This window comes from Nocardiopsis sp. JB363, assembly GCF_900143625.1.
Lineage (GTDB): Bacteria > Actinomycetota > Actinomycetes > Streptosporangiales > Streptosporangiaceae > Nocardiopsis.
Genome location: NZ_FRFF01000019.1, coordinates 1 through 57,000, shown reverse-complemented (window position 1 = coordinate 57,000; position 57,000 = coordinate 1). Strand labels below are relative to the sequence as shown.

General features: G+C 69.6%; 51 protein-coding genes (1 of these 51 only partly in view). 21 read left to right on the top strand and 30 right to left on the bottom strand.

Annotation, left to right across the window (positions count from 1 at the left end):
* Positions 1–33: the final stretch of an AIM24 family protein gene (locus BQ8420_RS03820; RefSeq protein ID WP_087096409.1), read on the top strand. 630 nt of this gene lie to the left of the window's left edge; 33 of the gene's 663 nt are visible here — the last part of the coding sequence; its start codon lies beyond the left edge, outside the window; it ends in the stop codon at positions 31–33.
* Positions 34–114: 81 nt separating this feature from the next.
* Here BQ8420_RS03820 and secD read toward each other — a convergent pair whose 3' ends face one another.
* Positions 115–2,826 (bottom strand): protein translocase subunit SecD, encoded by a 2,712-nt coding sequence (secD, locus tag BQ8420_RS03815; RefSeq protein WP_087096408.1) that lies wholly within the window; start codon positions 2,824–2,826, stop codon positions 115–117.
* 144 nt (positions 2,827–2,970) lie between these two features.
* Positions 2,971–3,354: a hypothetical protein gene (locus BQ8420_RS03810; protein ID WP_369825466.1), complete on the bottom strand. Its 384-nt coding sequence runs from the start codon at positions 3,352–3,354 to the stop codon at positions 2,971–2,973.
* A gap of 355 nt (positions 3,355–3,709) precedes the next feature.
* Here BQ8420_RS03810 and metG point away from each other — a divergent pair, with 355 nt between their 5' ends.
* Both metG and BQ8420_RS03800 read left to right on the top strand, forming a co-directional pair.
* A complete protein-coding gene (metG, locus tag BQ8420_RS03805; protein WP_087096406.1) occupies positions 3,710–5,527 on the top strand; it encodes a methionine--tRNA ligase in 1,818 nt (605 codons plus the stop codon).
* 90 nt (positions 5,528–5,617) lie between these two features.
* Complete coding sequence (locus BQ8420_RS03800) at positions 5,618–6,541, top strand: TatD family hydrolase (RefSeq protein ID WP_087096405.1); 924 nt, start codon at positions 5,618–5,620, stop codon at positions 6,539–6,541.
* Here the strand turns inward: BQ8420_RS03800 and rsgA are convergent.
* The 4 genes from rsgA to BQ8420_RS03780 all read right to left on the bottom strand — a co-directional run bounded on the left by rsgA (position 6,538) and on the right by BQ8420_RS03780 (position 10,454).
* Positions 6,538–7,653 (bottom strand): ribosome small subunit-dependent GTPase A, encoded by a 1,116-nt coding sequence (gene rsgA / locus BQ8420_RS03795; RefSeq protein WP_087096404.1) that lies wholly within the window; start codon positions 7,651–7,653, stop codon positions 6,538–6,540. The genes BQ8420_RS03800 and rsgA overlap by 4 nt on opposite strands.
* A 266-nt stretch (positions 7,654–7,919) precedes the next feature.
* A complete protein-coding gene (locus BQ8420_RS03790) occupies positions 7,920–8,795 on the bottom strand; it encodes an MHYT domain-containing protein (protein ID WP_087096403.1) in 876 nt (291 codons plus the stop codon).
* A 127-nt stretch (positions 8,796–8,922) separates the two neighbouring features.
* Positions 8,923–9,693: an MHYT domain-containing protein gene (locus tag BQ8420_RS03785; RefSeq protein WP_087096402.1), complete on the bottom strand. Its 771-nt coding sequence runs from the start codon at positions 9,691–9,693 to the stop codon at positions 8,923–8,925.
* Positions 9,694–9,911: 218 nt separating this feature from the next.
* Entirely contained in the window at positions 9,912–10,454 is a 543-nt protein-coding gene (locus BQ8420_RS03780; protein ID WP_087096401.1) for a TetR/AcrR family transcriptional regulator, read from the bottom strand.
* A gap of 583 nt (positions 10,455–11,037) precedes the next feature.
* Between BQ8420_RS03780 and BQ8420_RS03775 the strand changes: the two genes are divergently transcribed.
* The 3 genes from BQ8420_RS03775 (at position 11,038) to BQ8420_RS03765 (ending at position 12,378) form a co-directional block, all read left to right on the top strand.
* Complete coding sequence (locus tag BQ8420_RS03775) at positions 11,038–11,529, top strand: hypothetical protein (RefSeq protein ID WP_087096400.1); 492 nt, start codon at positions 11,038–11,040, stop codon at positions 11,527–11,529.
* Between the two features lie 98 nt (positions 11,530–11,627).
* The gene (locus tag BQ8420_RS03770; protein WP_087096399.1) at positions 11,628–11,999 is read left to right on the top strand and encodes a hypothetical protein; all 372 of its coding nucleotides are present in this window, start codon (positions 11,628–11,630) and stop codon (positions 11,997–11,999) included.
* Positions 12,000–12,135: 136 nt separating this feature from the next.
* The gene (locus BQ8420_RS03765; protein WP_087096398.1) at positions 12,136–12,378 is read left to right on the top strand and encodes a hypothetical protein; all 243 of its coding nucleotides are present in this window, start codon (positions 12,136–12,138) and stop codon (positions 12,376–12,378) included.
* 32 nt (positions 12,379–12,410) lie between these two features.
* Here the strand turns inward: BQ8420_RS03765 and BQ8420_RS03760 are convergent, their stop codons facing one another.
* From BQ8420_RS03760 to BQ8420_RS03685, 16 genes are all read right to left on the bottom strand, one after another.
* Positions 12,411–13,415: a sugar phosphate isomerase/epimerase gene (locus BQ8420_RS03760; RefSeq protein ID WP_087096397.1), complete on the bottom strand. Its 1,005-nt coding sequence runs from the start codon at positions 13,413–13,415 to the stop codon at positions 12,411–12,413.
* A gap of 38 nt (positions 13,416–13,453) precedes the next feature.
* Positions 13,454–14,851, bottom strand: coding sequence for an alkaline phosphatase family protein (locus BQ8420_RS03755; RefSeq protein WP_087096396.1), 1,398 nt, complete (start codon positions 14,849–14,851; stop codon positions 13,454–13,456).
* A gap of 26 nt (positions 14,852–14,877) precedes the next feature.
* The gene (gene eboE, locus BQ8420_RS03750; RefSeq protein WP_087096395.1) at positions 14,878–16,041 is read right to left on the bottom strand and encodes a metabolite traffic protein EboE; all 1,164 of its coding nucleotides are present in this window, start codon (positions 16,039–16,041) and stop codon (positions 14,878–14,880) included.
* Positions 16,038–16,907 (bottom strand): TatD family hydrolase, encoded by an 870-nt coding sequence (locus tag BQ8420_RS03745; protein WP_087096394.1) that lies wholly within the window; start codon positions 16,905–16,907, stop codon positions 16,038–16,040. Before BQ8420_RS03745 ends, eboE begins: the two co-directional genes overlap by 4 nt.
* A complete protein-coding gene (locus BQ8420_RS03740; RefSeq protein ID WP_087096469.1) occupies positions 16,908–17,564 on the bottom strand; it encodes an EboA domain-containing protein in 657 nt (218 codons plus the stop codon).
* Positions 17,561–18,409, bottom strand: coding sequence for a sugar phosphate isomerase/epimerase (locus BQ8420_RS03735; RefSeq protein ID WP_087096393.1), 849 nt, complete (start codon positions 18,407–18,409; stop codon positions 17,561–17,563). Before BQ8420_RS03735 ends, BQ8420_RS03740 begins: the two co-directional genes overlap by 4 nt.
* Positions 18,406–19,287, bottom strand: a complete 882-nt coding sequence (locus tag BQ8420_RS03730) for an SCO3242 family prenyltransferase (RefSeq protein WP_087096392.1) — start codon at positions 19,285–19,287, stop codon at positions 18,406–18,408. Before BQ8420_RS03730 ends, BQ8420_RS03735 begins: the two co-directional genes overlap by 4 nt.
* Positions 19,284–20,441: an inositol-3-phosphate synthase gene (locus BQ8420_RS03725; RefSeq protein WP_087096391.1), complete on the bottom strand. Its 1,158-nt coding sequence runs from the start codon at positions 20,439–20,441 to the stop codon at positions 19,284–19,286. Before BQ8420_RS03725 ends, BQ8420_RS03730 begins: the two co-directional genes overlap by 4 nt.
* 13 nt (positions 20,442–20,454) lie before the next feature.
* On the bottom strand, positions 20,455–21,207 hold the full coding sequence (locus tag BQ8420_RS03720) for a hypothetical protein (RefSeq protein WP_235005905.1): 753 nt from the start codon (positions 21,205–21,207) through the stop codon (positions 20,455–20,457).
* Positions 21,208–21,286: 79 nt separating this feature from the next.
* Positions 21,287–25,621 carry a ThuA domain-containing protein gene (locus BQ8420_RS03715; RefSeq protein ID WP_087096468.1) on the bottom strand — a complete coding sequence of 1,445 codons (4,335 nt, stop codon included), beginning with the start codon at positions 25,619–25,621 and terminating at the stop codon, positions 21,287–21,289.
* A 245-nt stretch (positions 25,622–25,866) separates the two neighbouring features.
* Entirely contained in the window at positions 25,867–26,733 is an 867-nt protein-coding gene (locus BQ8420_RS03710; protein WP_087096389.1) for a sugar phosphate isomerase/epimerase, read from the bottom strand.
* The gene (locus BQ8420_RS03705) at positions 26,734–27,948 is read right to left on the bottom strand and encodes a substrate-binding domain-containing protein (RefSeq protein ID WP_087096388.1); all 1,215 of its coding nucleotides are present in this window, start codon (positions 27,946–27,948) and stop codon (positions 26,734–26,736) included.
* Between the two features lie 5 nt (positions 27,949–27,953).
* A complete protein-coding gene (locus BQ8420_RS03700) occupies positions 27,954–28,964 on the bottom strand; it encodes an ABC transporter permease (protein WP_087096387.1) in 1,011 nt (336 codons plus the stop codon).
* Positions 28,961–30,052, bottom strand: a complete 1,092-nt coding sequence (locus tag BQ8420_RS03695) for an ABC transporter permease (protein WP_087096386.1) — start codon at positions 30,050–30,052, stop codon at positions 28,961–28,963. Before BQ8420_RS03695 ends, BQ8420_RS03700 begins: the two co-directional genes overlap by 4 nt.
* Complete coding sequence (locus tag BQ8420_RS03690) at positions 30,049–31,563, bottom strand: sugar ABC transporter ATP-binding protein (protein WP_087096385.1); 1,515 nt, start codon at positions 31,561–31,563, stop codon at positions 30,049–30,051. Before BQ8420_RS03690 ends, BQ8420_RS03695 begins: the two co-directional genes overlap by 4 nt.
* Positions 31,560–32,699, bottom strand: a complete 1,140-nt coding sequence (locus BQ8420_RS03685; protein WP_087096467.1) for a Gfo/Idh/MocA family protein — start codon at positions 32,697–32,699, stop codon at positions 31,560–31,562. The genes BQ8420_RS03690 and BQ8420_RS03685 overlap by 4 nt, the downstream gene beginning before the upstream one ends.
* A 115-nt stretch (positions 32,700–32,814) precedes the next feature.
* On the opposite strand from BQ8420_RS03685, the gene BQ8420_RS03680 reads away from it, so the two are divergent.
* A complete protein-coding gene (locus BQ8420_RS03680) occupies positions 32,815–34,035 on the top strand; it encodes an ROK family transcriptional regulator (RefSeq protein WP_087096384.1) in 1,221 nt (406 codons plus the stop codon).
* Positions 34,036–34,114: 79 nt separating this feature from the next.
* On the opposite strand, the gene BQ8420_RS03675 is transcribed toward BQ8420_RS03680, so the two are convergent.
* Positions 34,115–34,738, bottom strand: coding sequence for a DUF6069 family protein (locus BQ8420_RS03675; RefSeq protein WP_087096383.1), 624 nt, complete (start codon positions 34,736–34,738; stop codon positions 34,115–34,117).
* Positions 34,739–34,827: 89 nt separating this feature from the next.
* Here BQ8420_RS03675 and alr point away from each other — a divergent pair, with 89 nt between their 5' ends.
* The 6 genes from alr (at position 34,828) to BQ8420_RS03645 (ending at position 39,738) form a co-directional block, all read left to right on the top strand.
* Positions 34,828–35,955, top strand: coding sequence for an alanine racemase (alr, locus tag BQ8420_RS03670; protein ID WP_087096382.1), 1,128 nt, complete (start codon positions 34,828–34,830; stop codon positions 35,953–35,955).
* A gap of 115 nt (positions 35,956–36,070) precedes the next feature.
* Positions 36,071–36,583: a tRNA (adenosine(37)-N6)-threonylcarbamoyltransferase complex ATPase subunit type 1 TsaE gene (gene tsaE / locus BQ8420_RS03665; RefSeq protein ID WP_087096466.1), complete on the top strand. Its 513-nt coding sequence runs from the start codon at positions 36,071–36,073 to the stop codon at positions 36,581–36,583.
* A 10-nt stretch (positions 36,584–36,593) separates the two neighbouring features.
* On the top strand, positions 36,594–37,265 hold the full coding sequence (gene tsaB, locus BQ8420_RS03660; protein WP_087096381.1) for a tRNA (adenosine(37)-N6)-threonylcarbamoyltransferase complex dimerization subunit type 1 TsaB: 672 nt from the start codon (positions 36,594–36,596) through the stop codon (positions 37,263–37,265).
* 23 nt (positions 37,266–37,288) lie between these two features.
* On the top strand, positions 37,289–37,726 hold the full coding sequence (rimI, locus tag BQ8420_RS03655) for a ribosomal protein S18-alanine N-acetyltransferase (protein ID WP_087096380.1): 438 nt from the start codon (positions 37,289–37,291) through the stop codon (positions 37,724–37,726).
* Positions 37,719–38,750 carry a tRNA (adenosine(37)-N6)-threonylcarbamoyltransferase complex transferase subunit TsaD gene (tsaD, locus tag BQ8420_RS03650; RefSeq protein WP_087096379.1) on the top strand — a complete coding sequence of 344 codons (1,032 nt, stop codon included), beginning with the start codon at positions 37,719–37,721 and terminating at the stop codon, positions 38,748–38,750. Before rimI ends, tsaD begins: the two co-directional genes overlap by 8 nt.
* 31 nt (positions 38,751–38,781) lie before the next feature.
* Entirely contained in the window at positions 38,782–39,738 is a 957-nt protein-coding gene (locus BQ8420_RS03645) for a zinc-binding dehydrogenase (RefSeq protein WP_087096378.1), read from the top strand.
* A 42-nt stretch (positions 39,739–39,780) separates the two neighbouring features.
* Here BQ8420_RS03645 and BQ8420_RS03640 read toward each other — a convergent pair whose 3' ends face one another.
* From BQ8420_RS03640 to BQ8420_RS03630, 3 genes are all read right to left on the bottom strand, one after another.
* Positions 39,781–40,680, bottom strand: coding sequence for a 5'-methylthioadenosine/S-adenosylhomocysteine nucleosidase (locus tag BQ8420_RS03640; protein WP_087096377.1), 900 nt, complete (start codon positions 40,678–40,680; stop codon positions 39,781–39,783).
* Positions 40,681–40,707: 27 nt separating this feature from the next.
* Positions 40,708–42,420 (bottom strand): hypothetical protein, encoded by a 1,713-nt coding sequence (locus BQ8420_RS03635; RefSeq protein ID WP_143847097.1) that lies wholly within the window; start codon positions 42,418–42,420, stop codon positions 40,708–40,710.
* 115 nt (positions 42,421–42,535) lie between these two features.
* Positions 42,536–43,237, bottom strand: a complete 702-nt coding sequence (locus BQ8420_RS03630) for a hypothetical protein (RefSeq protein ID WP_087096375.1) — start codon at positions 43,235–43,237, stop codon at positions 42,536–42,538.
* Positions 43,238–43,345: 108 nt separating this feature from the next.
* On the opposite strand from BQ8420_RS03630, the gene BQ8420_RS03625 reads away from it, so the two are divergent.
* The gene (locus tag BQ8420_RS03625; RefSeq protein ID WP_087096374.1) at positions 43,346–44,056 is read left to right on the top strand and encodes an NUDIX domain-containing protein; all 711 of its coding nucleotides are present in this window, start codon (positions 43,346–43,348) and stop codon (positions 44,054–44,056) included.
* A gap of 91 nt (positions 44,057–44,147) precedes the next feature.
* Here BQ8420_RS03625 and BQ8420_RS03620 read toward each other — a convergent pair whose 3' ends face one another.
* Together BQ8420_RS03620 and BQ8420_RS03615 are read right to left on the bottom strand one after the other, a co-directional pair.
* On the bottom strand, positions 44,148–46,118 hold the full coding sequence (locus tag BQ8420_RS03620; RefSeq protein WP_087096373.1) for a hypothetical protein: 1,971 nt from the start codon (positions 46,116–46,118) through the stop codon (positions 44,148–44,150).
* A 381-nt stretch (positions 46,119–46,499) separates the two neighbouring features.
* Entirely contained in the window at positions 46,500–47,771 is a 1,272-nt protein-coding gene (locus BQ8420_RS03615; protein WP_087096372.1) for a class I SAM-dependent methyltransferase, read from the bottom strand.
* A gap of 227 nt (positions 47,772–47,998) precedes the next feature.
* On the opposite strand from BQ8420_RS03615, the gene groES reads away from it, so the two are divergent.
* The 6 genes from groES (at position 47,999) to BQ8420_RS03585 (ending at position 54,917) form a co-directional block, all read left to right on the top strand.
* Entirely contained in the window at positions 47,999–48,310 is a 312-nt protein-coding gene (gene groES, locus BQ8420_RS03610; protein WP_087096465.1) for a co-chaperone GroES, read from the top strand.
* A gap of 106 nt (positions 48,311–48,416) precedes the next feature.
* A complete protein-coding gene (groL, locus tag BQ8420_RS03605; RefSeq protein WP_087096371.1) occupies positions 48,417–50,015 on the top strand; it encodes a chaperonin GroEL in 1,599 nt (532 codons plus the stop codon).
* A gap of 206 nt (positions 50,016–50,221) precedes the next feature.
* The gene (gene shbA, locus BQ8420_RS03600; protein ID WP_087096464.1) at positions 50,222–50,851 is read left to right on the top strand and encodes an RNA polymerase sigma factor ShbA; all 630 of its coding nucleotides are present in this window, start codon (positions 50,222–50,224) and stop codon (positions 50,849–50,851) included.
* Between the two features lie 295 nt (positions 50,852–51,146).
* Positions 51,147–52,637, top strand: a complete 1,491-nt coding sequence (gene guaB / locus BQ8420_RS03595; RefSeq protein WP_087096370.1) for an IMP dehydrogenase — start codon at positions 51,147–51,149, stop codon at positions 52,635–52,637.
* Between the two features lie 114 nt (positions 52,638–52,751).
* On the top strand, positions 52,752–53,858 hold the full coding sequence (locus tag BQ8420_RS03590; protein WP_087096369.1) for a GuaB3 family IMP dehydrogenase-related protein: 1,107 nt from the start codon (positions 52,752–52,754) through the stop codon (positions 53,856–53,858).
* 180 nt (positions 53,859–54,038) lie between these two features.
* On the top strand, positions 54,039–54,917 hold the full coding sequence (locus BQ8420_RS03585; protein WP_087096368.1) for a lytic transglycosylase domain-containing protein: 879 nt from the start codon (positions 54,039–54,041) through the stop codon (positions 54,915–54,917).
* Here BQ8420_RS03585 and BQ8420_RS03580 read toward each other — a convergent pair.
* Positions 54,899–55,282, bottom strand: a complete 384-nt coding sequence (locus BQ8420_RS03580; protein WP_087096367.1) for an STAS/SEC14 domain-containing protein — start codon at positions 55,280–55,282, stop codon at positions 54,899–54,901. The genes BQ8420_RS03585 and BQ8420_RS03580 overlap by 19 nt on opposite strands.
* Before the next feature lie 185 nt (positions 55,283–55,467).
* Positions 55,468–55,875 carry a DUF3224 domain-containing protein gene (locus BQ8420_RS03575; RefSeq protein WP_087096366.1) on the bottom strand — a complete coding sequence of 136 codons (408 nt, stop codon included), beginning with the start codon at positions 55,873–55,875 and terminating at the stop codon, positions 55,468–55,470.
* Positions 55,876–56,001: 126 nt separating this feature from the next.
* On the opposite strand from BQ8420_RS03575, the gene BQ8420_RS03570 reads away from it, so the two are divergent.
* Positions 56,002–56,985: a YafY family protein gene (locus BQ8420_RS03570; RefSeq protein ID WP_087096365.1), complete on the top strand. Its 984-nt coding sequence runs from the start codon at positions 56,002–56,004 to the stop codon at positions 56,983–56,985.
* Positions 56,986–57,000: the final 15 nt, after the last annotated feature.

The following is a 57,000-nucleotide window of genomic DNA, read 5'->3' as shown; positions in this document are numbered from 1 at the left end:
TCCGAAGGTGCGCCGGCCCCCACCAACGGCTGAGCGGACCGCAGACGAGGAGAGGGCCCCCAACCGCGCGAAGCGATTCGGGGCCCTCCCGTTTCTCGGACCGGTGAAGGCGAGTTACACGACCGCTCCGTCGTCCGCCTCACGGGCGGCCTTGGCCGCCACCTTCTGCTTGGCCTTGCGTTCCTTGATCACGTGCGGCGCGGGCGTTTTGTCCCACTTCTGCAACCAGATGGCGATCGGGACCGCGACGAACACGGTGGAGACCACACCGGTGGTCAGACCGACCAACATGGCGATGGAGAAGTCCTGGAGCGAGGACCCGCCGAGGAAGGTGAGGAAGATCAGGATGATCCACGCACCGACGGTCGTGTTCACCGTACGCGGCAGGGTGTTGAGAATCGCGCGGTTGGCGATCTGAATGAACGTGGACTTGTCGTCCTTCGCCCATTCGTCTCGCACCCTGTCGAATACCACCACCGAGTCGTTGACGGTGAAACCGATGACACTCAGGATCGCCGCGAGGAAGACCCCGTCGATGGGCTTGCCCAACCAGATGAACAGACCGATGACCAGCATCATGTTGAAGGCCAGCGACAACATGGTGGAGACACCGAACGACCAGCGGAAACGCCAGGCCAGGTAGGCCATCTGCAGGGCCAGGGCGCCGGCGAGCGCGATCAGGGCCCGGTTGCGCAGCTCGTCGCCCATGCTCGGACCGATCAGCTCGTCGCTGACCATCTCCACGCCACCGGTCTCCTCGGTGAGGGCGTCGGTGATGCCGGACGCCTCCGCGTCGGAGATGTCGCCCGTGCGGACGGACAGGTCGCTGTCACCGGACTCCTGGACCACTGCGGTGTCCGAACCCGCGAAGTCGAGTCCGGAGATGACCCCCCGGGCCTCGTCGATGGACAGGTCCTGCTCGCCGGTGATCTCGTACTCCAGGACGCGACCACCGGTGAACTCGACACCGAGGTTGGTGTCGCGCACCAGCGGCGCGGCGATCGCGGTGACCACGATCAGGGCGGCGACGATGAGCCCGACGCGGCGGAAGTTCATCAGCTTCGGGTTCTTCTCGACCAGCCAGGTGCGGACCTTGCCGATGCGGTCGATGCCGCTGATCGAGGGGTGCTTCTTGATGACGGTTCGACGCACCGCCCATTCCACGAACACGCGTGCGATGACGAGCGCGGAGATCATGGAGGCGATGGTGCCCAGGCTCAGGGTCACACCGAAGCCCTGGACGGTGCCGGACGCGAAGAAGAACAGCAGAGCCGCGGCCAGAATCGTGGTGACGTTGGTGTCGAGGACCGCGCTCCAGGCCTTCTGCGTGCCCTGGACGAACGCCTTCTCCAGGCTGGGCGGCACCGCGCGGCGCTTGCGCCGGGCGAGCGCGCCGGTCTCCTTGCCGTCCTGGCCCGCGTCCTTCATGCCGGAGGCCTTGTTGGCCTCGTAGACCTGTTGTTGGCGCTGATACTCCTCACGCGCTCGTTCGAAGATCAGTACGTTGGCGTCGATGGCCATACCGATCGCCAACACGAAACCGGCCAGACCCGGCAAGGTCAGTGTGGCGCTGATGGCCACCAACGCGCCGTAGGCGATCAGGGTGTAGAACGCCAGGGCGATGGAGGCCAGGAAACCGACCATGCGGTACACCAGCGTGATGTACAGGGCGGTGAAGGCGATGCCCAGGATGGCGGCGACGGCGCTGGCCTGGATGGCGGCGGCACCGAGGGTCGGGCCGACCGTCTGACGCTGGACCTCGGTGACCGGCAGCGGCAGCGAACCGCCCTCGATCAGCACGGCCAGCTCTTCGGCGGTCTCGCTGTTGAAGTCACCGCTGATGGTGGTCTGGCCGCCGGCCATCCCCGCCTCACAGGCGGTCTCGGCGGTCACCTGTGGGGACGAGATGATCTGGTCGTCCAGGACGATCGCGACGCGACGGCGCGGGTCGCCCTCCTGGAAACAGGCGGCCTGACCGGTCAGCTCCTGCCACTGGTCACGACCCTCGCCACGGAAGCCGACGTTGACGACCCACTGCGCACGGTTGACCTGGTCGAGGCCCGCCTCGGCGCTGGAGACTCGGTCGCCCTGGATGGCGGCGTCACCCAGCTGGAGCATGTTGCCCTCGGAGTCGGGCAGGGTCACCGCGACGTCCTCGGGGTTCTCCGCGGGTGGACCGGCGGGCGCCTGGGGCATGCCGCCGCCACCCGGGGCACCGCCGCCCGGAGCGCCTTCCATGCCGCCGAGGAGTTCTTCCATCTCCTCCTGCGTCATCTCGCCGCCCTCGCCGCCGGCGGGAGCCTCGCCCCCACCTCCGGCGGGAGCCTCACCCTCGGCGTCCGCGGGGGCGCGGGCCTCGTCGGCGTGGATGGAGGCGTCGGCCGGGGCGTCGGCCGGCGGGTTGGCGAAGTCGCCGCCCTGGGGCGGCGCCTGGACACCCTGGCCACCGGACTCGCCCACTCCGAGTACCGGGTGGAAGGACAGCTGGGCGGTCTGACCGACGATCTGCGCGGCCTCCGCCGGGTCCTGCACACCGGGCAGCTCGACGATGATCCGGTTCTCACCGGAACGCGACATGTTCGCCTCGGCCACACCGAGACGGTCGATGCGCTGACGCAGCACCTCGACGACCTTGTCGGTGTTCTCCGAGTCGGCCGCGGTGCCGTCGGGGCCGTCCTGGGTTTCGAGGACGATCTGCGTACCGCCGCTCAGGTCGAGACCCAGGCGCGGTGGGATGAACCAGGCCGCGCCGAACGCGACGAGGATGACGAGTAGGGAGATGAGCGCGCGGATCCAGCGCGCTCCCGCTCCCGTTTGACTGGACAAAGGGGTGAACCTCTCACTGCGGATGGTGGAACCGGTCGCGTGCCCGGGAACCCGGACGGCTCACGCGCTGCGCGAAGTCCGGGACCGAACGGGGGGTGCGAGGGCCCGGACCCGTACGAGATGGGTGGGGACCGACCGGGTTGGTCAGACGGTGATGTGCGCGGTGAGAGGGGGCGCCCTGGTGGATGGCAGCCCCTCCGCATCGACCTGTTCGGGGACAGGATCGTGATGGGGGAGGGACAGTGGCCACCAGGGTTGGTCCCACACCGCCAGGCGCAGAGCGCACGAGGGGACCGCCTCGGGCAGGTCCCGCAGCACCAACCGCTGGTCGCAGGTGGAGGCGGGTGGCCCGAGCGCGACCGTCTGGGGGCCGAGGTGGGGCTTGACCTCCTTGCCCGCCTCCTTGGCGGTGGGGGAGGGGCCGGAGTCGACGGTGGTCGCCGGGGTGACGGCCGAACCGCCGGAGGTGGGGATCGGCTCCCCGTCACCGGACGGCGCCGCGGCCAAAGGGAAGGACAGCACGACCATCAACACCACGCCGGCGATCAGCGATGCGGTGTTCCGGGCAGGACGGGGTATGGCACGGGTATCCGTGGTGACCACCGCCTCGGTACCGGGTTGGAGGGCCGCTCTTTCCGTTCCGCGTCGGTGCCCCGGTGGCACTCGACGTCGTTGAGCCGAGCATAAGGGCAGGGACCCACCCCGGGGAATCACCGGCCGCCACCCTGTGGACAACTGTTGTGGGAACGTGTGCGGGCGATCGCCCTGAAACCCTCCATGGGAAGGAAGGCGAGGAAGCCCGGAAGCACTGCCACATCGGGGAACCGGCCCGCCGACCAGGGAAGCGGCCCGTGGACGCTCCGGCCGGCTTTAGGCTTGGGGCATGTCGTCGAATCGCCACATCCTGACCGCGGTCGCCTGGCCCTACGCCAACGGCCCGCGCCACATCGGCCACGTCTCCGGCTTCGGGGTCCCCTCCGACGTCTTCTCACGCTTCCAGCGAATGTCGGGGAGCAACGTGCTGATGGTCAGTGGCACCGACGAACACGGCACCCCGATCCAGGTGCTGGCCGACCAGGAGGGCGTCAGCGCCCGCGAGCTGGCCGACCGCTACAACCGGATCATCGCCGAGGACCTCGTCGCCCTCGGCCTCTCCTACGACCTGTTCACCCGCACCACCACCGGCAACCACTACTCCGTCGTCCAGCGGCTGTTCACCACGCTCCACGACAACGGATACGTCTTCACGCGCACCACCAAGGGCGCGATCTCCCCCTCCAACGGGCGCACCCTGCCGGACCGCTACATCGAGGGCATCTGCCCCATCTGCGCTTATGACGGTGCCCGCGGTGACCAATGCGATAACTGTGGCAACCAGCTCGACCCGATCGACCTGCTCTCGCCCCGGTCCCGGGTCAACGGGGAGACCCCCGAGTTCGTGGACACCGAGCACTTCATGCTCGACCTGCCGGCCTTCGCCGAGATCCTCACCGACTGGCTCAAGGGCAAAGAGGACGACTGGCGACCGAATGTGCTCAAGTTCTCCCTGAACCTGGTGGAGGATCTGCAGCCGCGCGCGGTCACCCGTGACCTCAACTGGGGTGTGCCGATCCCGCTGGACGGGTGGAGCGAGAACTCCAACAAGCGGCTGTACGTGTGGTTCGACGCGGTCATCGGTTATCTGTCCGCGTCCATCGAGTGGGCCGAGCGCGTGGGTGAGCCCGACGCCTGGAAGCGCTGGTGGCAGACGGAGGACAGCGAGTCCTTCTACTTCATGGGCAAGGACAACATCGTCTTCCACTCGGTCATCTGGCCGTCCATCCTGCTCGGCGCGAGCGGCAAGGGCGCCCGGGACGGCGAGGTCGGACCGCTGGGCGAACTGAACGTCCCCAACGAGGTGGTCTCCAGCGAGTTCCTCACCATGGAGGGGCAGAAGTTCTCCTCCTCGCGCCGGGTGGTGATCTACGTGCGCGACTTCCTGGAGCGCTACTCCGCCGACGCGCTGCGGTACTACATCATGGCCGCGGGCCCGGAGAGCCAGGACACCGACTTCACCTGGTCCGAGTTCGTGCGCCGCAACAACGACGAGCTGGTCGCCGCCTGGGGAAACCTGGTCAACCGATCCATCTCCATGGCGGCCAAGAACCTGGGCGAGATCCCCGCGGCCGGTGAGCTCACCGCCGAGGACCGCGAGGTCCTGGCGGGCTCCAAAGCCGCCTTCGACACCGTCGGCGCCCGCCTGGAGCGCTCACAGTTCAAGGCGGGCCTCCAGGAGGCCATGCGCACCGTCGCCGACGCCAACAAGTACATCTCCGACCAGGCCCCGTGGGCGCTGAAGAAGACCGACCCCGAGCGGATGGCCACCGTCCTGCACGTGGCGCTTCAGCTGGTCCAGGACGCCAACACCCTGCTCACCCCGTTCCTGCCGGTCGCCGCCAACAAGGTGTACGCGATGCTGGGCGGCACCGGGACCTGGACCGGTATGCCCCGGCTCGAATCGGGCCACGACACCATCGGTGGGTCCGAGGAGCAGGTGGAATACCCGGTCATCACCGGTGACTACGCTGACAACGACGCCCGGTGGGCCTCGACGCCGATCGTTCCGGGTACCCCGCTGAGCCGTCCGGAGCCGCTGTTCACCAAGCTCGACCAGTCCGTGGTCGACGAGGAACTCGCCCGCCTGGCCGGGGACGCCGAGTAACCGAGGACACGAGCACCCGCGGGCCCCGAGGACGACTCGGGGCCCGCCTGGAATTCCTGACGAAGTACGGACAACGGGGGGACGGTCGACGTGGGTAAGCGCAGTGGCAAGGCGGTCAAGGAGCGCAACGCGCAGACTCCGCCGGCGGCGCCCGAGGCGTTGCGGGTGCGGGTGGCCGACAGCCACACCCACATGGACATGCAGACCCCGGAGGTCCCCGAGATCATCGCCGCCGCCGAAGCCGTGGGCGTGACCCCGTTGGTGCAGGTGGGTGTCGACCTGCCCTCCTCGCGCTGGGCGGTCGAGGTCGCCGGGCAGTACCCGGGGAAGGTGTGGGCAGCGGTGGCCCTGCACCCCAACGAAGCCCCGCGCGTGGTGCACGGCGACGGCGCCGAGGGTGTGGAGGCCGACGACACCGACTGGACGGAGAAGGCCCGCCCCGCCGGTGGTGTGGCGGCCTTGGAGGCCGAACTCGCCGAGATCGACGCCCTGGCCGGCCTCCCCGAGGTGGTCGCGGTCGGAGAGACCGGCATGGACACCTTCCGCACCGGTCCCGAGGGCACGCGTGCGCAAGAGGAGTCCTTCCGTCGGCACATCGCCATCGCCAAGAAGCACGGCAAGGCGCTCATGATCCACGACCGGGAGGCGCACGACGCCGTCCTGCGGATCCTGGCGGAGGAAGGCGCCCCCGAACGGGTGGTCTTCCACTGCTTCTCCGGTGACGCCGACATGGCCAAGGTGTGCGCCGAGCACGGCTACTTCATGAGCTTCGCCGGCAACGTCACCTTCGCCAGCGCCGAGCCCCTGCGCGAGGCGGCCCACGTCGCCCCCGCCGAGCTGATCCTGGTGGAGACCGACGCGCCCTTCCTCACCCCCAAGCCCTACCGGGGTAGGCCCAACGCGCCGTACCTGATTCCTCTGACGCTGCGAACGCTCGCAGAGGTCAAGGGGATGGACGAGGACGAGCTCGCCACCATCGTGGCGAGCAACGCCCATCGAGCCTTCGGCTTCTAGAAGCCGCGTTTGCGCCAGGCGTTCTCGCGACCCTGGCGATCGATCCGCTTCCACTCCTTACGGCGGGCGGCGCGCAGCCGGACGTCGTTCCGGCTCCGGTTCCACTCGGCCTCTCGACGCAGCCGGAACCAGCGGTCCAACCGCGCCGCGTCGAGTTCGCCCTCGTCGACGGCGGCATTGACCGCGCATCCCGGTTCGTTTCCGTGCGCGCAGTCCCGGAAGCGACACTGTTCGACCAGGGCGTGGATGTCGGCGAAGGTCCGGTCCACCCCGGCCTCGTCCCCGGGCACGTCGATCCGGCGTACCCCGGGGATGTCCAGGAACAGGGCGCCCCCGGGCATCGTGACGAGCTGTCGGTGGGTGGTGGTGTGCCGGCCACGGCGGTCTTGTCGGATCTCGCCGGTGTCCATCACCTCGTGCCCGGCCAGCGCGTTGAGCAGGCTGGACTTGCCGGCGCCCGAGGTGCCCAACAGCACCCACGTGTCACCGGCGCGCAGCCGCGCGGCCAGGTCGGACAGTCCGTCACCGGTGTGCGCGCTGGCGCTGTACACGTCCGCGCCGGTGGTGACGGCCCGTACCAGTTCGAGGACCTCCGGAAGCCGGTCCCCGGCCAGCTCGGACTTGGTGACGGCCACGACCGGGGTGGCCCCGCTCGTCCAGGCGAGGCTGAGGAACCGTTCCAGTCGGCCCACATTGGGACCTTGGTCGGCGGCCTCACAGATGAGGACGGCGTCGATGTTGGCGGCCAGGACCTGGTCGTGCGAGTCCTTGGCCACGCCCTGTCGGATCAGGGTCCCGGAACGTTCCAGGACGGCCTCGACCACCCAGGTGTCACCGGAGCGTCGCACCGCCACCCAGTCGCCGCTGGTGGGCGCGGTGGAGCGGTCGACCTCGGCGGCCCTGCGCACCTCGGGCGACAGGTCGGCGGTGGCGGGTTCGGGCAGGTGGACGGCGACGGCGCCGCGTCGGGCCTCGATGACCCGAGCCGGGCGCAGGTCGTACGGGGAGGCCAGGGCGTCGAAGGCCGCGGCCGTCCGCGGGTTCCATCCCAGCCGGGTCAGAGGATGTTCGGACAGGCCGGACGTGCCGGTGTGTTCGTTGTGCTGACTCACGTCGTCTCTTCTTGGTACGGCGCGAGTCGGGGCCGTCGGTGTGCGGCGGCTCAGGACTCGCGGGAGTTGAAGGAGGTGCCTTTGCGGGGGGTGGACACGAGTACGGGCATCGTGTGCTCCTCTCTTCTTCTCCCGCCGAGGAGACGGGACGCGGTGGACCGGTGCGCCGAGCGCACGGGCCGATTCGGGACGACTCTAGATCGAGGTGTCCCCGGGACGCCAGTGGTTTTCACGGTCCCGGGGCACATCTCGGGGGTGGGACCGGCTCAGCGGCGCCGTGTCCACACGTCGTCACCCGGACGGGGGTCGTCCCGTTCCAGGGGTGTCACGGGGGAACCGTGTCGGGGCGCGTAGGGGTCCTGGCCGCGCAGCACGGTGTGTTCGGTGGACCGATGGGAGGGGCGGGTGTAGTCCCGACGGTCGTCCTCCTCGCTGCTCAGCAGGAGGAAGAGGCTGCAGATCAGCAGGAAGACGAACAGGCCCACGATCAGCGGAAGCACCAGTTCGGCGGCCTTGGCCCCGTTCGGGGCGCCGTAGTGGGTCAGCTCCGGGTCGACGACGTGCATCCCGGCCATGCCGGTGTAGTGCATGGCGGAGACCGCGAGGCCCATCACCAGGGAGGCCCCCAGGATGGCGCCGTTGTGTTTCAGGTGTCGGGCGAACCACAGGGCTACGGTGGACGCCACCAGGCCGATCACACAGGAGGCGATGACGGGACCGGCCGCGTGGTGCATCTCCCCGTGCAGGTTGATGGACGCCATGCCGGTGTAGTGCATCGACACGACACCGACACCGAGCAGGGTCCCGGAGAGCAGCAGGCGTCCGTTGCTCTGGTTCTGGATGACCAGGTGCAGGGCCAGACCCATGAGGAGGATCGGCACGAGGCCGCTCACGATGGTCAGGAACGGGTCGTATCTGATGATGGTCCCGGGGATGGTGTGCCCCAGCATGGCGATGAAGTGCATCGACCACACGGCGATACCGCCGAGGGACAGGGCCGCCAGGACGAGCCACTGCCAACGCACCAGGCCGGACGCACGCCGGGCCCTGGAGGTGAAGACCAGCCCGAGGAAGGAACCGATGACGGAGACGGTGTAGGCGAGGGCGGGGGTGAGTAGGCCTTGGGGGAATATGTCGGCCACGGTCTCAGGCCTCTACTTTCTATGACTCCAGTCACAAATATGACTGTTGTTCACAGATGGTAGAGACGGACCATAACCCCCACCAGAGGTGCGACCACGATTCTTTTGGCCGCTTTCGGCCAGTCGCCTACCCGTGGGTTTCGACCGACCGACGTCGGGAACCGCGCTCGTCCGAGTCCGGTCGATCCTCCACGCCCAGCATCAGGAGCAGGCTGCACACCAGCAGGAAGACGAACAGGCCCACCACGAGCGGCAGGAGCAGGTCCATGCCGGACGACCCGGCCAGGGTTTCGGTGCCGCGTTCGGTCAGCGTGACGTCGATGCCGAGCATGCCCGTGTAGTGCATGGCCGACACCGCCACGCCCATCACCAGCGCTGCGGCGGCGATGCTGAGAGTGCCGCGCAGCCTCCACGAGAACCACAGGGCGACCGTGGCCGCGACCAGGGCGATCGCCGTCGCCAGAACGACGAACACGGGGTCGTGATGCATCTCCCCATGCATGTGCATCGAGGACATGCCGATGTAGTGCATGGAGACGATCCCGGAGCCCGCGATCACCCCGCTGATCAGAAGACGGACGTTGCTCGGCTTGGTGCTCATCAGGAACAACGCGATGGCCATGACGGCGATGGCGAGCAGCCCACTGAGGATGGTGAGTGTCGCGTCGTACCGGATCGGGGTGCCATGGACCTGGAAACCCATCATGGCGATGAAGTGCATGGACCAGATGGCGGTGCCACCGAGGCAGATGGCGCTCAGGGCCAGCCACCACCACCGGGCGCCGCCGATGGCGCTTCGAAGTCGGCGGGCGAACATCAGGCCGATGAAGGACCCGAGCACTGAGACCGCGTAGGCACCCGCCGGCGTCAGCCATCCCGTATTGAAGTGGTCGATCATGTTCTCCGCGTCCCGAGTCCAGAAGGATGATTCCCGTGTCTTCAGGGTAAAAGACCTGGTCCGGAGTGGGGAGAGTGGAGAGCGGTGGGACCTTGGTCCCTATCTCGATGGGACCAATGGAACCGCTCAACCGTCGGGGAAGCCGTTTTCGGTTCGCCTGGTCTTCTGTGGGGATTGTCACTGTTGGCCCGGTTCTGGTACGAACGCGCGTCCTCGACCTACTCCTTGGGCGCGCGCATCCCCTCGAAGGCGATGCGGACCAAGGCGTCGGCGATCTCCTCGCAGGCCAGACCGCGGTCGGGCTTGTACCACTCGACGATCGAGTTGACCATGCCGAACAGCAGGCGTGAGGCGACCGCGGGGTCCACGTCGCTACGGATGTCGCCGTCGACCACGCCCTCGCGCACCAGGTCGGCGATCAGGTGGTCGAAGCGGCGGCGGCGCTCCAGCGCCCGCTTCTCCACCTCGGTGTTGCCGCGTACCCGCAGCAGCAGGGTCACGTGCGGAAGCTCCTCGACCAAGACCCGGACGCTGCCGCGCATCACGTGTTCCAGGCGGTCGATGGCGTGCCCGGTGGTCGCGCCCTCCTCCCGGGTCACCGCGAACAGCGCGTCCAACGCCAGGTCCAGCGACCGACTCAGCAGTTCGGTCTTGCCGGAGACATGGTGGTAGATCGCGGACTTGGTCACGCCCAAGGCGCGGGCCAGGTCCTCCATGCTCGTTCCGTCGTATCCGCGTTCGTTGAAGACGCGGGCGGCCACGCGCAGTACGGAGTCGGCGTCGTGCCCCGGGCGGCCGGAGCGGCGTCGTCCGGTCGAGCGTGCGGCGGGGTTCTCTGGTGCGGAAGTTCGGGCCACGGTTGTCGAACCTATCTTGCGGCGGAGAGCGGGAGCGCGGGGAAGGTCGACTCCCGCGCACGTGTCGACCGGATCGGTCTACTGAACGAACGGTCGGTAACACACCCTAGGGCCCCGACCACCACCGGAGGAAGGACGAAGGTCGTGCCGAACGGCGGCGCCGACCTGCCCGAACGTCATCGTGGCCGCCGCCGGAGGCGTTCCGGGTTCATGGCGACGGTGTATACCGCGAGCGAAAGTCCTGAAACGGAATAACAGGATCTAATTCGACGACACAGGCGGAAATGGTTGCAGATCACGTGTCGGGAAACAAACACCTCTAAATTCTTTTCTGCGAAATAGCAGGTCAGAAGGTACGGAAATATTAAATGCCGGAAAAGCCTGCGCGGGAAACGCCGGCGACTTATTCTCGAACCGTCCCCACGGGACACCGTTCGATTCCGCCCGCGGGCCGACCGGATCGGCTCCGCCCTCACAAAGGAACGTCGTGCACGCCATCGACCAGCAGATGCGGGAGATGCTCCGGACCCCTGGCGTACGCAGTGTCTGCCTCGTCGACTGGCGAGGCGACCGCGCCCTTGCCCACGTCGGAGAGGACGACGGGATCTCGGGTGCGGCGGCGATGCTCCAGGCCATCGACGGCGGGCCGCTCTGCGCCACCCAGGTCGTGGAGGACGTGGTGGTCACCGAGGCCGACCACCACGTGCTCTTCGCGGTCCTGCGCGGCTCGCACTACTGCGTGCAGGTCCGGGTGGAACGGGACCAGGGCAACCTCGGGATCGCCCTGCGCCGACTGCGCGACATGGCCGACAACGTCGAACCACCCGAACACGACACCCACCCGCCCCGCCGTGGTCGCGGCCGTGGGCCCAGGCCCAGAGCCCTGGTCACCGTGGACCGCCCGGTGCTGGAAAGGGTCCTCACCGGACTACGCGCCCTTTCGGTGGAGCGGCCCCGTGCCGGAACGGTGGTCGCGTGAACGATGGTTCGCCCCCGCGCCGCCGGGTTCCGGGACTGCGTCGTTGGATCGCCGACCGGAGAGAGCTGCGCCGAATCAACCAAAGGAAAGAGAAGGACATGCCCAACATCGAAGCCGGACTCAAGGAAATGATGGAGATCGAGGGGGCGATCGGTGCCGCCGTGGTCGACTACAGCAGCGGCATGGCCCTGGGCACCCTCAGCTCGAACAAGTCCCTCGACCTCACGGTGGCCGCCGCCGGCAACACCGAGGTGGTGCGGGCCAAGATGCGGACCATGGACCAGTTGGGTCTGAACGACGCGATCGAGGACATCCTCATCACCCTCTCCGGGCAGTACCACGTCATCCGCCCCCTCACCAGCCGCAAGGGACAGGGGCTCTTCCTCTACCTGGCGATGGACCGCAGCCGTGGGAACCTCGCCCTGTCCAGGCACCGGCTCAAGGGCATCGAGGAGACCCTGGAGGTCTGAAGCCGGTCCCGGGACGGTGTCATCCACGCCCATCTCCACCGTCCCGGGATCGGCTCTCCCCGCACCCTTTCCGACCTCGCCGCGGATGGGGGAGAATGTTGTCGACCACCCCCCCCGATCCGCAGGGAGACCGGCGATGTTCCGGATCGCGATCAGTCGGCTCACCGACGACGGTCGACGCATCACCCCCGAACACCGGGGCACGGCCCTGTCCATCGACGAGGCGGTCCTCGCCCTACGCGAGGTCCTGCCAGGTGTGGACACCAGTGCCTTCGGCGGCGACGCCGTCCAACGCTCGGTCAACCGGGTCAACGACTTCCGCCACGACGTGGCGACCGACGACGGGGACTTCCGCGTCGTCATCGCCCCCATGATGTGACGAACGGCCGCACGGCCCTGCGGTAGCGCCCCTCAGTCGGAACCGAACGCGGAGTCGAAGGAGGAGGTCGGCGGGTCGAAGACGTTGGCCCGCACGAACTTCACCGCCTCCGCCGCACCGGTCAGGCGGTCCATCCCGGCGTCCTCCCACTCGATGGAGATCGGACCCTCGTAGCCGATCGAGTTCAGCACCCGGAAGCACGCCTCCCACGGGACGTCGCCCCGGCCGGTGGACACGAAGTCCCAGCCCCGGCGCGGGTCGCCCCACGGCAGGTGCGACCCCAACCGTCCGTTGCGGCCGTTGCCCACCCGCTTGCGGGCGTCCTTGCAGTCCACGTGGTAGATCCGGTCCCGGAAATCCCACAGGAACCCGACCGGGTCGATGTCCTGCCACACCATGTGGCTGGGGTCCCAGTTCAACCCGAACGCCTCACGGTGCCCCACCGCTTCCAGCGCGGCCTGCGTCGACCAGTAGTCGTAGGCGATCTCCGAGGGGTGCACCTCGTGGGCGAACCGCACCCCCACTTCGTCGAACACGTCCAGGATCGGGTTCCACCGATCGGCGAAGTCCCGGTAGCCCGCCTGGATGACGTCGTCGCCGACCGGTGGGAACATCGCCACGTACTTCCAGATCGCGGAGCCGGTGAAGCCCACCACGGTGGACACGCCCAGTCTCGCGGCGGCCCGAGCGGTCAGTTTCATCTCCTCGGCCGCGCGCCCTCGTACCCCCTCGGGATCGCCGTCGCCCCAGATCCGCGACGGCAGGATGTCCTGGTGGCGGTGGTCGATGGGGTCGTCGCACACCGCCTGCCCCAGAAGGTGATTGGAGATGGTCCACACGCCGAGCCCGTGCCGCTTGAGGATGTCCAGGCGATCCTGGACGTACTCGTCGTCGACGGCGGCTCGGGTGACGTCCAGATGGTCGCCCCAGCAGGCGATCTCCAGTCCGTCGTAGCCCCAGGACGCGGCGAGTTCGCACACTTTCTCGAAGGGCAGGTCGGCCCACTGGCCGGTGAAGAGGGTGACCGGTCTGGTCATCGTGCTTCCTCCGTTGTTCGGGGGTGAGGCCGGTTGGGTCACAGCGGGGACGACCCCGTCGGTGCCGGCACACCGACGAGGCCGAGTATGAGATCGCGGACCTCGGTGGCCGCGAAACGGTCCCGGTCCGGGAGGGGTCCGCTGCACAGCAGCAGCGGCCCGTCCTCGGGATCGCTGTGGGGGCGCCCATGGGTGCCGCGCACACAGTCCGGGTCCAGGGGGACGACGTTCATCGCGTACCGCAGGCCGACCTTCTTGCGGACCAGGTTGGCCGCGGCCCGCGCCTTGACCATCCGGTCGGCGGGGTCGAGGAACAGTTCGGCCGGGTCGAAGCCGGGCTTGCGGTGGATGTCGACGCCGCGCGCGAAGTCGGGGGCGTGGTCGTCGTCCAGCCAGTAGTAGTAGGTGAACCAGGCGCCGGGGTCGGCGAACAGCACCAGTTCGCCGGAGCGGTCGTGGTCGAGCCCGCGTTCGGCCTGAGCCTCCCGGTCCAGGACCAGGTCGACGCCCTCCAGTCCGGCCACGACCTTGGTGACCTCGGGCAGGTCGGCGGGGTCGTTCACGTAGACGTGGGCGCACTGGTGATCGGCGACCGCGAAGGCGCGTGAGGCCCACGGGTCCAGGTACTCCATGCCCTCCTGCGTGTACACCTCCAGCAGCCCCGCCTCGCGCAGCGCACGGTTGACGTGCACGGGGCGGTCGGCCGGGGTGATGCCGTATTCGCTGAGCACCAGCACGGTGACCCCGGCCTCCTCGGCGTCGTCCAACAGTGGCGTCAGGGCGGTGTCGAGGTCACGGACGGCCTGGAGGGCCTGTGCGGAATCCGGGCCGAAACGTTGCAGGTCGTAGTCCAGGTGCGGGACGTAGCACAGGGTCAGGTCGGCCTGGGGAAGCAGCCGTCGGGTGGCGGCCACGATCCACTCGGTGGAGCGGATGGAGGCGGTCGGCCCCCAATAGTGGAACAGGGGGAACGGGCCCAGTTCGGCGGTGAGTTCGTCGTGCAACGCCGCCGGCCGGGCGTAGCAGTCCGGGGACTTGCGGCCGTCGGCGTGGTAGACGGGCCTGGGGGTGATGGTCCAGTCGGTGGTGGCGCCCATGGCGTACCACCAGCACACGTTGGCGGTGCGGAAACCGGGGCGGTGCCTGCGGGCGGTCTCCCACACCTTCTCGCCCTGGACCAGCCGGTTGTGCTGGCGCCACAGGTACACCTCGCCCAGATCGCGGAAGTACCAGCCGTTGGCGACGGCGCCGTGGTCGGCCGGGGTGGTCCCGGTGAGGAAGGTGGACTGCACGGTGCAGGTGACGGCGGGCAGGACGGTCTCCAGGGTGGCCTGCCTGCCCCGTTCGGCCAGGGCGCGCAGTCGGGGCGCGTGCCGTAGCAGGCGGGGGGTGAGGCCGACCGCGTCGACGACGAGGAGGCGACGGTCCTGGGTCATGGCGAGCGGTCCCTTCCATCGGTTGTTCACAGGGCGGTCAGCCCGAGATTGACGAGCCGGTCCCGGGTCCAGGCGAGTTCGGCGGCGATCCCCTCGATCAGCCCGTCCTCGCCGACGGGACGTCGGTCCTCGGGCAGCACCGTCCAGGTGTAGGTCTCGACCTCGACGTGGTCGGTGCGGGCGCCCTCCGGGCCCAGGAGGTGGGCGAGCGTGTCGGTGAGGTGGTCGGTGGTACCGCGCAGCGGCTCGTTCGCGGGGGAGTGCAGGGGCGCGTGGAAGTGGGTGCGCCAGGGCCCGTGCCCGCGCAACGGACGAGGCCCCGACAGGGCGTCGGGCAGGTCGTCGCGACCTCGGGTGCGCCCGCCCACGAGTTCACGGGTCTGGTGCAGGAACCGGTCCTCGGCGAAGGCCGTGAGCGCCTCGCGCGCCCGTGGATCGGCGGGGTCGGGGACCTCCACGGCCGCCGAGACCTGGGTCTTGACCACCGGCAATCCGGCGTCGGCCAATCGGGCGAGCGCCGCACCGGGTTCCTCGAACCCCACCGCCAGGTGGCAGGTGTCCAGGCACACGCCCAGGTGCGCGGGCGACCCGGCGAGGAGCCGGGCGGCGTCGCGGGTGCTCTCCACGACGCATCCGGGCTCGGGTTCCAGGGCCACACGGACCGGACGCCCCACGTCGGCGAGTTCGGCCAGTACCCCGGACAGCTCGGTCAGGTGGCCGCGGGCGACGACCAGCCGCTCCGGCGACCAGGGTTCCCGCCAGGCCAGGGGCAGGGTGGAGACGCTGCCCCGGGCGGCGTCGTCGGGCATCAACCGGGCCAGGATCCGGGCGCAGTCCACGGTGTAGTCCAGGCGGGCCCGGTCGGTCCAGTCCGGGCTGTACACGGCGTGCTTGACCACCGGTTCGTGGAATCCGCTGTAGGGGAACGCGTTGAGGGTGACGGTCTCCAGCCCCGCTTCCGCCAAACCCTTCCGCAACCGGTCGACCAGGGAGAGGTCCGCGGCCAGCTCCCGGGCGAGAGGAGCGGGCAGCCACAGACCGAGCCCGAGCAGGTCCACGCCCAGGGCGGAGCGGACTCCGCCGCCGAACACCCGGATCTGGCGCAGGACCCCGTCGAGGTCCTCGGCGGGGTGGACGTTGGTGCAGTAGGCCAGGTGGACGACGGTGCCGTCGGGGTGGCGGAACCTCATCCGGCGTCCCCCTCGGGCCGTTCGCCGCGCAGGATCGAGTTGCCCTCGAAGCTCGCCCCGGTCGTCGTGGTGCCCTCCAAGAGCAGACGTCCGCTTCGCGCGAAGAAGTCCACGGGGTTGCGCCACAGCACCCGGTCCACGTCGTCGTCGGTGAAGCCCGCCGCCGACATGGCCCGGCCGGTGTACAGGGTGGAGAGCGGGTCGCTGTGCCCCCAGTCGGCGGCCGAGTTCACCACCATCCGGTCGGTGCCCCACTCGGAGAGGATCCGCACCATCCGATGCGGGTCCATCTTGGTGTCGGGATAGATGGAGAACCCCATGACGCATCCGGAGTCGTGCACCATCGCCACGGTGGTCTCGTTGAGGTGGTCCACCAGGACCATCTCGGGGGCGATGCCGGACTCGGTGACCAGCCGAAGCGTGTGCCGGGTCCCTTCGGCCTTGTCCCGGTGCGGGGTGTGCACCAGCACCGGGAGTTCGAACTCCTTGGCCAGTTCCAGCTGCCGGCGGAAGGCCTTCTCCTCCGCCGGGGTGCGCGAGTCGAAACCGACCTCGCCGACCGCCACCACACCGTCCTTGGCCAGGTAACGGGGGAGGACGTCGAGCACCTCGGACAGCCGGGGGTCGTTGGCCTCCTTGGGGTTGAGCGCGATGGTGCAGTGGTGGGCGATGCCGAACTGTGCCGCGCGGAAGCGCTCCCATCCGATGAGGCCGTCGAAGTAGTCGCGGAAGGAACCGACGCTGGTGCGCGGCTGCCCCGTCCAGAAGGCGGGTTCCACCAGCGCGCGCACCCCCGCGTCGTACATCGACCGGTAGTCGGCGGTGGTGCGCGAGGTCATGTGGATGTGCGGTTCGAAGATGCGCATTCAACCCTCCTGGGGTCCTTCGTGGAAGGGGTGCTCGGGGAAACGGTCCAGGACCAGTCGGGTGTCGGCCGGCACCGACCGGCCGGCGGCGGAGCGTTCGTGGGCGAAGTCCGCGCACATACGGGCCAGTTCGAGGTCGGCGCGGGTGTCCAGTCCCGCGACCAGGCGCAGCGGTACCCCGACGAACAGGCACTTGAGCACGGTCTGCCGCCACGCGTGGTCGTCCAACAGGGACTGGGCGCCGCTCGCGGCGGCCGCCGCGACCAGCCGGGTGTCGTTGGTGCGCAGGGCGTCGGCCAAAAGGTCCCGGACCGTTTCGGCGACCTCGGGCACCGTGCCGTCCAGCAGGTGGAGGCCGTGCAGCACCGCGCGTTTCTCGTCGGCGTCGCCGTATCCGTACAGGTCGGTGATCTCCGTGGCCGCGTCTGTCGGGGGCAGGGACTCCACCACCGTCCGCAGCAGTTCGATCCGGGCCAGGTCCTCCAGCGTGGGTCCCAGCGTTCCGGTGGGGTCGCCCGAGGGGCCGGGCCCGCGAGCCACCCGCCGCCCCACCGCGGGGAAGAGAACGGCGACGAGGGAGGGTCGCCCCGCCACCTGCGCGCACAGGGCGTCCAACACCGATCGGGCCTGGTCGTCCAACAGATCCAACGCGCTCACGCCGCCCCCTTCTCGACCCGGGCCCATGCGGCGTCCAAGGCACGCTTGGACCTCTCCGCGACCACCGGGGCCGCGTGGCCGTGGCGGGGCAGTTCCACCGAGGCCAGACCGGTGTACCCCACCCGGCGCAGGGCGCCCAGGACCCCGGGCAGGTCGATCTCGCCGTCCCCGAACTCCAGGTGCTCGTGCACGTGGGGGCGCATGTCGTCCAGTTGCACGTTGGCGATCAGCGAGCCCGCCCGGTCGACCGCGCCCTCGGGGCCGTCGGGTTCGTTGCACACCCCGTGCCCCACGTCCAGGGTCACCCGCAGCCGCTCGGGGTCGCCGAGCCTGTGCCGTAGCTCCAGGACGTCCGCCAACCGTTCGGCGAACATGCCCGGCTCCGGTTCGAAGGCGCAGTCCACACCCAGTTCGTCCGCGACGACCAGGACCTTCTCCACCTCGGAGGTGAGCCGGTTCCACCCCTGGTCGGCGGTGGCGCCCGGGGGCAGGATCCCCGACCAGAAGGACACGGCCTCGGCCCCCAACTCATCGGCGATGCGCACCGCGCGTTTGAGCAGGTCGACTCGGACGTCCCGGTCGGTGTCGGAGACCAGGGTGGGTTCGTGCTTGCGCCGGGGATCCAGCAGATAGCGGGCGCCGGTCTCGATCACCAGTGCCAACCCCAGAGAATCCAGGCGCCGCCCGATCGTCTTCACCCGACCCTTCACGTCGAGGGAGAACGGGTCCAGGTGGGGGTGGTCCAAGGTCAGGCCGACCCCCTCGTATCCGAGGTCGGCGATGATCGCCAGCGCGTCGTCGATCCGGTGGTCCCAGAACCCGTTGGTGCCGTATCCGAACCTCATGTCATCGCCACCCTCTTCGAGGCACGGGAGGCGATGGGGGCGCCCACCGCCAGCGCGCAGGCCAGTTCGGGGGCGCCGTAGTGGGCCAGCAACGCCGCCTGGAGCGGGATCATGCCGCGGATGCCCACGCCCGTCGCCTCTCGCGCGTGTTCGGCTCCGGGGTCGGCCAGCGCCCGCCCCTGGGCCTGGCCCACGGTGCCGACGTAGGCCCCCGCGAACGCCCCGGCGGTCACTTCGCCCACCGCGCCGCGCCGGGTCGTGGGTTCCTCCCGGGCCGGGCGGGCCGCCACCACGGCCCCGGCCAGGGTGCAGGCCAGCGAACCCGCGGCGACCTCCGAGCGGGTGCCGTGCACCTCGCCGCGGCTCAGAGCGGTCACCCCCAGGGTGTGCACGGCCATCGCCACGGCCGGGCGCACCGCACACCCGGGCCGGTCACCGGCGCCGAGCAGGACGTCCAGGCCGCGCGCCGTCGCCATCCCCACCGGAGACAGGCGGGTGGGTTTGAGCACCAGGTCGTAGGTCCACACCGTGACGGCCAAAGCGGAGGCGACCAGCGCCGCCCGTCGCCCACCGGCCAACGCGGCCACCCCCACCCCGGCCACCGAGAGTCCGGACGCGACCGCCAAGGCCTCGCCCGGATCCACCGCCCCGGAGGGGATGGGGCGTTCGGGGCGCTCGACCGCGTCCAACTCGCGGTCGGCGTAGTCGTTGAGGGCCATCCCCGCCCAGTAAAGGCACACCGAGGACAGCGGCAGCGCCCACGTGCGCGGCTCGCGCAACCGCCCGGCGGCCGCCGCCCCGGTCAGGCTGTCGCCCAGAACGGAGAGCGCGGCCGGCAGGCGTACCAGGCGGGCCAACGATCGGACCTTCGTACTCATCGGCGACCCCCTTCCTCCCCGCCGCACCAGGCCGTCAGGGCCCGCCACTGCTCGGACAGTCCGTGCACGTCGCTCGCGGCCGGATCCTTGAAGAAGAAGCCCAGCTCGGGCACCGGGCCGACCCGGCCGGTCCGATGCGCGTGCGCGGTCAATCGGGCCAGGTCCAGCACCAGCGGGGCGGCGAGCGCCGAGTCGTACCCGGACCAGGTGAACTGCAGGGTCATCCGGGCGCCCAGGAACCCCTCGAAGGACACGTGGTCCCAGGCGGTCTTGGTGTCGCCCAGGTCCGGCACGTAGTCGATGTGCAGCGGACCGTCCACCGGGTGCCCCAGCAGGTGCTCCAGACCGCGCGCCTTGGACGAGGACTTGTTGTCGTTGCTCTCGGGGTCGTCGAGGGTACGCCCGTCCCCACCACCGAGCAGGTTGGTGGAGGACCACGAACGCACCCGCAGGGCACGGGCGGCGAACATGGGCGCCAGTGCGCTCTTGACCAGGGTCTCCCCGGTCTTGCCGTCCGAACCCGCCCACGGCGCCCCCATCCGTTCGGCCAAGGCGGCCAGGGCGGGTGGCCGTGGCCCCGCGTTGGGCGTGAACTCCACGAAGGAGCAGCCCGCGCGCAGGGCCGCGTACGCGTAGACCGAGCTCGCCGGAATCCGGGCGGTCCCCGCGTTCAGCGCCGCCTCCAAGAGGTCGGGATCGGTGAGCTCGGGGGTCGGTCTCGGAGTCGGTTCGGTGCTGGACACGTCCATTACCACCACGCGCTCCAGCGACTCCGCTTCGGCGAACGCCCGGATGTCCTCCTCCAGGGCGTCCGCGTGGCGGCGGGAGAACCCTTCGGGGCGTGGCTCCAACCCCTTGCGGATCCGCCGGTCCACCGCGCCCAGTTCCTCGGCGAACGCCTCGGGCAGATGCGGCGGCAACACCCCCGACCTGGCCAGCGGCTCCGCGCTTTTGACCAGATGGGTGCCGCGGACGTCGTGACCGGCGAACACCAGGTCACCGATGCCGGGCAGGTTCGCGTCGGCGAACTCGGGGCGCTCGGTGACGCACCCGGTCGGCTCGGCGGCTCCGGCTCCGACGGCCAGGGCGCCGAGGACGGCCGTGGTGGCGACCGATCCGCGCGCCCCGATCGACCACACTCCGATTCGTGTCATACGGGTTCCCCTGTCAGTGGTCGTCGTGTCCGGGCGCGCCGTCGGCGGCCTCATCGCCGTCCTCGGCCTCGTCGGGTTCCAGCGCGCCGCTGCCCGGGGCGGCGGGAAGGTACAGGTGGATGTGGCCGTGACCGGCGTCGATGCTGATCACGTCCAGTTGGGTGGCGGCCACCGACCACGCGCGGACCGCCTGGTCGCGCAGGTCGACGGTGAGTTCGAGGAGTTCCGCGCTCTGGTCCTCGTCGGCCTCGACGGCGGCGTCGAGGGCGTCCAAGGTGGAGCCGAGCACGTCCACGGAGCCGCGCAGCCCCGCGTGGGTGACGTTGAATCCGGTCTCGCCGGACTCGGCGTGGTCCAGGTGGGCGCGGGCGTTGTCGGCGGTCGCGGTCCAGTCGGCGATGCTCTCGGAGTCGGGGAGGTCCCCGGTGGGTTCCGCTCCGTCCGCGGGCAATACCTCGCTCAGGGACTCCATGACGGGCAGGAGTTCCTCGTGCGCGGCGCGGGTGTGCTCGATGAGCTCCGCCACCTGGTCGACGTGGCGATCGGCCGCGGAGGCCTCCAGTTCGGCGACGCGGGCCGGGTCCGGGGTGACGGTGTCGTCGCCGCCGCCGACGACCGTCACCACCACCGCGATGACGGCGCCGACCAGCAGGACGGATCCGCCGGTCAGCCACCAGGTGAGACGGCCGGCGTCGCGGGTCAACACCTTCTCGGTCGTGTCGGGCCCGGTCGAGCCCTGATCGTGCTGATCCTTCCGGGTGCTCACGGGCACCTCCTGTCCTGAGACTGGCCGGCTGGGGGTACGGCGGGGCCGGGGAACACCGGCCCCGCCGCGGCTCGTCGAGTTACCCGGTCAGGGACCTGAGGCCTTCCGCCAGGTCCAACAACTCCTCTCGCGTGGACTCATCGGTCACCGTCTCGGCGACCTCGACGAAACGGTCCAGGGAGTCGCCGGCCTGGGTGGGGCGCCCCACGTCGACGTTGTGTTCGGCCAACTCCAGACGGGTGGTGAGGCGGCGGGCCTCGGAGGGGGTCAGTGCCCCTTCCTCGGACAGGGCGTCGATCCGTTCGGTGACCTCGGCGAAGGTCACCGGCTCCGGTTCGGTGACCTCATCGGTCACCTGCACGTCGCGGAACCACACCGTGTCGGCGTCGCCGTGGTTCTGCAGGCCGACGTGTCCGGCGGAGAGGTCACGGTCGGAGTCGGTGTTCTCGAACTCGTTGACCAGTTCGCCGTTGATCCGGATCCGGATGTGGGGGTCGTCGACCTCGATCTCCATCGTGTTCCACTCGCCCACGACCTCCGGGTGGGAGGTGGCCGCCTGGAATTCGTAGACGGCACCCGTCCGGTTGATCGGGTCGCCCGACGGCGCCCCGTACGGGTCGATCTGGATCTCGTAGCCCTCGTCGACGGCGACCCACGGGTCGTCACCGGGCTCGGGGAAGCCGACGAAGACACCGGAGTTGTCGGTCTCCTCGTGGGTCAGGTAGTCGACCTTCAACCGGTAGGAGTCCAGCTCCGTCTCGTGCCAGAGCAGCCCCATGCCGCCCGACGATTCGAGCACACAGCCGTCGTCGGTCCCGACGACGTCGAAGCCGCCCGGACCGGCCATGTTCCAGCCGTCCAAGGACGCGCCGTCCCACAGCGGGGTGTATCCCTCCTCCAAGGTGGGTGGTGCGCACTCGACCGGTTCGGTCGCCGGGGCGACGGTGACGGTGTGGGTGGCCGAGGCCCCCGTACCGCCCGCACCGTCGGAGGCCACCGCGCTGATCTCGTACTCTCCTTCGGCGACGTCGGTCCAGGTGGCTTCGTAAGGACCCTCGTCGACCGTGGCCACGGCCTCGCCGTCGACGAGGAACTCCACCTGCTCGATTCCGGCCTCGCCATGGTCGGTGACCTCGGCGGAGAGCGGGACGTCCTCGCCCACCTCGTAGGAGGCGCCGTCCTCGGGACTGGTCAGCGTGGTCTCGGGACCATCACCATGCCCGTCGTCGTGGTCGGCGTTCACGTCGAAGTAGTTGAGGTTGAACAGGTTCTCGTCCGCGCCGGCGTCCTCGTTGACGAAGACCAGGTACAGCTCCATCGTGCCGCCCGGGTCGGTGACGTCCATGGTGACGTCGGTCCACTCCTGCCAACCGCCGGTGGGTTCGACGTCGACGGAGCCGACCAGTTCGCCGTCGGGGGAGCCCGCACGGGCCTCGATGGCGCCGCCTGCCCCCTCGGAGGCCACACGGAAGCCGATCTGCTCGACCCCGTGCAGGTTGACCGGGTCGTAGGCGAGCCAGCTGCCGTCGAAGACACCGCCGACGTTGCGGAGGCCTCCTTCGGGGTCCTCGGTGGCCTCGGTGACGACGTTCTCGCTGTCGGTGAAGTACTGGGCCTGCATCCGTGACGGGTTGAGCTTGACGCCGTCGCCGCCGGTCAGGGCCGGGGCATCGTCCCCGCCACCGTCCGTGTAATCGGCCTGGAGCACCCAGAAGATGTTCATGTCATGGCCGTGACCGCCGTCGGTCCCGGTCTCGCTGACACCCTCGCAGCCCTCGTACTGGGTCCAGGGGTGGGCGTGGGTGTCGTGGCCGAGCGAGGACGTGACCTCCACGTCGGCGCAGTCGACGCCGTCCCCGATCGAGCCGTCCTCGGCGTCCTCCACGGACACATCGAACGGGATGTCGTCGCCCCAGTCGAAGAACTGGCCGTCCACGGGCGTCTGGAACGCCACCTCGGGTGCGGTGTTGCCCGCGGTGATCGACACCGTGGCCGTACCCGTGCGCCCCTCCTCGTCCGTCACCGTCAGGGAGACGTTGTAGCGTCCGGCCTCCTCGAAGGTGTGTGTCGGAGAGACCTCGGTCGAGCCCTCGCCGTCACCGAAGTTCCATTCGTGGTCGAAGGCGAGACCGCCGGGATGGAAGGACTCCTCCCCGGAGAACTCCACCGTCAGCGGCGCCGCGCCGGAGGTGGCGTCGGTGTCGATGCGGGCCACCGGGCTGTCCCCGGAACCCGCGTAGTCGATACGGGAGATCGCCGAGTCCTCGGAGCCACCGAACCAGCCCGAGCCGTACTCCAGCACGTACAGGGAGCCGTCCGGGCCGAACTCCATGTCCATGGGGTTGGCCAGGTCGATGTCCGGAACGGTCTCGGTGATGTCGAGGACGCCGCCCTCGTCGTCGAGGTGGACCTGCTTGATCCACTGGCGGCTCCACTCGTACAGCAGCGGGACGCCGTCGTAGTACTCGGGCCACTTGTTGTCCGACTCCAGCTCGGGGTCGAAGTCGTAGGCCGGGCCGCCCATCGGGGCCCCGCCGCCCGTGCCCAGGTGCGGGAATTCCTCGGATTCGTCGTAGTCGTACCAGATCGCCGCGGGGGTGATCGGGGGAGTCTCCTCCAGTCCGGTGTTGCGCGGGGAGTCGTTGACCGGCGCGTCGCAGTCGAACGGCTCGCCCGAGGTCCCTTCACCGAAGTCGTAGTCGACGTAGGGGGAGTTGTTCCCGATGCAGTACGGCCAGCCGATGTTGACCGGTTCGGTGATGTGGTGCCACGTCACCGTGTTCTGCGGTCCTCGCTCGGGGTCGGCCTCGGGGGAGTCCGGCCCGTAGTCGGCCAGGTAGACGCTGCCGTCCTCCTGGTCGACGCTGAACCGGAACGGGTTGCGCAGACCCATGGCGAGGATCTCGGGGCGGGTCAGCTCACCGTCGGAGGACTCCGGCGGGAACAGGTTGTCCTCGGGGACGTCGTAGCTTCCGTCCTCGTTCACCGAGACCCGCAGCAGCTTGCCGCGCAGGTCGTTGGTGTTGCCCGAGCTGCGCTGGGCGTCGAAGGCCGGGTTGCGGGTCTCGCGCTCGTCGTGCGGGCTGAACCCGTCGGAGCCGAACGCGCTGGTGTCGTCACCGGTGGACAACAGCAGGTTGCCGTCCGGGTCGAAGTCGATGTCGCCACCGACGTGGCAGCACATGCCGCGGGTGGCCTCGACCTCCAGGATCACCTGTTCGCTGGCCAGGTCCAGGGACGGCTCCTCACCGTCCACGAATTGGAACCGCGACAGGTTGTTGTGCGCTTCGTAGGGTTCGAAGTCCTCCGGTTCGCCGTCCTCGGGGGCGGCACCGGACGGGACCCCGTCCAGGACGGGCGCGTAGTACAGGTACACCCATCCGTTCTCCTCGAAGTCCGGGTCCAGGGCCACGCCCTGAAGGCCGTCCTCGTCGTGGTCGTAGACGGGCACGTCCGCCAGCGCGGCGGTGCTGTAGCTGTCCGGCGACCACAGGGACACCTGCCCGTTGCGGGAGGTGTGCATGACCCGGCCGTCCGGCAGGACCGCCATGCCCATGGGCTCGCCGACGTTCTCCTCGCCCTGGGCGAGCGTCACCTTCTCGAAGTTGTCCCACTGGGTGGCGCCGCAGTCGCCCTCGACCTGTCCGGCGGCCCACTGGAGACCTCCCAGGAGGTGTTCGGAGAACTCGGGCTCGGTGTAGGACTCGGTGGTGTGGCCGCCGCCCGTGTACCAGGACCGACCGCCGTCGTAGACCTGACACCAGGCGATCGGATGGTCGAAGCCCATCTGCCCGGCGGGGTCGACCTCCTCCTCGTAGGAGGCCTCGTTCAGGCCCGCGAGGACGTGCACGTCACCACGTGGGCTGACGTCGAAGTCGTACCACTCGTCGTGCCGCTCCCAGCTGGCCGGAAGCATGTCGGTGGAGGGGTGGGCACGGTCGTTGACCATGACCTCGGCGTCCTGGGTGCCGGGCGGATGGCTGGCGAAGTACGCGCCGACCAGCTCCCCGTACCACTCCCAGTCGTAGTGGGTGTCGGAGGCGGAGTGGACGCCGACGTAGCCGCCGCCCTCCTGGACGTAGTTCTCGAAGGCGGCCTGCTGTTCCTCGTCCAGGACGTCGCCGGTGGTGGACAGCCAGATGACCACGTCGAAGCGGGCCAGGTCCTCGTCGTTGAAGACGGCGGCGTCCTCGGTGTGTTCGGTCTCGAAGCCGTGTTCCTCGGCGAGCGCTTCGTAGAGGGCGATGCCGTGGGGGATGGAGTCGTGTCGGAAACCGGTGGTCTTGGAGAAGATGAGCGCGCTGAACGTGTCCTGTTCGGCCTCGTCGGCCTGGGCCGGGACCGACGTCAGGCCGATGGCCATGGCGACGGCCGCGGCCGTCGCGGCGAGTGCTCGTAGGGGTCTGCTGATCACGGAGAACCTCACCTGGGGGTGGGGGGTCGATGAGTCCGTGCGGCGTGCCGGCGCCGACGGCAGGGACGAGCTCGCGGTCGCGGTGGACCGGGCCGGTCGGGGGACCGGCGTCGGTCGCGGTGCGGGCGCGAACCGTTCGGGGTGTTCCTGCTATCGCGTTCGGAAGCGGGGGTGACCGCCTCACCGTGTTCAGTCCACAGTGGCTCCTTTCGACCGGGGACAGAGGGAGATCGAGGGAGAGGGGCTCAGGTGGGCGGTTCGGGGGTCGTGATCGAACGGAGGAAGGCCAGACCGTCGACCGCGATCGCGTCCTGGGAGACGGCCAGGGGCCGCCACACGGACGCGGCCGTGGCGATGGACTCATTGTCGGCAGTGAACGACTCGATGACCAGGGGACCAAAGTAACCGGATTTGCCCAAGTTGTTCACGATGCGTGACCAGTCCAGGTGGTCGGCTCCGGGCGTCCCTCGGTCGTTCGCGCAGACCTGGACGTGATGGATCCTTCCGGCGGCGCGGGTGATCGCGTCCGCCACATCCCTCTCCTCGATGTTCATGTGGTAGACGTCCAGCGCCAGCCCGCAGTGCTCCGCGGGCAGATCGGCCAGGACTTCCAAGGCCTGGTCCATGGTGTTGAGCACACTGGTCTCGTACCGGTTCAGCGGCTCGACGGCGACCCGCACCCCCGCGGTCGACGCGTGGTCGACCACGGGGGCGAGCGCCTCGGTGAGTTCCGCGCGCAGCCCCGCCCGCTCAGACGGGGACAGCCGCCACGTACGCCCGACCGAGGCGTAGGCCGGGCCCGCGACGACGGTGGAACCGACCTCCGCCGCGGCGTCCACGACCCGTCTCAGGTAGTCCTGGGTCGCCTTCCGGGTACCCGGGTCGGTCGCCACCAGCTCCCGACCCGGGCCCATGACCAGCACCACACTCGCGTCCAACCCCAGGTCCTCCAGGAGGACGCGGGCACGCCGGGGGTCCCAGTCACCGATGTTCTCCACCGGCAGTTCCAGCAGGTCGAACCCCCACCCGGCGGCGCGGGGCGCGATCCGTTCCAGTGCGGTGTCGGTCAGCGGAGACGTCCATACCCAGGTGTTGACCCCCAGCGCGCGCATCTACCGGTCCACCCACGCCTCGGGGAAGCCCGGCAGGTCCTCGCCGCCGAACTTCGCGTAGTGCAGGGAGGGCATGTCGGAGTTGCGGTCCAGGTATTCGTCGAGGTCGTCCTCGCGGACCGGCTCCTGAGGCAGGATCCACTCGGCCGGGACCTCCTCGCCCGCGAGGATCATGCCGGCGGCGATCACCGGGGTGCGCCACTGGAAGTTGGAGTACACCGGCCCGATCGCGGTCAGCCCCTCCTCGTCCCACTTGCGCATGAAGCTCAGCTCGTCCTCACCGGCGATCACCGGGTAGGGCTGACCGGCGTCCTCGAAGGCCTCCAGACCCGCCACGGCGCCGTCACCGGCGTCCATCCAGATGCCGTTGACCTCACCACGTTGCAGGTGTTGGGAGACCAGGTCCTTGATCTGGGCGCCGTCGCCCTCGGTGAACTCGAAGCCGAGCACGTCCAACTCGCTGTCGCCGAAGATCTCCTGGGCGGCGGCCCACCGGTGCTCCAGCACGTCCACACCGGGCAGGATGCGCAGTGCCAGGACGGTCGAACCCGGGTCCAGGTTCTCCACCAGGAAGTCGGCCGCGTCCGCGCCGTAGGCGTAACCACCGATCGGGTGGATGAACGTGACCATGCAGTCGCTGTTCACGCCACGGTCGAAGACGACGACCGGCACGCCGCTCTCACAGGCGGTCTCCACCGCCGGGGTGAGGGTGGCGGTGGTGGACGGGGAGATGATGATCGCGTCGCAGTTCCCCGAATCCACGAAGGCCTGGATGTCGGAGATCTGCTGGTTGTCGTCGTCGGCCGCGTCGGAGCTGTCGAAGCTTCCGATCCGGCCCTCGTCGACCAACGCCTCGACCTGCTGCTCCATGGTGATGAAGCCGGTCACGCGCCAGGGGTTGGACACCGACGCGTTGGAGAAGCACACGTGCGCGTCCTCCGGGTCGTCGATGGCGAAGTCGGCGGTGTCGACCCACTCGGGTTCGATCGCCTGCATCCAGGGTTCGTCGGCCGGTCCCTCGGGCTCGATGTCGCGCTGGGCGAGCTGGGCGTCGAACTCGGCCTGGTCGAACCACTCGGCGTCCGGGGTCAGCTCACCGCCGTTCTCACCGTCGGCGGAGGCGCCGTCGGGGTCTTCGGGTGCGTCGGTCGTACAGGCGCTGAGTATCAGCGTCAGGCCGGCCGCGCCGGCGAGGAGTACGCGGGATGCGCGCATGGGGGTTACCTCCTGGAAGAGTCGAGCTGTCGCTCGTTCGGGTGGTCCGGCCGCCTTCGCAGACGCTCCGGTAGACGCAGGTCGCCGCGGCGGGAGGCGTAGGCCACCGCCGCGATGATGATGAGTCCCTGGGCCGTCGGCTGGATGGTCGACGGCAGGTACAGCTGGTTGAACAGTGTGAAGAGCGCCTCGACGGTGAGGGCGCCGAGCACGGCGGCCACGACGGTCCCGCGACCACCGCCCAACACCACGCCGCCGAGGACGACGGCGGTGATGGCGGTGAACTCCAGCCCCTCGCCGACCTGGGCGGTGACCCCGGCGAAACCACCGATGAGAATGGCGGCCACGGTGGCCATGAGGGAGGAACCGACGAAGGCCAGAGTGCGCACCCGCCACACCCGGACCCCGGAGAAGGCGGCGGCGGTGTCGTTGTCACCGGTCGCCATGAGGGAGCGTCCGTAGGGCGAACGCATCAGGAGGATCGCCCCGACCGTGAGCACCACGGCGATGACCAACGCCCAGGGGAGCTGGCCGATCACCGGGACACCGTCGGGACCGTGCCGGCCGAACACGCGGAAGTCCTCCGACAGGGCCCCGGTGGGGGCACCTCCCGTCCAGTAGCGCACGGCACCGAAGAGGATCAGCATCGTGCCGAGGGTGGTGATGATCGACGGGACCTTCAGCAGGGTGGTGACCAGGCCGTTGACCAGGCCGACCAACAGACCGAAGAGCAGCATCAGCCCGATCACCGGGTAGGTCATCGCCTGATCGCCGTCGATGAGGCGCGCGGCGATCACCACCTGGGCGCCCACCAGCGAACCGACCGACAGGTCGAACTCGCCGGAGACGATCACCAGGTACTGGCCGATCGCGAGGACGACCAAGGGGGCCGCCTTCTTCGCGAACGCCATGAGCGGCGGTCCCTCGAAGAACGACGGGTTCTGGGTGGCGATGACCACGAAGATCAGCACCAGCAGCACGGTCACGGTGCCCGTGCCACCGCGTAGTGCGCTCATCGGGTTCCTCCCTGGGCCGCGGTTTCCGGTTCCGGTGGCGGTGGTGTCGGCGGATCCGGGGGACCGGTCGCCGACGGTGGGGCGCCACCGGAGGGGAAGCGGAGCCGGACGGCCGCCCGGGTGTGCTGGCCGCGGGCGTAGATGGCCACGGTGGCGATGACGATGGCGCCGCGCAGCACGTCCTTGACGAACGGATCCACGGACAGGGTGTTGAAGACCGTGTCGAGGGTGGCGAGGATGAACACGCCCGCCACGGTCCCGGCGACGCCGCCGCGTCCGCCCAGCAGGTACGTTCCGCCGAGCACGACCGCGGCGATGGCCTCCAGCTCATAACCGTTGTTGTAGACCAACGAGTTGCCGGTGCCGAAGCGCGAGGCCAGCAGTAGACCGGCGGCGCCGGCCGTCATGGAGCACAGCACGTGCGCGGTGATCACCGGCAGCTCGGGCCGGATCCCGGACAGGCGTGCCACCTCCGCGTCACCGCCCACGGCGTACATGTGGAAACCCGTACGGGAGCGTCGCAGGAACAGGATCACCGCCACCGCCAGCGCCAGCATGACCAGCGTGGAGACCGGTAGGACACCGACTCGTGAGAGGCCGAACATCTGGAACTCGGCCGGGATCGACCCGGCCGGACCCTGGAAACGGGTGTCCAGGTAGCCCTTGATGATCAGCCCCATGCCCAGGGTGGTGATGAACGGGTTGACCCGCAGCTTCGTGATGACGAGACCGTTGACCAGCCCGATCAGCGCGGCCAGGCCCAAGGTGACGCCGACGCCGAGGACGATGCGGGAGGGGTCTCCGGCCATCGTGATCGCGGCGACCATGGTGGACAGCGCCGCCACGTACCCGACCGACAGGTCGAGGGAGCGACACAGGATCACCAACGTCTGCCCGATGGCGAGGAACCCCAGCAGACTGGAGCGGGTGAACAGGTCCACCGTGTTGGCGGCGGTGAACAGGCTGCCTCCCTGGAAGGCCACGAACAGCGCGCTGACCACCAGCACGATCACCAGGGCCACGTAGACCAGGCCGGTGGTGCCGGTACGGGCGCGCAGGTTCCTTGAGGCGGAGACGACTCGGGTCATGGGGCGGCCTCCTCACGGTGAGCGGAGGCGCCGGTGGCCAGGGCCATCACGGTCTCCTCGCCGGAACCGCCCGGGAGCTCGCCCGCCACCCGTCCATCGGAGAGGACGACGAGGCGGTCGGCCATCCCGATGAGTTCCGGCAGTTCGGAGGAGATGAGCACGATCGCCACCCCGGCGGCGGCGAGTTCGCGCATCAGGGCGTACACGGCCTGTTTGGCTCCCACGTCGATCCCACGTGTGGGTTCGTCCAGCACCATGACCCCGGGGTCGGTGGCCAGCCACTTGGCCAGCACCACCTTCTGCTGGTTGCCGCCGGACAGGTACCGGACCTCCTGCGCGTGGCCGCCGCGGGCGACCAGTTCCAAGGAGGAGAGGATGCCCGGGACGCGTCGGGCGCGCCGCCCCGAACCGAACGGCAGCACGGCGTCGAGCACCAGGCGGGCGTTGGCCAGGATGGACTGGTTGAGCATCAACCCCTGGGTCTTGCGGTCCTCGGTGACCAGCGCCAGCCCGGCGCGCACCGCCTGCCGGGGCGAACGCGGGTCGACCCGGCGTCCGTCCACGTGGACCTCGCCCCGGGTGAACCGATCGACGCCGAACAGGCCGTGCGCGATCTCGGTGCGTCCGCTGCCCTGGAGTCCGGCCAGCCCGACGATCTCGCCGCCGCGCACTTCCAGGTCGATCCCGTCCAATTGGGTGTTTCCGGCGCCGGACACCGACAGGCGCACCTCGCCCACGTGTTCGCCGTGGGGTTCGAGAGGGTCGGGGAAGACCGCGGAGACCGGCCGGCCCACCATCTTGCGGATCAGCTCGGCGGGTCGGGTGTCGGCGGCGGCCACCGTGTCCACCAGGTGCCCGTCCTTGAGCACGGTGATGGTGTCGGCCAGATCGAAGATCTCCCTCAACCGGTGTGAGACGTAGAGGATGCCCACGCCGCGTTCGCGCAGGCGGGCGATGATCCGGTAGAGGACCTCGACCTCGTGGTCGGCCAGTGCGGCGGTCGGTTCGTCCATCGAGATGACGCGCGCGTCGTGGGAGAGCGCCTTGACGATCTCCACCACCTGCTGCTCGGCCACCGACAGGTGCCGCACCTTCGACCAGGGGGCGATGCCCTCCAACCCGAGGTCGGCCAGGAGCGCGGCGGTGGCGTTCTCCATCGCCCGGTCGTCCACCATGCCCCGGGTGCGGGTCTCCCGACCGAGGAACACGTTCTGCGCGACCGTGCGCTCCGGGAGCAGGTTGAACTCCTGGAAGACGGTGGAGACCCCGGCGCGCTGGGCCTTGACCGGATGCTCGAAGGAGACCTCCGCGCCGTCGAGTTCGATCCGGCCGGTGTCCGCGCGGTGCACCCCCGCCAGCACCTTCATGAGGGTGGACTTGCCCGCGCCGTTCTCTCCGACCAGTGCGTGGAGTTCGCCGGCGCGCAGTTCCAGGTCGACCCCGTGCAGGACCCGCACGCCAAGGAAGGACTTGCCGATGCCGGTCATTCTGAGCAGGGGTTCGCCGGTCATACCGGTTCCACCTCGACCCAGCGACGTTCCGCGGACGAGACCAGCACGGCCTCGGCGATCTCGGCCGCCCGCAGGCCGTCGGCGAACACCGGAAGGCCGTCCGGCTCCTCCCCGGCGATCGCGGCACCGGTGTCGTGGACCAGCGCGTTGAAGCAGTCCTGGTAGCCCTGTGGGTGGCCGACGGGCAGGGCGACCAGGCGCGCGGCCTCCGGGCTGAGGTCGGGGTCGTCCCGGGAGATGATTCCGGTCCGGCCGCGCCCGCCCGCCCACAGGGTCTCGGGGTGTTCCTGATCGAAGCGCAGGGACCCTCGCGTCCCGGAGACCTCCAGCACCAGCTGGTTCTTCCGTCCGGGGGAGACCTGGCTGATCACGGCGTTGCCCACCGCGCCGCCCCGGGTGGAGAACTGGAAGGACACCAGGTCCTCCGTGGCGACGGGACTGCCGCCGTTCTCACCGCGGGTGTCGGTGATCCGGGAGGTCTGGGCGCTGACCTCGGTGATGCGGTCGCCGGTGACGAATTCGAGCATGTCGCACCAGTGCGAGCCGATGTCGCCGAAGGCCCGGGTGGGTCCGCCGACCTCGGGGTCGACCCGCCAGTTGCTCTCCTCGGGGTAGAGCAGCCAGTCCTGTAGGTAACCGCCGTGGGCCAGACCGACCCGGCCGATGGCGCCCGCGGCCACGCGCGCGCGGGCCTCACGGGCCATGGGGTGGAAGCGGTAGACGAAGGGCACCACGGCGACCCGGCCGGCCTCCGTCGCGGCGCGGGTGAGTTCGCGGGCGGTGCCGGCGTCGGTGGCCAGGGGCTTCTCGCACACCACGTGCTTGCCCGCGGCCAAGGCGGCCAGAGCGAGCGGAGCGTGCAGGTGGTTGGGGGTGCACACGTGCACCACGTCCACGTCGGGGCTGTGGATGAGGTCGAGGGCGTCGGCGTGGGCTCGGGCGATGCCGTGCGCGGCGCGGAACCGTTCCGCCTTGGCGTGGGAGGAACCGGCGACCCCGACGACCTCGCCGCCGTTGGCGCGGACGGCGTGGGAGTGGACCCGTCCCATGAAGCCGGTTCCGATGACCGCGGCTCGGTAGGCCTGGGGGATGGCCGGTCCGGGCGAGGGAGCGCCCGGACTTGTGACCTTCTTCACTGACATGACTGGGACGTTACGTCGGACTTATGTCGACGGTCAAGCATAAGTTGCCGGATCTGGACAAATTAGTTGACTGACAGGAAATCAATAGATCCTGTGATTCACTGTTTCCATGACGGAAGACGCGCTCACCGAAACGGGGCCGGGTCCGATCGATCCGCGTACCCCCACGGCCGCGCCCGGCGCCGGGACCCTGCTCCGGCTGCTGCGCGACGGCCGTCCCCGCACCCGCTCCGAACTGGCCTCCGTCACCGGACTGGCGCGCTCCACGGTCACCCAACGCGTCGACGCGCTCCTGGCCAGCGGACTCATCGGTCCCGCGGGCGAAGCGGTCTCCACCGGGGGTCGGCCCCCCACGACCTTCTCGTTCCGCCCCGAGGCACGGGTGGTCCTCGCCGCCGACCTCGGCGCCACCCACGCGCGTCTCGCCCTCACCGACATGTCCGGGACCGTCCTGGCCGAGGACCGCGCCGACCTCGACATCGCCTTGGGGCCCGTGCCCGTCCTCGACTGGGTCGTCGAACACGGCCTCGCCCTGTTGGCCACAGTGGGGCGCGACACCGACGAACTCCTCGGCGTGGGCATCGGCCTGCCGGGACCGGTCGAACACTCCACCGGGCGGGCCGTCAACCCGCCGATCATGCCCGGCTGGGACGACTTCGACGTCGCCGGACACGTCAACGCCTCGATCCGCCGACCCGTGCTGGTCGACAACGACGTCAACATCATGGCCCTCGGCGAACACCACGTCGCCTGGCCCACCGCCGGGCACCTGATGTTCGTCAAGGTCGCCACCGGTATCGGTTGCGGCATCATCAGCGAGGGCAGCGTCTACCGCGGCGCTCAAGGGGCCGCCGGCGACATGGGGCACATCCACGTCCCGAACGGCGGACGACAGCCCTGCCGTTGCGGCAACACCGGCTGCCTCGAAGCGGTCGCGAGCGGACACGCCCTCGCCGAGGCCCTCACCAACGCGGGGGTCCCCGCCACGGGCGCACGCGACGTGGTGGAACTGTCCCGAGGCGGATCCGTCCCCGCCCTGCGCGCCCTACGTCAGGCGGGCCGCGACATCGGTGAGGTCCTGGCCGCCGCGGTCAACATGTTCAACCCGTCCGTGATCGTCATCGGCGGCGCGCTGGCCCTGGCCGGCGACCACCTCCTCGCGGGCGCCCGCGAGATCATCTACCAGCGGTCACTGCCGCTGGCCACCGAGAACCTCAGCATCGTCTCCTCCAAGGCCGGGGAGAGCGCCGGCGTCATCGGCGCGGCCGTCATGGTCATCGACCACTGCCTCAGCGTCCGACACGCCCAGACCCTGGTCATGGGGGCATGAACCGCACGACAAGGGGGCGGGACCCGGTCACCAGGTCCCGCCCCCGTTCTCGGCTTCCTCTCGTCGCCGGGGTGTCCGGTCAGACATCACGGCGCGCACGCTCTTCCTCGGCCTTCTGGAGCTGGGCCCGGGCACGTGCCTCGTCGTACTCGGCGTCCTCCTCCATCGCGCGGTAGCGCGCGGGGTCGTACTCCTGCTGGTTCACATCGGGCAGGACGCCCTCGTGACGCAGGGCCCGACCGGGACGCTCGTCGGGGGTGGATGGAACTCGGCTGATGATGGCGCTGCGACCCACGCCGCGCAGGAGCGAGACGATGGCGATACCGCAGATCAGGTTGACCAGGCCCGTGAAGACCTGGCTGGAGAGTTCGGCCCCCTGGGTGAAGGGCGTGAAGGCCGCGATGGCCGTGGCCAGACCCATGATCCAGCCGAAGAACGAGAGCGCGCGTGGCGCCGACAGCAACAGCATGTACAGCAGGGCGGTCGCGATCAGTGCGACCAGTCCCGCCACCAGTGCGTAGCCCACCGTCCCCGCGTCACCCAGATAACCGGCGTCCTCCGGTGCCAGGACCGGGACGCCGAAGACTCCGCGGACGACCAGGGTCCCCGCGAAGATCACCAGTGCGGCGACCACCGCGGTGGCCAGGCCACCCGACCAGAGCCGGCTGACATTGACGGCTCGTTCACTTCCGTTTTCGTTCATACCGATATCCCTGGAATAGGGCCGTAAGTCGGTCGTAGCCCACATACCCGCAGCTCCCTGACCTAACCAGAGCGTGGAACACTGGGGGCATGGCTCCTTTCGCGCACGCCCGCGTCAACCTGGACGCGATCACCTCCAACGCCCGTCTGCTCCGTGAGCGGGCCGGCGGAACGCCGCTCATGGGTGTGGTCAAGGCCGACGGGTACGGGCACGGCATGGTGCCGGCCGCCCGCGCCCTCCTCGCGGGCGGCGCGTCCTGGCTGGGCACCGCGCTGATCAAGGAAGGCCTGGAACTGCGCCGGGCCGGGATCACCGTCCCCGTCATGTCCTGGATCATCCCGCCGGGGGAGCCCGTGGGCGAGGCCATCGAGGCCGACATCGACCTGGGCGTCAGCGACCTGGGCGTGCTGGACGAGGTGATCGCCGAGGCCCGACGCCTGGGCAGGACGGCCCGCGTCCAGCTCAAGGCCGACACCGGACTCCACCGCGGTGGCGTGTCCCCCGAGGACTGGGAGTCGGTGGTCGAAGCCGCCGCTCGCGCCGAGGACGAGGGATTCATCAAGGTCAGCGGGGTGTGGTCGCACTTCGCGTGCGCCGACGAGATCGGACACCCCTCGATCCGCGCACAGCTGGGCGTGTTCCACCAGGCCCTCGACATCGCCGAGAAGGCGGGGTTGAGCCCGGAGGTCCGACACATCGCCAACTCGGCCGCGCTGCTGACCCTGCCCGAGGCCCGATTCGATCTGGTACGCGGCGGAATCGCGAGTTATGGACTCTGCCCGATTCCCGGTTTCGACGTGCCCGGATTGCGGCCCGCGATGACCCTCGAATCCAAGGTCGCGCTCACCAAGCGGGTCCCCGCCGGCAGCGGTGTCTCCTACGGCCACCGTTACCTCACCGAACACGAGACGTCCCTGGCACTCGTGCCACTGGGCTACGCCGACGGCGTCCCCCGGGCCGCCACCAACAAGGGTCCCGTGCTCCTCGGTGGGCGCCGTCGCACCATCGCGGGAACAGTCTGCATGGACCAGTTCGTTGTCGATATCGAGAACGACCCCGTGGCCGCGGGTGAGTACGCGGTACTGTTCGGCGACCCGGACGAGCACCCGGACGTCCCCACCGCGGAGGAATGGGCCGAGGTCTTGGACACCATCCCGTACGAGATCGTCACACGGGTCGGTGTGCGTGTGCCCCGCGAGTACGTCGGCGGCTCGTGACCCACTCTTCGATATCGGTCACCAATACCTCCCATCCCGCCTAACCTGGGTGAAGAGGGAAACCGGCGTGCCCCCGAAGCCGCCCGAATCCACCACCGGAACCAGCTGCGAGCCCATGACCAACACCACAGCCACCACCAACGGCGTGCCCCACGTCCACGCGGTCACCGCCGCCACCGATGACGCCATGCGCACCCTCGGCCGTGACCTCGCCGCGCTCACCCGCCCCGGAGACCTGCTCATCCTCTCCGGGCCCTTGGGCGCGGGCAAGACCACCTTCACCCAGGGCATCGGACAAGGCCTGGACGCACGGGGATCGGTCACCTCGCCCACCTTCGTCATCTCCCGGATCCACCCCTCCCTGAGCGGCGGACCCGCCCTCGTGCACGTGGACGCCTACCGGCTCGGCAGCTCCGACGAGATCGACGACATCGACCTGGACATGACCCTCCCGGAGTCCGTCACCGTCGTGGAGTGGGGCGAGGGCGTGGCCGAAGGGCTGGCCGACGACCGGCTCGAAATCCGGATCGAACGCCACCCCGACGACACCCGCACCGTCCACCTGCGCCCGGTCGGCGCCCGGTGGACCGACATCGAACTGCCCGGCACCGCGACCGGGCGCGGATAGGCGGAACACCGTGCTGCTCCTGGCCTTCGACACCGCCACCCCGGCGGTCACCGCAGCCATCGGCGAGACCGACGCCGACGGCGCCTTCACCCTCCGCGCGAGCGCGAGCTCGGTGGACGCCCGACGCCACGGTGAACTCCTCGCCCCGACAGTGCAGGGGCTCCTCGCAGAGTCCGGGCTGGACCTCGCCGAACTCGACCACATCGCGGTGGGCATCGGTCCCGGTCCCTACACCGGCCTTCGGGTCGGTCTGGCCACCGGACACGCCTTCGCCGACGCGCTCGGGGTCCCCTGCCACGGGGTGACGACCCTGGACGCCCTGGCCTTCGCCACCCGGCGCACCGAACCCTTCCTCGCGTTGACCGACGCCCGCCGCAAGGAGGTGTTCTGGGCGCGCTACGACGACCACCTCACCCGCGTGGGCGAGGTCCGCGTCGACCGGCCCGCCGAGATCGACACCGAGGGGCTGCCCCTGATCGGTGACGGCGCCCGCATGTACACCGACGCCCTGGGCTCCCCGGCCGTGGAACCGTACCTGCCGGACGCCGCCGCCATGGCCGAACTCGCCCTGTTGCGCCTGCACCTCGGCGAAAAGTTCCCCGAACCCGTCCCCCTCTACCTGCGCCGGCCCGACGCCGTCGAACCGGGCGCGCCGAAGAAGGTCCGCCAGTGGGTGAAGTGACAGCCGGACCGACCCTGCGTCCCATGACCGCCGAGGACGTCCCCGCCGTCATGGACCTGGAACGACGCCTTTTCCCGCTCGACGCCTGGAGCGAGGGCATGCTCCGGGACGAACTCGCCGAGACCACCACCCGGCATTACGTCGTGGCCGAGGCCGACGACGGTCTCGTCGGCTACGCCGGGCTGCGCTTCGTCCCACCCGAGGGCGACGTGCAGACCATGGCCGTGGCCGAGGAGGCCTGGGGCCGGGGTATCGGACGGGCACTGCTCACCGAACTCCTCGACCATGCGGCGGCGCGCGGCGTCGCCCACACGTTCCTGGAGGTGCGTTCGGACAACCCGCGCGCCCAGGACCTGTACCGGCGTTTCGGTTTCGTCGAACTCGGTGTTCGACGCGGCTACTACAAGGGAGCGGACGCCATCGTCATGCGTCGCGTCGCTCAGGAGGGAACCCATGAGTGAGCCGTTGATCCTGGGGATCGAGACGTCCTGTGACGAGACCGGTGTGGCGCTCGTGCGCGGCTGCGAGCTGCTCGGCGACTCGGTGGCCTCCAGCGTCGACCAGCACGTGCGCTTCGGCGGGGTGGTGCCCGAGGTGGCCAGCCGCGCCCACCTGGAGGCCATGACCCCCACGGTGCGCCGCGCCCTGGACAACGCCGGGGTCGCCCTCTCCGACGTCGACGCGATCGCGGTCACCGCCGGCCCCGGCCTGGCCGGTGCCCTGTTGGTGGGGGTGTCCGCCGCAAAGGCCTACGCCATGGCGCTCGGCAAGCCGCTGTACGGCGTCAACCACCTGGTCGGCCACGTCGCCGTGGACCAGTTGGAGCACGGGCCGCTGCCCAAACCCACCATCGCCCTGCTGGTCTCGGGCGGACACACCTCACTGCTGCTGGTCGACGACCTGGCCACCAGTGTGATCTCGCTCGGAGACACCGTCGACGACGCCGCCGGTGAGGCCTACGACAAGGTCGCGCGGCTGTTGGAACTGCCCTATCCGGGAGGGCCGCCCATCGACCAGGCCGCCCAGCGCGGCAACCCCAAGGCGATCCGGTTCCCTCGTGGCAAGTGGGGCGACGGCACCTACGACTTCTCCTTCTCCGGGCTGAAGACCGCCGTGGCCCGCCATGTCGAGGACGCCGATCGCAAGGGCCGACCCCTCGTGGTCGCCGACATCGCCGCCGCCTTCCAAGAGTCGGTCGTGGACGTGCTCACCCGCAAGGCCGTCGACGCCTGCGTGGAGCACGGGGTGCGCACCCTGGTCATCAGCGGTGGCGTGGCGGCCAACTCGGCGCTGCGTGCCCTCGCCGGACAGCGCTGCGCCGAGGCCGGGATCGAACTGCGGGTGCCGCCGCCCCGACTGTGCACCGACAACGGGGCGATGATCGCCGCGTTGGGCGCCGAGGTGGTGAAGGCGGGCCTGCCGCCGTCGCCCCTGGGACTGGCCACGGACACCTCACTGCCGGTGGGGTCTCCGCTGGCGGTGTGAGTCGCCGGAGAGGGTGTGGTTGGGTGCGGGTATGTTCGCCATCACCGCAGCACGCATCTCGTTCGACGATCCCGTCTCCGGTCTGGACATCGGTGAGCGTCCCGACCCCGAACCCCGCGAGGGATGGACGACCGTCCGAGTCAAGGCCGCGTCGCTCAACCACCACGACGTCTGGAGTCTGCGCGGGGTCGCCCTCAAGGAGGAACGGCTCCCGATGATCCTGGGCGGGGACGCCGCCGGGATCGACGAGGACGGCAACGAGGTCATCGTGCACAGCGTGCTGTCCGAACCCCCGGTCCCCGGCAGGTCGCCGCGGTTCTCCCTGCTGTCCGAGGTCCACGACGGCACCCTCGCCGAGAAGGTCCTCGTGCCGAAGGAGAACCTCCTTCCCAAGCCCCCGGAGCTGTCCTTCGAGGAGGCCGCCTGCCTGCCCACGGCCTGGCTGACCGCCTACAGCATGCTCTTCGGCAAGGCCGATCTGCGGCCCGGGTCGACCGTGCTGGTGCAGGGTGCCGGCGGCGGGGTGTCCGGCGCCCTCATCACCCTGGCCGCGCGGGTGGGCCACCGGGTGTACGTGGCCGGCCGGGACGAGGCCAAGCGCGCCAAGGCCATGGAACTGGGCGCCTACGCGACCGTGCCTTCGGGGGAGCGTCTGCCGGAGAAGGTGGACGTGGTGTTCGACTCGGTGGGTCAGGCCACCTGGAAGCATTCCATCCTGTCGCTCAAACCCGGTGGCGCCATCGTCACCTGTGGTGCCACCAGCGGTGACGCCCCGTCCGCAGAGCTGACCCGAGTGTTCTTCCTCCAGTTGCGCGTGCTGGGTTCGACGATGGGCACCAAGGAGGAACTCCGGGCACTGACCGAGATGTGCGTGCGCACCGGCATCCGGCCCCGGATCGACCGGGTGCTGGCGCTCAAGGACGCCCGGGAGGGTTTCCGGGCGATGGCCGAGGGCGACCTCTTCGGCAAGATCGTTCTGACCCCCTGACCGGACACGGAGGGCGCCGCGGTCGACGGCGCCCTCCGGTGCTCACCGGGTGCCGAGGAAACGGGCGAGGAACTCCGCGGCGAAGGCCGCCGCGTGCGCCGCCGCGATGGGCTGCCAACGCTCGTCGGAGCCCCCGGTCTTGTCGTCCAGCAGGTCCGAGATCCCCCGAACGACCAAGGCGTGGGTGCCCTCCTCCATGTAGGCGCCGTGCAGGAAGCCGTATCCCTCCATCTCCACGGCCACGGCGTCACCGCAGTAGTGGCGCAGTCGCTGGGCGGTCACCCCACCGCTGTCCGCGACGACCTTGCCGCCGGCGGCGATGGGGGCGACGACGGCCCGCGGTGGCCCGTTCGGTGAGGCCACCATGCTGCGCGAGGTCCACTCCGGGCGGGCCGCCACGTTCATCGCCCTCTGCACGGCGGAGTAGGACGGGGCCTTGGTGTGGGCCCGAGGCCGGTAGCCCTCCGGGGTCTCCTTCCCGGACTCCAGGTCGTAGATGGAGGAGGCCGCCACCACGTCGCCCAGCCCCAGATCCTTGATGCCTCCGGCCACGCCGACGAAGAGGATCGCCCGGGGTGAGAAGGCCGTACGCGCCCGCTCCAGGTGGGCGCCCGCCGAGGCGTTGCCCATCCCCACCTGGGCGACCGCCACGCGCAGGGGCGGATCCACCCCGATCAGGGAGCCCACCTGGTACAGGGTGCCCTTGGTCTCGCGTTCCTCCAAGGGCCCGTCCAACTGGTCGGTGACGGCCCGGTACTCGGTGGCGATGGCGGTGATCACCACGGCGTCGACGCTCACCGTCCCCGTGGCCTCCGTGGCCGCGTCGGCCGGCTTCGGGGCGTTCTCCTGGACCGTGGTGTGGTGGATGGTCGGGTTCGGGCCGAATTGGTTGCCGCCACTGTCGTGCATGTCCCCGCGGACTCGGTGGCCGTAGTGGTTCATTGTCTTGATCCTGGTCCGTTCGGTCGGTCAGCCGCCCGATGACTTGGTCGGGTTCGGGCCGAATTGGTTGCCGCCGCCGTCGTGCATGTCCCCGTGGACCTGGTGGCCGTAGTGGTTGAACTGCTGGAGGACCTGCTTGATCTGTTCGGTGTCGTAACCGGACTCGATCAGGACGTCGCGCACGCAGGTCATGACCTTCTCCCGGATGGCCCGATGGAACCTGTGGATGTCGTGGGACTGGAAGAGCTGGGAGAGTTCGTCGTTCGCGGCCCGTTCCCGGATTCCCAGGCGGGGCGCGTAGTCGAAGAGCTCGCCCTGTTCGGCCGCCCAGGTGTACTCCCGGTTGTTGCGCCTGGTGCGGCGCCTGGAACGCAGCCAGGTGACGCCTTCGGCGAGGAGCCGATCGGAGTCGGTGACGCAGTGGCGCGTCGAAGCCGAGAGCAGTTCCCAGACCTCTTCGAGGTTCCCGCCGGTGGGCAGAGGACCGGTGGGTGCCTGGTACTCCGGGGCGATCGGTGGCATGACCAGGCTCTCGCCCTCGATGCGCAGCTGTCCGCCGCGGACGGTCAGTCGGACGAAGACGGTCAGGACGACCTGCCCCTCCCACATGCGGACCCCGGCGGTCAGGAAGTGCCGGGCCCGTTCGTGTTCGGCGAAGGCGAACGTGCCGGCCCAGGCCGGGTGCAGGTTCCCGCGCTGTTCGTCCAACAGGCCGGGGATCAGGTCCCAGGCGTTGTCCTTCCTGATCCCGGAGAGGAAGACGCTGTCGGTCACCTCGACCGTGCGATGGCCGCCCAGGTGGGCGGAGTCGCCGCCGAGCGTGGGCAGCTCCCCGCGCAGGCGTTCGTACATCCGCGTCACCAACAGGTTCCTCTCGACCGGATCGACCCCGCCGGTGGTGGCGCTCCGGTCCGGACCGTCCTCGCTCGGGAACAGCTTCAGGGTGAGAGGCCAGGAGTCCCACCGCACCCCCGAACCCAGGAACGGGTTGAAGTCGGTGTAGAAGCTCACCGGTCGGGAACCGACCCCGCTGCCGGGTGCGGTCTCGTTGCTCCTGAGACGGATGTTCAGCAGCGCGGCGTTGGTGCGGTGCCGTGCCCAGTACGAGATCGCCACCATGGCGGAGAGGAGCAGGAGCGCGGACACCCACAGGGGGAACAAACGGAACACGGCGGCCGAGCTTTCGCCGGAGCCCTGGTCGCCGGCGAACGGGTCATCGCCGGCGAACAGGTCGCCACCGGAGGAGGAGGCATTGGTCAGGGCATCCGTGACCGCCAGGGCGAGGACCATCTGCCAGACGAGGACGAACAGGAGGCCGTGCAGGCCCAGACGTGGGATTCGAGAGGTCCAACCCAGTTCGGGGGTCGTGCGGATCCACGCCAGGTTCCGCAGGACCACGATCACGGTGAGGGCGGCCAGGGAGGCGATCGCGTTGAACACGAAACAGATCACGAGGACCACGGCGGCCCAGAGTCCGCCCAGGGCCAGGACCTGTCTGGCCCTCACCGCCTCGTTCACGACCCGGCCACTGGCCAGGCCCGGTTCCCGCGCGGGCACCCGCTGGTGGTGCTCCACGCGTTCCCGGATGATGTCGTCGCGCAGGTCGGTGCTCGACCAGACCGCGGAACGGAGACTGCGGGTGGAGTCGACGTAGGCGGCCCCGGCGATGATGTCCATCTGTTCGGGGGAAACCTGGGGGAATGGGGAGAGGTTATTTATTTCCGGATTCTGTTGCACCATGGAAAATCCCTTTCTGCGACTTGGGGAGATGCGCAGAGTTCCTTGGGTTTCAAAGGGATGCGAGGCGCCCGAAAGGCGTTTCCCGCGTGACCTCGACCGGCCGTTCGGTGCTGTCTCAGCTGCTTCCGGTCGGGCTCGTACGGTGATCAGTGGTGTGTTCTGGGACGCGTCCGGATTCCCACGCGACGCTGAAAGCGCGGAGGGCGAATTCGTAGAGTTTCCCTGGCCTGCGGACGACGATACACGGAGAGTTCCGGCCGTGTGTCGATTCTTCGTAAATGGTCAGAAAGGCCAGACGATCGGTCGCGATGATGCGGTACAGATGCGGGAGATCGTAGAAACGGACCTGTGCGCGTTCCTGGTTTCCCGAGGCCGCGCGAACGTAGTGGTAGTTGGCCAGCACCTGTTCGGCGAGGACGCCGGACCCGTAGCCGGGGTCGGAGGCGACCAGTTCCCCCTCGCGCTGGTCGAGCCATGACTCACGACCGTCGCCGGCGGGGGCGGGGTCGGGCAGGAGAACCCGGATGTGCGCCGGCGCCCGTCCCGCGCCGGCCCACAGTGGACGGAAGCCGTCCCGGGTGAGTTCGTTCCCCCGCCCGACCATGACGCGGACCCAGCGTGCCCGCCCGATCTCCCGGGCCAGTTCGTGGTTCGCGTCGCTCTGGTGGCGGTAGACCCTGACGTCGCCGAGTCCGCTCAGTCTGGAGAGCATGGACAGGATCCACCAGCGGGCCCTGCGGGAGAACATCCAGCCGCCGAGCACGGTCAGTGCGGTGGCCACGATCGAGCTGGCCACGCCGAGCGTGAATCCCGTCATGTGTGCTCCCGGAGGTGGGGGCGGTAGCCCGGTCCGACTTTTCGGGTCAGTTCGACCATAATCCGGCCGACCGGTTAAAGTCAACATGACCTTTAGTAGATTGGCGGGATGAACCGCAGTGTCGAGGCCCCGCTCCCGAGATTCCCCGTGTCCGTCACGGTCGACATCGTCATATTCACGATCCGTGACGACGAGTTGAGTGTCCTGCTGATCGAACGGGGCAAGGAACCCCACCTGGGCCGGAGCGCCCTCCCCGGCGGATACGTGCGGCCCGGTGAGGACCTGGACGGGGCGGCACTGCGCGAACTGGTGGAGGAGACGGGGCTCGACGGGCGATCCCTGCATCTGGAACAGCTACGAAGCTACGGGGCGCCCGACCGGGACCCGCGCGGACGCGTCATCACCGTCGCCTATCTCGCCCTCGGCCCGGACCTGCCCACCCCCACCGCCGGGACCGACGCCGCCGGGGCCGCGTGGACGCCCGTGGGCAAGGCGCTCGATCCGGGTTTCACGCTCTCCTTCGACCACCGGGCGATCCTCACCGACGCCGTCGAACGCGCCCGGGCCCAGCTGGAGTACACCACCGTGGCGGCGGGGTTCTGCCGTGAACCCTTCACCATCAGCGATCTGCGCAGGGTCTACGAGGTGATCTGGGGGGTGGCGCTGGACCCGAGCAACTTCCGGCGCAAGGTCACCAAGACGGCCGGGTTCGTGGAACCCACGGGGGAGCGCCGCGCCGCCGAGGCGGGACGGCCCGCCGCCCTGTACCGGTTCGGTGGTGCCCGGGTGCTCTACCCGCCGCTGCTCCGCACCGGCTGACGAGCGGCCCCGAACGGCACGGTGGCCGCGACACCCTGAAGGTTCAGGGTGTCGCGGCCACCGATGGACGCCGCGTTATTCGTCGCGGGTCCTACTCGTCGTCATCGTCGTCGATACGACGCTTCTTCTTGCCGTCGCGACCCGGGCGCAGCAGCGCCTCGGCCAGTGCCAGCACCGTCTCCTCCAGGGAGGAGAACCGCTTGGTGATGTCGTCGTGCGAGTTCTCCACCGCCTCGGTGACGGTCTCCTCGAACTCGTGCCGGTCGGGGCGCTGCTTGAGCTCGCGCAGGAGCGGCTCGACCGCGGAGGTGATGTGCGAGTCGATCTCGTCCAGCTTGCCGGAGTGGTCCTTTTGCGGACGGTCCACCAGTTCGGTCAGCCGACGGTGCACCTCGCTGACCTCCAGGGTCTGCGGGAGCTGGTTGAGTCGCTGGTTGAGCGCCTCCAGCCGGTCGTCGAAGGCCTCCATCCGGCCATCGACCCCTTCGAAGTGACCGCTGACCCCCTCGAACTGGCCCTCGACGCCGTTGACCCGGCCATCGATGCCGTCCAGGCGACCGTTGACCCCGTCGAGTCGGCCGTCCACCCGGTCGATCTTGCCCTCGACGCTCTCGAAGCTGCCCTCGAAGTGTCCCTCGAAGGTGTCGAACCGGTCGGTGAGCCTGCCCAGCTCGTGGTCGACCTTGCCGGTGATCTGCGACAGGTGGTTGTCCACCTTGCCGTTGATGGCCTCGCGGTGCCGCTCCAGCCGCTCGTCGAGCGCGCTCCGGTGGCTCTGGGTCTGCTCGGAGAGGGAATCGGTGAGCGTCTGGTGGCGTTCCTCGGTCTCCGTGGTGAACCGCTGGTGCGCCTCCTGGACGGAGGTGCGCAGCTCGGCCAGGTCCGTGGCGGTCTTCTCGGTGTCCTTGGTGACCTTGGCCGCCAAGGCGTCGGTGCGTTCGGTGACGGACTCGCGCAGGCCCTCGGCGGTCGCCTCGGCGTGCTCGCGGGTCTCGGTCCGGCCCAGCTCGATCTGTTCGTCCAGCTCCGACAGCCGCTGACGCAGGTGCGTACGCAGGTCGGTGAGGGAGGACTCGTGGTTCTCCCGCAACTTGGAGAGCGTGCCGGTGAGGTCGGCGACGGCGGCGGTCGCCTCGGCGTGGTTCTCCTCGGACTGGGTGCTGAGGTGGCCGACGCTCTCGGTGAACTTGCGGGTGAGGGCCTGGTGGCGCTCCTCGGAGGTCGTGGTCAGGGACTTGAGCCCCTCGGCCAGCTCCTTGTGGCGCTCGCCCAGTTCACCGGTGTTCTCCTGCAGGCGGGCCAGCAGGGTCTCGTTCTGCGCGGAGGCGCTCTCCTCGACGAGGGTGCGCAGTTCCGCGGTGCGGTCGGCGAGGGTGGTGTTGAGCTCGGCGCGGCTCTCCCGGACGGCTCCGCGGGTCTGCTCGACCGCCTCGTCCAAGGCTTCCTTGCCCTGGTCGAGCCTGCCGGTGAGCTCCTCGTGGCGCTCGCCGAGGGTGGTGTCCAGGGTGGCGATCGCGGTCTCGATCGCCTCGGTGCGACCGTTGAGGGTCTCCAAGGCGGTGTCGAGGGCGTCCAGGCGGGTGCCGAAGGTCTCGTTCAGCGCGGTGACGCGCTCGCCGACCTCCACGACCTGCTCCGCGGTCCGGGTTCCGGTCTCGGCCATGCGCTGGAGGCGGGTCAGGGCGGTGTCGAGGTGACCGGCGATGCGGTGGGTGTCCGCCCGGAGGGAGGGCATGTCCGACAGGGGCTTGACCTGCTGACCGACGACCTCTATGTGCTCGGCGAGGGCTTCGGCCCACTCCGGCGGACGGGCCAGGAAGTCGTCGATCCGACCGTCGACCGCGGTGATCGACGCGGCGAGGGCGGTGAGCTCGCGTTCGCGCAGCTCGCGCAGCAGCCACTCCATGCCTTCGAGACGCTGGCGCATCTCCTCGCTGACGGCTCCCTGGGACTTCTGCTCGGAGACGTGTTCTTGGGCGGCCTGGGACAGGAGGTCGCGCATCCGGTCGGAGACTCCGGCCTGACCGCCACCGTTGAGGAAGTTGTGATTGGTCTGTTCCACCGAGGTGCTCCTTATGGTTCTGGCGCTCCCGCCCTCGCCCGGGTCTTCGGACGGTGGAGGTTTCCGGGAGGGCGGGTTCTCGATGGTCCCCGGGCGGGTGGCGTGACGCGCCGACTGAGCCTCAACGTGACGAAAGTGTGACTGTGCGTACACATATGGGGCGTGGGCGCTGTGCCGGCTGAACCGCGAGGCGGAACCAACAAGCACGGCCTTCCGGGTGAACCCATGAGAAGGGGAAGTATGCGGCGGTCGCCAGTTTAACGACATCACTCGGCGTAACCAGGGGGGTCCACCAAAGATGTCGTTGTGCGAGGTAACGATATGGTCCGCGTGCGGTGACCGGAATGCGCGCGGGCCGTCGTCTCGAAGAACGAGAGAGTTCTACGGCGTCTCGATTTCGCGACACAGCAGGTAGAAGGGCCTTTCGCCGATTCGGGTGAGGACGACGGTCATCTTCTCCGGTCCGGACGCCTTCAGGTCGCGACGGAGTTTCTCCGTGTCCACCGCCGAACCTCGTTTCTTGATCGTTATCGTTCCGGCCCGATGGGCCCGCACCGAAGCGCGGAGTCGCTTCGCCGAGAACGGTGCGCACTCCACCACCTCCAGCACACGCCACAGCGGTGAGACCTCGACCCGATCCGAGGTGAAGTAGGCGATGCGCTCGTCCAGCAGGGCCCCGTCCACCCGGGCCGCCGCCTCGGCGACCAGGTGCGATCGGACCACCGCCGGATCCGGGTCGTAGAGGTAGCGGCGCGCCGCCGCCACCGGCGCGGGCCCCAGATCGGGATCGGCGTCCAGGTGCGCGACTGCCCCCTCGCTCGCCAACAGGCCGGGGCGCTCGTGCAACACCGTGGCACGCCGCCGAGGCCCCTCGGAGAGCGCCCCGAACCACAGGGCCGTCTCCTTCAGTTCGCCGTCCACCGAGATCCACTCCGCGGCGGCCGCGGGGGACAGGACCTCGTGCGGGATGCCCGGCGCTGCCTTCAGGCAGGCCGCGCCGGCCGCCTCGGCCAGGGCGGTGGCCACGTCCCACGGAGGTGAGTAGGCCGACGGGTCGAACACCCGACCACGGCCACCGCGGCGGGCGGGGTCGCAGAACAACAGGGGATGCTCGCCCAGGGCCACCTCGTTCACGTCGCCCTCGCGCACGCGGGCACGATCGGACAACCCCAAAGCCTCGATGTTGGCGCGCGCCACCGCGACCGTGAGGGGATCGGCGTCCACCCCTTCCACGGGAACGCCCACCTCGGCCAGGGCCAGTAGGTCGGCCCCCACGCCACAGCACAGGTCGCCGGCCGCGCCGGCGTCGCCCGCGCCCCTCAGGACGTCCTCGGCCACCTCGGCGACCCTTTCGGCGCGGTAGGCCGCGATCGAACCCCGGGTGGACTGCTCCAGACCGTCGGGGGTGAAGAACATCCGCGCCGCGCGCTCCCCGAACTTGGCACGTCCCCGCTCGCGCAGTCCCACCTGTGTCATCACCGCGTTGACCAACTCGGATACGGGCAGGTCCTGGTCCAAGGCGGCCACCGCCGGGTTCGCTCGCAGCCGAGAGGCCATCGACAGGGGATCCTTCGCGGCGGAGACGGGGTCCACCTCGGCGAGGACCTCCCGTCCCGCGTCGGTGAGCAGCGCCGAGAAGGCGGGAAGGCGCATGGATCCTCCAGCGGTGGGCACGACGAAATGGCGAGCCCGCCCCCGTGATCAGGACCCTCACCACATTTCCATTCTGGCACTCTCGGGGGTAGAGTGCTAATCGCGACGAGGCCGGTCTGGCACCCGCGACGACAGGCCGCCGCGGTCGCCCCTTTACGTAGTCGGTTCGTGCTACCGCACGGGCCGCTTTTGCAGGACATCGAACTTTGAAGGGGGAGGTCACTACCGTGTCGACCGCCACCAAGACCGTGCTGAAGCCGCTCGAAGACCGCGTCGTGGTCAAGACGCTGGAGGCCGAGCAGACCACCGCCTCCGGTCTGGTCATTCCGGACACCGCCAAGGAGAAGCCCCAGGAGGGCGAGGTCCTGGCCGTGGGCCCCGGCCGCTGGGACGACGAGGGTGACAAGCGCATCCCGCTGGACGTGAACGTCGGCGACGTCGTTCTCTACAGCAAGTACGGCGGCACCGAGGTCAAGTACGACGGCGTCGAGTACCTGGTGCTCTCCGCCCGCGACCTCCTCGCGGTCGTCGAGAAGTAGCTCTCGGCGTTCGATCCTCGACATCCCGCACCGGTCGGCCCTCGAAGCCGGGCGGGCGGGATGTCTTCGTTTTACGACCTCACAACGGTAAGAGGAAACAGCACAGATGCCGAAGATCCTGGAGTTCGAGGACGACGCCCGGCGCGCTCTCGAACGGGGCGTGAACCGTCTCGCCGACGCCGTGAAGGTGACGCTCGGCCCGCGCGGCCGCAACGTCGTCATCGACAAGAAGTTCGGCGCCCCCACCATCACGAACGACGGCGTGACCGTCGCCCGTGAGATCGAGCTGGACGAGCCCTACGAGAACCTGGGCGCCCAGCTGGTCAAGGAGGTCGCCACCAAGACCAACGACGCCGCGGGTGACGGAACCACCACCGCCACCGTGCTGGCCCAGGCGCTCGTGCGCGAGGGCCTGCGCAGCGTCGCCGCCGGCGCCTCCCCGATGTCCCTGAAGAAGGGCATCGACGCCGCCGCCCAGCAGGTGTCGCAGATCCTGCTGGAGCGCGCCGTCCCGATCAAGGAGCGTTCGGACATCGCCTACGTGGCGACGAACTCCGCTCAGGACGCCCAGATCGGCGACCTGATCGCCGAGGCGTTCGACAAGGTCGGCAAGGACGGTGTCATCACCGTCGAGGAGTCCCCGGCGTTCGGGCTGGAGCTCGACTTCACCGAGGGCCTGCAGTTCGACAAGGGCTACGTCTCTCCGTACTTCGTCACCGACGGGGACCGCCAGGAAGCCGTGCTGGAGGACGCCCTCGTCCTCATCAGCCAGGGCAAGATCGGCAACCTCAACGAGCTGCTGCCGCTCCTGGAGAAGGTCGTCCAGAGCAAGAAGCCGCTGCTGATCATCGCCGAGGACGTCGAGGGCGACGCCCTGGGTGCCCTGGTGCTGAACAAGATGCGCGGTGCGCTCAACGTCGCCGCGGTCAAGGCGCCCGGCTTCGGCGAGCGTCGCAAGGCCATGCTCCAGGACATCGCCGTGCTCACCGGCGGTCAGGTCATCTCCGAAGAGGTCGGCCTGTCCCTGGACAACGCCGAGCTGGACGCGCTGGGCACCGCCCGTCGCATCACCATCACCAAGGACGACACGACCATCGTCGACGGCGCCGGTGCGCAGGCCGACGTCGAGGACCGTGTCCGCCAGATCCGCAACGAGATCGAGGCCAGCGACTCCGACTGGGACCGCGAGAAGCTCCAGGAGCGTCTCGCCAAGCTCGCGGGCTGCGTCTCCGTGCTGAGCGTGGGCGCGGCCACCGAGATCGAGCTCAAGGAGAAGAAGCACCGTCTCGAGGACGCCATCTCGGCGACTCGTGCGGCCATCGAGGAGGGCATCGTCGCCGGCGGCGGCGCCTCCCTGGTGCACGCTTCCACCGCCCTGGGCGACCTGGGTCTGACCGGCGACGAGGCGACCGGTGTGTCCATCGTCCGTCGCGCGCTGGTCGAGCCGGCCCGGTGGATCGCGGAGAACGCGGGTGCCGAGGGCTACGTCGTCACCCACAAGATCTCCGAGCTGGAGGTCGGCCACGGGTTCAACGCCGCCACCGGCGTCTACGGCGACCTGACCGGTGAGGGCATCCTCGACCCGGTCAAGGTCTCCCGTTCCGCCGTCCAGAACGCCGCGTCCATCGCGGGCATGCTGCTGACCACCGAGGTGCTCATCGCGGACAAGCCCGAAGAGGGCGAGGGCGACGGTCACGCCCACTAACGGGGCGAGACGTCGAGGGGGCGGGCCGCCATGGTGTCCCGCCCCCGCTCGTTGAGGTGGGCCGGAGTGGTCGGTCTCACTATCATGAGGAGGGGTCGAAAGAGCCCCTTCTCTGCGGTGATTTCAGACCATTTTTCCAAAATGTAACCATTCCGTAGTTGCCGATTGGAGTGGTTGGGTCCCGTGATGCGGGCATCATTCCTAACGTGACGGATGCAGGCGCCCGGGGGGGCGTTACCGCGCAGCGGACAGGGACGCCCTCCAACGCGCGAGAAACGGGTTTGAACCACCTGGGATCGCTCGCCGTTCAAGGGGACGACGGGGCGATGGACTCGCTGCTGCGCGAGGTCCGACCCATGGTGGTGCGGTACTGCCACAGCAGACTGGCGCGGGTGTCGGGGTTGGCGCACCACTCCGACGACGTCGCGCAGGAGGTCTGCATCGCCCTGCTCACGGCGATCCCCCGATACCAGGACAGGGGCAGGCCCTTCGCCGCCTTCGTGTTCGGTATCGCGGCGCACAAGGTCGCCGACACCCTTCGGGTGGCCGGGCGGGTGGAGACGGTCCCCACCGACACGGTGCCGGAACCACCGGACGAGGGGCCGGGACCGGAAGAGGCCGCTGTGCGCGTCATCGAGGCACAGCGGGCCAGAGAACTCCTCGACGAGTTGCCCGAACAGCAGCGCAGACTGCTGGTGTTGCGGGTGATCACAGGACTGACAGCGGACGAGACGGGACATCTCCTTGGAATGTCGGCAGGGGCGGTACGGGTTGCCCAGCACCGAGCTATTGCTCGGCTTCGGAAGGTGGCCCTGGCGAACCGCGTCCTCCCATAAGGCCTCGATCGAGCACGGGCGCGTGCCCGGGCCGGGAAAGCGCACTTGTCCGAACCGCATCACCTTCCTCCCACCGGGCCGCACCGGGGGGTACTGCCGTTACCCCGATGCCTTGTCCCAGTGACCCTTCGGTGACCTCAGGGTCCGGGTGCGCCGTGACGTTGCGCACTTCCGGGCCACGGTGACGGGGCGAACAGTCCATTCCACCGGGAGAGCGCGGGACGACGTCCTAGGATGAGACGACACGCGGGGGCGATCCGCGCAGGTGTTGCCGGTCAACAGCGGAGGTTGTGTCATGAGCCAGGAGTACAGCGAATACGGGGACAAACTGCTCCCGCCAGGGCTGACCTACGACGACGTCCTGTTGGTACCGGCCTACTCCGACCTCCAGCCCGGCGAGGTGAACACCGCCACCCGGCTGTCCCGCAACATCGACCTCAGCATCCCGCTGCTGTCCGCGGCGATGGACACCGTCACCGAGGCCCGCATGGCCGTGGCCATGGCCCGCCAGGGCGGTGCCGGCGTTCTGCACCGCAACCTCTCCGCCGAGGACCAGGCCGGCCACATCGACCTGGTCAAACGCTCCGAGGCCGGCATGGTCACCGACCCGGTCACCTGCAAGCCCGAGGACGACCTCGCCGAGGTCGAGCGCCTGTGCGCCCACTACCGCATCTCCGGTGTCCCGGTCACCGACGCCGACGGCAGGCTCGTCGGCATCGTCACCAACCGCGACATGCGCTTCGAGGACGATCGCACCCGCCTGGTGCGCGAGGTCATGACCACCGAGAACCTGGTCACCGCCCCCGTGGGGGTCAGCCGTGCACGGGCCTTCGAGCTGCTGCGCGAGCACAAGGTCGAGAAGCTTCCGCTGGTGGACGCCGACAACCGCCTCCGCGGTCTCATCACCGTCAAGGACTTCATCAAGAGCGAGCAGTTCCCCAACGCCACCAAGGACGCCGACGGCCGTCTCGTCGTCGGTGGCGCCGTGGGCGTGGGCACCGAGGCGGAGGAGCGCGCCAAGCTGCTCATCGACGCCGGGGTCGACTTCATCGTCGTCGACACGGCGCACGGTCACTCCGCGGGGCTCGCCGACATGATCTCCAAGCTCAAGGCCAACTCCCGAGCCGACATCGTCGCCGGCAACATCGCCACCCGCGCCGGAGCCCAGCTGCTCATCGACGCCGGCGCCGACGCCGTCAAGGTCGGTGTGGGGCCGGGCTCCATCTGCACCACTCGTGTGGTCGCCGGTGTGGGAGCCCCGCAGCTCACCGCCATCCTGGAGGCCGCCAAGGCCTGTGGCCCGGCCGGGGTCCCGCTCATCGCCGACGGTGGTCTGCAGTACTCCGGCGAGATCGCCAAGGCCCTCACCGCGGGCGCGAGCACCGTCATGCTCGGCAGCCTCCTGGCCGGTGTGGAGGAGAGCCCGGGCGAGCTCATCTTCATCAACGGCAAGCAGTTCAAGGCCTACCGCGGCATGGGATCGCTGGGCGCCATGCGCGGCCGTTCCTTCTCCAAGGACCGCTACGCCCAGGCCGAGGTCTCCTCCGAGGACAAACTCGTCCCCGAGGGCATCGAGGGCCAGGTGCCCTTCCGCGGCCCGCTCTCGTCCGTCGCCCACCAGCTCGTCGGTGGTCTGCACCAGTCCATGTGGTACGCGGGCAGCCGCACCGTGTCCGAACTGCGCGAACGCGGACAGCTCATGCGCATCACCAGCGCCGGGCTGCGCGAGAGCCACCCGCACGACATCAAGATGACGGTGGAAGCGCCCAACTACAACGCCCGCTGAACCACGAGCGGGAATGAGAGGGTGACCGTGGACGGATAGACTCACGTCCGCGGTCATCGCGCCGGTCGACCGATCGGCGCCGCACGTCAGAGGGGAATCGAAGCGTTGGCTCAGGTGGAGATCGGGCTGGGCAAGAATGGGCGTCGCGCCTACGAACTCGATGAGATCGGGATCGTGCCGGCCCGGCGAACCCGAGACCCGGAAGAAGTGTCGATCTCCTGGCAGATCGACGCGTACCGGTTCGAGACGCCCCTTGTGGTCAGCCCCATGGACAGTGTCGCCTCACCCCAGACCGTCGTCGCGGTCGGGCAACAGGGCGGCCTCGGCGTCTTGGACCTGGAAGGTCTGTGGACCCGGTACGAGGACCCGGAGCCGCTGCTCCAGGAGATCCGCGAACTCGACGACCTGGCCGCCACCAAGCGGCTCCAGGAGATCTACGCCGCCCCCATCCAGGAGGAGCTGATCGGCCGCCGGATCGCGGAGATCCGTGACGCCGGCCTGGTCACCGCGGCCCGTCTGTCGCCGCAGCGCACCGCCCAGTACCACAGGGCGGTCGTCGACGCGGGCGTGGACATCTTCGTCATCCGCGGCACCACGGTCTCCGCCGAGCACGTCTCCGGTCGGGCCGAGCCGCTCAACCTCAAGCAGTTCATCTACGACCTCGACGTCCCCGTCGTGGTCGGTGGCTGCGCCACCTACACCGCCGCCCTGCACCTGATGCGCACCGGCGCCGCCGGCGTGCTCGTCGGCTTCGGTGGCGGTTCGGGCCACACCACCCGTTCGGTGCTGGGTGTGGCGGTTCCCATGGCCAGCGCCATCGGTGACGTCGCCGCGGCCCGACGCGACTACCTGGACGAGTCCGGTGGCCGCTACGTGCACGTACTCGCCGACGGCGGTATGACCGGCAGCGGCGACATCGCCAAGGCCCTGGCCTGCGGCGCCGACGCCGTCATGGTCGGTTCCCCGCTGGCCCGCGCCACCGAGGCGCCCGGCCGCGGCTACCACTGGGGCAGTGAGGCTCACCACGGTGAGCTTCCTCGCGGCGAGCGGGTCAACGTCGGCACCATCGGCGACCTCAAGTCGATCCTGCACGGCCCCGCCTCCACCAGCGATGGCTCCATGAACCTCATGGGCGCCCTGCGCCGGACCATGGCGACCTCCGGTTACTCGGACCTGAAGGAGTTCCAGCGGGTCGAGGTCGTCGTCAACCCGCACCGGTAGACACGACCGCGAACACGCGCCGAGACCCTTCGAGGACGCCCCGCTCACCCGCGGGGCGTCCTTCGTCCGTTCCGGGGGTCCATGCCCGCACCGGTGAGATCCGGTCGAGACCGTGTGCGACCATGGGTCGAGTTTTGTTGTCTCGTGATGTCTTGGTGACCTTTCCTTGGGGAGGACTGCATGGGTGACAGCGTGAGCGGCGCCCGGCGGCGCCGAAGCCGGGGGCCGGCGATCGCGGTCAGCCTCGCCTTGGCCGTGTGCCTACTGGTGACGGTCGGGGTCGTGGCCCTGGTCGGGAGGGTGTCCACCGCGCTCAACGAGTGGGAACCGCCGACCGCCACCTCCGTCGACCCCTCGGACGGGACCATCGCCACCCCGCCGCACGACGAGCTGACCGGACCCCCCGAACACACCGGGGTGGCGGCGCGTACCGACGACGCGACCGGAGAGCCCGGTGAGGCCGGCGCGGACGAACAGTCTCGTCCCGCACCGGGCCCGCAGCGCCCCGACGACACCTGGCTGGACGAGGTCTCCGACGGGACCGGGATCCCGCGTCGTGTCCTGGAGGGCTACGCGAGCGCACAACTGGTGCTCGACGAGGAACAGGCCGAGTGCGGCATGTCCTGGCCGACCCTGGCCGGGATCGGGTTCATCGAGTCCCGGCACGGCACCTACGCGGGCGGTGAGGTCGGTTCGGACGGCAACACCACGGTGGACGTCATCGGCATCGCACTCGACGGCACCAACAACACCCGGGCCATCCCGGACACCGAGGGCGGTGAGCTGGACGGGGACACCGAGTGGGATCGGGCGGTCGGCCCGATGCAGTTCATCCCGGTCACCTGGGCGAAGTGGGGCGAGTCACTGGAGGGTGACGGCGACCCCGACCCGCACAACATCGACGACGCGGCCCTGTCCTCCGCCCGCTACCTGTGCGAGGACGGCCGGGACCTGAGCACGACCGAGGACTGGGAGGACGCGATCTTCGAGTACAACCGGTCCGACAGCTACCGGGACGACGTCCTCGCCTACGCCCACGCCTACGCCGACGCCTCCTGAGACGTTCCCCGGTCCCGCACCCAGGCCCAGGCCTGCTCTTCCTCGTCGACCTCGAAGAAGCGCAGGTCCATGTCGACGAAGGCGTCCGCCAACGTGGTGAGGTACTCGACGACCCGGCTGTCGCCCACCACCGCGTAACGCTCGATCCCGCCGAAGTGCTCCTTGGCGAAACGCAGCCGCTCGGCCAGGGTGGGCGTCTCCCCGGTCGGCCACCCGTGGACCCGGATGAGGAGGCGCACCGCGCTGAACCGGTCGATGGCACGGCGCACCTCGCCCAGAAGTTCCTCGAACGAGCTCTGGGAGATGGTGCCCTCCACCTCGAACCCGAGCACGTCGTCGTCGCCGGAGTCCAATCTCCTGTACATGGTCCCTCCGTTCCTCGAATGGCGGCGTGCCGGCGCACCTACCCGTTCAACGAGGTGACCATGCGTTCCAGGAACCAGGGTTGTCCACAGGCGGGACGACGTCGGGTGGTGCCGGGGCCCCTATCCATGGTCTTCTCGACATATAGGGGAGCCCCGGCTCCCGCCGGCATCGGCGTGCCCGGAACTCAGGGCAGCGTGTACTCGAAGACGTAGGCCACCGACGGCTCCCCGTGCACGGCCACGTACCGGCCGGTGCCCCGCAGCCCCGTCAGCTCCCCGGTGCCGGACACCACCTCGAACGTGCAGCGCACCTCGCCCCGCCCGGCGAAGGTTCCCCGCTCCTCCACGATGAAAGCGCCGGCCCGCCCGTCCAACGTGCCGTTCAGCCGCTGGAAACCGGCGAACGACCCGGTCCCGTCCTCCAGGTAGACGAACGTGTAGGCGCAGTCGGTGTCGGCCGCTTCGATCCCGCCGCTGTAGTCGTTGATCACGCGAGCCCTCGCGAGCTTGGGCGAGGGACCCTCGGACAGCTCCTCCTCCTTCCAGTCCTTGAAGGTGAAAGTGCCCTCGGTGCGTGTGGTCGTCTGCGTCATGGTCTCGCTCCCGGTTCTTTCGGTTCCCCTGTGTTCGGAGCCCCTGTGTTCGGATCTCCTGTGCTTCGAAGACCAGCTTCGTCGGGGTACCTGACATCTGCTGTCAGGTACGGAGAGAATGTTCGTATGCGCGCCGATCGGCTTGTCTCCCTGCTCCTGCTGTTGCAGAACCGCGGCCGGATGACCGCGCCCGAACTCTCCACGGAACTGGAGGTGTCGGTGCGCACCGTCTACCGGGACGTGGAGGCGCTCGGCGCGGCCGGAGTCCCGGTGCTCGCCGACCGTGGACCCGCAGGCGGCTACCGCCTGGTGGACGGCTACCGCACCCGGCTGACCGGGCTCACCGACGCCGAAGCGGAGTCCCTGTTCCTCATCGGGGTCCCCACCGCGGCACGCGACCTGGGGTTGGACGCGGTACTCACGACCGCCCGACACAAACTGCGTGCCGCACTACCCGGCCCACTCGCCGAACGCGCCGCCCGCGCCCAGGACCGCTTTCACCTGGACGCCCCCGCCTGGTTCCGAGACGCCGATGAGGTCCCGCACCTGGGCGTCGTCACCGAAGCGGTGTGGGAGCGGCGGGTTCTGCGGGTCCGGTATCTGCGCTGGCGAGGCGAGGTGGAACGGGAACTGCGCCCGCTCGGCATCGTGCTCAAGGGCGGCACCTGGTACCTGGCGGCCCTGGCCGGCGAAGGGGAGGAGCCGTCGGTGCGCACCTACCGAGTGTCACGAGTGCAGGAGGCCCGGCCGACCGGCGAGCTCTTCGACCGGCCGACCGGCTTCGACCTGGTCGCGTACTGGGAGGAGTCGGCCCGCCGGTTGGAAGAGTCGGTGCTCCAGGGAACCGCCCACCTGCGCTTGGCCCCGGAAGCGGTGAAACTGCTGCCGATGCGCTTCGGAGCGATAGGGCGCCGCGCCTTGGAAGCGGCCGACCCGCCGGCGGCCGACGGGTGGGTGGAAGTGCACATGGAGGTGGAGTCGCCGGCAGTGGCCGTGGGAGACCTGCTGCGCATGGGGGCGAGCGCGGAAGTACTGGGCCCGACGGGGCTGCGGAGGGCCGTAGCAGCGGAGGCGGCGGAGCTGGCTCGTCTCTACGGGGGAGTGGAGTAGGGGTGGGAATGTGCG

Excerpts from the sequence above, each read along its gene's own strand:
- BQ8420_RS03810 (WP_369825466.1), bottom strand. The coding sequence starts at position 3,354 with ATGGTCGTGCTGTCCTTCCCTTTGGCCGCGGCGCCGTCCGGTGACGGG.
- metG (WP_087096406.1), top strand. The coding sequence starts at position 3,710 with ATGTCGTCGAATCGCCACATCCTGACCGCGGTCGCCTGGCCCTACGCC.
- BQ8420_RS03785 (WP_087096402.1), bottom strand. The coding sequence starts at position 9,693 with ATGATCGACCACTTCAATACGGGATGGCTGACGCCGGCGGGTGCCTAC.
- BQ8420_RS03770 (WP_087096399.1), top strand. The coding sequence starts at position 11,628 with ATGCCCAACATCGAAGCCGGACTCAAGGAAATGATGGAGATCGAGGGG.
- BQ8420_RS03765 (WP_087096398.1), top strand. The coding sequence starts at position 12,136 with ATGTTCCGGATCGCGATCAGTCGGCTCACCGACGACGGTCGACGCATC.
- BQ8420_RS03760 (WP_087096397.1), bottom strand. The coding sequence starts at position 13,415 with ATGACCAGACCGGTCACCCTCTTCACCGGCCAGTGGGCCGACCTGCCC.
- BQ8420_RS03755 (WP_087096396.1), bottom strand. The coding sequence starts at position 14,851 with ATGACCCAGGACCGTCGCCTCCTCGTCGTCGACGCGGTCGGCCTCACC.
- eboE (WP_087096395.1), bottom strand. The coding sequence starts at position 16,041 with ATGAGGTTCCGCCACCCCGACGGCACCGTCGTCCACCTGGCCTACTGC.
- BQ8420_RS03745 (WP_087096394.1), bottom strand. The coding sequence starts at position 16,907 with ATGCGCATCTTCGAACCGCACATCCACATGACCTCGCGCACCACCGCC.
- BQ8420_RS03735 (WP_087096393.1), bottom strand. The coding sequence starts at position 18,409 with ATGAGGTTCGGATACGGCACCAACGGGTTCTGGGACCACCGGATCGAC.
- BQ8420_RS03730 (WP_087096392.1), bottom strand. The coding sequence starts at position 19,287 with ATGAGTACGAAGGTCCGATCGTTGGCCCGCCTGGTACGCCTGCCGGCC.
- BQ8420_RS03725 (WP_087096391.1), bottom strand. The coding sequence starts at position 20,441 with ATGACACGAATCGGAGTGTGGTCGATCGGGGCGCGCGGATCGGTCGCC.
- BQ8420_RS03710 (WP_087096389.1), bottom strand. The coding sequence starts at position 26,733 with ATGCGCGCGCTGGGGGTCAACACCTGGGTATGGACGTCTCCGCTGACC.
- BQ8420_RS03705 (WP_087096388.1), bottom strand. The coding sequence starts at position 27,948 with ATGCGCGCATCCCGCGTACTCCTCGCCGGCGCGGCCGGCCTGACGCTG.
- BQ8420_RS03700 (WP_087096387.1), bottom strand. The coding sequence starts at position 28,964 with ATGAGCGCACTACGCGGTGGCACGGGCACCGTGACCGTGCTGCTGGTG.
- BQ8420_RS03695 (WP_087096386.1), bottom strand. The coding sequence starts at position 30,052 with ATGACCCGAGTCGTCTCCGCCTCAAGGAACCTGCGCGCCCGTACCGGC.
- BQ8420_RS03690 (WP_087096385.1), bottom strand. The coding sequence starts at position 31,563 with ATGACCGGCGAACCCCTGCTCAGAATGACCGGCATCGGCAAGTCCTTC.
- BQ8420_RS03680 (WP_087096384.1), top strand. The coding sequence starts at position 32,815 with ATGACGGAAGACGCGCTCACCGAAACGGGGCCGGGTCCGATCGATCCG.
- BQ8420_RS03675 (WP_087096383.1), bottom strand. The coding sequence starts at position 34,738 with ATGAACGAAAACGGAAGTGAACGAGCCGTCAATGTCAGCCGGCTCTGG.
- alr (WP_087096382.1), top strand. The coding sequence starts at position 34,828 with ATGGCTCCTTTCGCGCACGCCCGCGTCAACCTGGACGCGATCACCTCC.
- tsaE (WP_087096466.1), top strand. The coding sequence starts at position 36,071 with ATGACCAACACCACAGCCACCACCAACGGCGTGCCCCACGTCCACGCG.
- rimI (WP_087096380.1), top strand. The coding sequence starts at position 37,289 with ATGACCGCCGAGGACGTCCCCGCCGTCATGGACCTGGAACGACGCCTT.
- tsaD (WP_087096379.1), top strand. The coding sequence starts at position 37,719 with ATGAGTGAGCCGTTGATCCTGGGGATCGAGACGTCCTGTGACGAGACC.
- BQ8420_RS03645 (WP_087096378.1), top strand. The coding sequence starts at position 38,782 with ATGTTCGCCATCACCGCAGCACGCATCTCGTTCGACGATCCCGTCTCC.
- BQ8420_RS03640 (WP_087096377.1), bottom strand. The coding sequence starts at position 40,680 with ATGAACCACTACGGCCACCGAGTCCGCGGGGACATGCACGACAGTGGC.
- BQ8420_RS03635 (WP_143847097.1), bottom strand. The coding sequence starts at position 42,420 with ATGGTGCAACAGAATCCGGAAATAAATAACCTCTCCCCATTCCCCCAG.
- BQ8420_RS03630 (WP_087096375.1), bottom strand. The coding sequence starts at position 43,237 with ATGACGGGATTCACGCTCGGCGTGGCCAGCTCGATCGTGGCCACCGCA.
- BQ8420_RS03625 (WP_087096374.1), top strand. The coding sequence starts at position 43,346 with ATGAACCGCAGTGTCGAGGCCCCGCTCCCGAGATTCCCCGTGTCCGTC.
- BQ8420_RS03615 (WP_087096372.1), bottom strand. The coding sequence starts at position 47,771 with ATGCGCCTTCCCGCCTTCTCGGCGCTGCTCACCGACGCGGGACGGGAG.
- groL (WP_087096371.1), top strand. The coding sequence starts at position 48,417 with ATGCCGAAGATCCTGGAGTTCGAGGACGACGCCCGGCGCGCTCTCGAA.
- guaB (WP_087096370.1), top strand. The coding sequence starts at position 51,147 with ATGAGCCAGGAGTACAGCGAATACGGGGACAAACTGCTCCCGCCAGGG.
- BQ8420_RS03585 (WP_087096368.1), top strand. The coding sequence starts at position 54,039 with ATGGGTGACAGCGTGAGCGGCGCCCGGCGGCGCCGAAGCCGGGGGCCG.
- BQ8420_RS03580 (WP_087096367.1), bottom strand. The coding sequence starts at position 55,282 with ATGTACAGGAGATTGGACTCCGGCGACGACGACGTGCTCGGGTTCGAG.
- BQ8420_RS03575 (WP_087096366.1), bottom strand. The coding sequence starts at position 55,875 with ATGACGCAGACGACCACACGCACCGAGGGCACTTTCACCTTCAAGGAC.
- BQ8420_RS03570 (WP_087096365.1), top strand. The coding sequence starts at position 56,002 with ATGCGCGCCGATCGGCTTGTCTCCCTGCTCCTGCTGTTGCAGAACCGC.